The organism is Pseudomonas helleri, assembly GCF_001043025.1.
Classification (GTDB): Bacteria; Pseudomonadota; Gammaproteobacteria; order Pseudomonadales; family Pseudomonadaceae; genus Aquipseudomonas; species Aquipseudomonas helleri.
Genome location: NZ_JYLD01000009.1, coordinates 172485 through 230155 on the forward strand (window position 1 = coordinate 172485; position 57671 = coordinate 230155).

Consider the following 57671-nt stretch of genomic DNA (forward strand, 5'->3'; position numbering starts at 1 on the left):
ACGCCGCCGCTTCAGGCTCGATCAAGCGCCGCGCCTGGAGCAAGGCGAACGGCGGGATCTCGGCACTGAAATCCACGGCAATGCCCAGCTCCGGGTCCAGCTCGCGCCATTGGTCACGGGTGGCCTGGGCCATCACCGGCTCATTGGACACCGCCTGCACCGGCGGCTCACACACCAACACACCGTTGCCGACGCGCACATCCACCAGGCCGATCACTTCCAGGGCAATCATTGCTTCACGCACCGATGCCCGGCTCACGCCCAATAACTTGGCCAATTCGCGTTCGGCGGGTAGCCGACTGCCCGGCGGGAATTCACCGCTGTCGATCAAGGCCCGCAACTGATCGGCGATCTGCCGATAAAGTCTTTGGTTATCAATAACTTGGAATGGCATCGTGAAATTGGCTCTGGTCTGTGCAACGGCTCGCGAGCGCTTTTTGAAAAAAAAGTCACTTGTTGAAGCGTGAGGTGCATGCTAAAAAAGGTTCAATGGCCTGACCATTGGATGGATAACGTACAGCGATCATAGCTAAAAACGTATCCCGACGCTGCGTCGTTTTGCCAGTTGCTACGCCCGCAATGGCCTGACCATTAGTCCAAAAGACACAATGGCGAAGGGTTCAGGCCAACAATAAAAACAATCACATCGTTACGGAGTACCCATGGATCTTTCCGGCAAACGCGTGCTGATCACGGCCGCAGCCCAAGGCATTGGCCACGCCAGTGTCCAGGCATACCTCGCCGCTGGCGCCGAAGTCTTCGCCGCCGACATCAATGCTGGCGCCCTTGAGGCTCTTACAGGCGCTCACAAAATTGTTCTGGACGTCACCGATGCCGCCGCCATTGAGCGCCTGGCCAACGAGCTTGGCCCGCTGGATGTGCTGTTCAACTGCGCAGGCGTGGTGCACAGCGGCAACATCCTGGAGTGCAGCGAAAAAGACTGGAACTTCGCCCTCGACCTCAACGTCACCGCCATGTACCGCATGATCCGCGCCTTTTTGCCGGGCATGCTCAGCAACGGCGGCGGCTCGATCATCAACATGGCCTCGGTGGCCTCCAGCGTCAAAGGCGTGCCTAACCGCTTTGCTTACTGCGCCAGCAAAGGCGCGGTGATCGGCCTGACCCGTTCTGTCGCCGCGGACTTTGTCAGCCAGAACATCCGCTGCAACGCCATCTGCCCCGGCACCGTTGACTCCCCTTCCCTGCGCCAGCGCATCCGCGAGCAAGCCGAACGCGAAGGCCGCAGCGTGGACGAGGTGTATGCCGCCTTCGCCGCGCGCCAACCCATGGGCCGCATCGGCACCGCCGAAGAAATCGCCCAATTGGCCCTGTACCTGGGCTCAAGCGCCAGCGGCTTCACCACCGGCACCGCACAAATCATTGATGGCGGCTGGAGCAACTGACAGCCCTTTTTTGACTGTGTGGGAGCGGGCTTGCTCGCGATGCTGGCGACTCGGTTTGTCTGAAGCATTGCGCTGAGGCAATCGCGAGCAAGCCCGCTCCCACACATGTGATTACCTATTTCGAGGACTCTTTATGAAACTGCTGCGCTACGGCGAAAAAGGCCAGGAACGTCCCGCTCTGCTCGATAACAACGGTGATCTGCGTGACTTGTCCGCAGTGGTCACGGATATCGCAGGCGACACCCTCAGCCCGCAAAGCATTGCTCGCCTGCAAGACATCGACCCGGCCACCCTGCCGCTCGTCCAAGGCTCGCCACGGATCGGCGCATGCGTCGGCCAGGTCGGCAAGTTCATCTGCATCGGCCTCAACTACGCCGACCACGCCGCTGAAACCGGTGCGGCCATTCCCGCTGAGCCGGTGGTGTTCAACAAGTGGACCAGCGCCATCGTCGGCCCGAACGACAACGTCGAAATCCCGCGTAATTCCCGCAAGACCGACTGGGAGGTCGAGCTGGGTGTGGTCATCGGCAAAGGCGGCCGCTACATCAGCGAAAGCGACGCGCTGGAACACGTGGCCGGCTATTGCGTGATCAACGATGTGTCCGAGCGCGAGTTCCAGCTGGAACTGGGCGGCACCTGGGACAAAGGCAAAGGCTGCGACACCTTCGGCCCGCTCGGCCCATGGCTGGTGACCCGCGATGAAATCGCCGACCCGCACCAGCTCGACCTGTGGCTGGAAGTCGACGGCAAGCGCTACCAGAACGGCAACACGCGCACGATGATTTTCCAGATCCCTAAAATCGTCAGCTACCTCAGCCAGTTCATGAGCCTGCAACCCGGCGACGTGATCTCTACCGGCACCCCGCCCGGCGTTGGCCTGGGCATCAAACCAGACCCTGTGTACCTGCGTGCGGGCCAGCACATCCGCCTGGGCATCAGCGGCCTGGGTGAACAAAACCAACGCACCGTCGACGCCGAATAAGCCGGAGAACGCCATGACTACCATTACTGCTGTACGGGTTGAAGACATTCGCTTCCCCACTTCGCAATCGCTGGACGGCTCGGACGCGATGAACCCGGACCCGGATTACTCCGCGGCCTACGTCATCCTCGAAACCGACACCCCGAACCTCGAAGGCCACGGCCTGACCTTCACCATCGGCCGTGGCAACGAGATCTGCTGCGCCTCGATCAAGGCCCTCGCGGGCCTGATGGTCGGCCTCAAGCTTGAGTGGATCGCCGAAGACATGGGCCGCTTCTGGCGCTACGTGACCAGCGACAGCCAGCTGCGCTGGATCGGCCCGGACAAGGGCGCCATCCACTTGGCCACCGGCGCGGTGGTCAATGCCGCCTGGGACCTCTGGGCCAAGGCCGAAGGCAAGCCGGTGTGGCGTCTGGTGGCCGACATGAGCCCCGAGCAACTGGTGCGTTGCATTGATTTTCGTTACATCACCGACTGCATCACCCCCGACGAAGCCCTGACCCTGCTGCGCGAGCGCGCCCACGGAAAAGCCGAGCGTTTGGCCCTGCTCGAAGCTAAAGGTTACCCGTGCTACACCACCTCGGCCGGTTGGCTGGGGTACGCCGACGAGAAGCTGCGCCGCTTGTGCCAGGAAGCCGTCGACGCGGGCTTCTCGCACATCAAATTAAAAGTCGGCCACGACCTGCAAGACGATATCCGCCGCGTGCGCATTGCCCGCGAAGTGATCGGTCCGGACCGCAAGCTGATGATCGACGCCAACCAGGTCTGGGAAGTCGACGCGGCCATTGACTGGGTACGTGAACTGTCGTTCGCCCAGCCGTGGTTTATCGAAGAACCGACCAGCCCGGACGACGTCGAAGGCCACCGCAAAATCCGCCTGGGCGTCAGCCCGGTCAAGGTCGCCACCGGCGAAATGTGCCAGAACCGCATCGTCTTCAAGCAACTGATCATGCGCGAAGCGATCGACGTGGTGCAGATCGACGCCTGCCGCCTGGGCGGGGTCAACGAAGTGCTGGCCGTCATGCTGATGGCCGCCAAATACAACTTGCCGGTCTGCCCGCATGCCGGTGGCGTGGGCCTGTGCGAGTACGTGCAGCACCTGTCGATGATCGACTACCTGTGCATCGCCGCCACCCATGAAGGCCGCGTGGTGGAGTTTGTTGACCACCTGCACGAACACTTCGAAGACCCCTGCGTGATCCGCGACGCCGCCTACATGCCGCCACAGGCGCCGGGCTTCTCGATCCAGATGAAAGCCGCCTCCCGCGAGCAGTACCGCTACCGGGGCTAAACCAGCGTTTTGAAGGGACGGAGTACAACAACAATGTCGTCCACACAGCCACCACGCCTGGATGCGCATCAGCACTTCTGGCGATATGACGCAGCCGGTTACCCGTGGATCAGCCACGACATGCCCGGCCTGCGCCGCGACTTTATGCCCGACGACCTGCGCCCCTTGCTCGATCAGGCCGGGCTCGACGGCTGCATTGCCGTGCAAGCCCGCGCCTGCGAAAGCGAGACGGACTGGCTGTTGCAGTTGGCCGGGCAATACCCGTGGATTCGCGCCGTGGTGGGCTGGGTCGACCTGTGCGCCGCCGACCTTGAACACTCGCTGGAACGCTGGGCGCAGGCCTCGGTGCTGCGCGGGTTTCGTCATCAGTTGCAAGACGAACCCGCGCCTGCCGAGTTCATGCAACGGGCCGATTTCAACCGTGGCCTGGCGACGTTACAGCGCCAAGGCAAGGTCTATGAAGTGCTGATCAAGGCCTGCGACCTGAGCGCCGCAACGCAGTTGTGCCAGCGCCATGACCAGCATCACCTGGTGCTCGACCACCTCGCCAAGCCAAACGTGCAGGCCAACAACCTGCGCCAATGGGCCGAGCAACTGGCGCCGCTGGCCGCATTGGCGCATGTCAGTTGCAAATTGTCGGGGCTGGCGACCGAGGCCGATTGGCAGCACTGGCAGCCCGAGCAACTGACCCCGTACCTGGACACCGCACTGCACCTGTTTGGCCCTGAACGCTTGATGTTCGGTTCCGACTGGCCGGTGTGCCTGCTGGCCAGCGATTACCGCACCACCCACACCCTGGTCGACAGCGTGTTGCAGCACTTGAGCGCCGCTGAACAAGCGGCGATTTGGGGCGCCAACGCCTGCTCCATCTACGGGCTTGAAGGAGTGACACGATGAATCTGCATCTGCAAGACAAGGTCTTTATCGTCACCGGCGGCGGCTCCGGCATTGGTGCCGCGATTTCTCTGGGGCTGGCCGATGAAGGCGCGATCCCGGTGATTTTCGGCCACAGCCCGCTGTCAGATGAACTGGCCCGACAACTGGATCAACGCGGCGCACAAAGCCTGTTTATACAGGTCGAACTGCGCGACGAAGACGCCTGCCGCGCCGCCGTCGCCAGCGTACTGCACCGCTTCGGGCGCATCGACGGGCTGGTCAACAATGCCGGTGTCAATGACAGCGTGGGCCTGGACGCCGGGCGCTCGGCCTTTGTCGAGTCGCTGGAAAAAAACCTCATCCACTACTACCTCATGACCCACCTGTGCGTCGACGCGCTCAAGGCCAGCCGTGGGTCCATCGTCAATATCAGCTCCAAAACCGCCCTCACCGGCCAGGGCGGCACCAGCGGCTACACCGCCGCCAAAGGCGCGCAACTGTCGCTGACCCGCGAGTGGGCCACCTCGTTGCTGGCCGATGGCGTACGGGTTAACGCGGTCATCCCGGCCGAAGTCATGACCCCGCTGTACGAGCGCTGGATCAACAGCTTCGACGACCCGCACGCCAAGCTGGCGAGCATCGTCGAGAAAATCCCCCTCGGCCAGCGCATGACTACTTCAGAAGAAATCGCCGACAGCGTGCTGTTCCTGTTATCCCCCCGCGCCTCCCACACCACCGGGCAATGGCTGGTGGTCGACGGCGGCTACACCCACCTGGACCGGGCACTGACATGAGCAAACCATGCACTGACCCTGTGGGAGCGGGCTTGCTCGCGATACAGGCGACGCGCGCTGCCTGATCCACCGCACAGATGCCATCGCGAGCAAGCCCGCTCCCACAAGAAATGATCCATGCAAGTCGCTCACAACAATAAGAAGGAGATGCGTCATGTCACTCAAGCACTCGAACGTCGCCGCGCCGCCCTTTACCAAGGCGGTGACGTCTTACCGCTGGGCACTGATTCTGGTGACCTGCCTGTTCTTTCTCTGGGGGTTGTCGTATGGCTTGCTGGACGTGCTCAACAAGCACTTCCAGGAAACCCTGCACGTCAGCAAGGCCCAGTCCGGCTTGCTGCAAAGTGCGTACTTCGGCGCCTATTTTCTGATCGCCCTGCCCGCCGGTTTCTTGATGGACAAGTACGGCTACAAGGCGGGCATTCTGCTCGGCCTGTGCCTGTATGCCTGCGGCGCCCTGCTGTTCATGCCCGCCGCGGCCGCGCAAAGCTTTCAGTTCTTTTTGTTCGCGCTGTTTGTGATTGCCTGCGGCCTGGGCTGCCTCGAAACCGCTGCCAACCCGTATGCCACGGTGCTGGGTTCACCCGCAGGGGCTGAGCGGCGCTTGAACCTGGCGCAGTCGTTCAATGGCCTCGGGCAGTTTTTTGGCCCCTTGATTGGCGGTGCGTTGTTCTTCAGTGGTGCCAACAGCACCGACACCACCCAGTCGCTGCAAATGACCTATCTGGTGATTGCCTCGCTGGTGCTGCTGGTCGCCGTGCTGATCGCCCGCACCCCGCTGCCGGACCTGCGCGAGCAAGAAGTTCAGGCCCAGCAACTGAGTGATAAAGGCCTGTGGCAACACCGCGAGTTTGTCACCGGGGTTATCACCCAGTTTTTTTACGTCGGCGCGCAAGTCGGCGTCGGGGCGTTTTTTATCAACTACGTCACCGAGCACTGGGCGCAAATGGGCAGCCAGCAAGCGGCGTATCTGCTTTCGGTGGCCATGCTCAGCTTCATGTTTGGGCGCTTCTTCAGCACCTGGCTGATGGGCCGCGTCAATGCCCAGCGCCTGTTAATGATTTACGCACTGATCAACGTGGCGCTGTGCGCGGTGGTGGTGCTGGGGGTTGAAGGCGTGTCGGTGGTAGCGCTGGTAGCGACCTTCTTCTTTATGTCGATCATGTTCCCGACCCTGTTTGCCATGGGCGTGAAAAACCTCGGCGCGCATACCAAGCGCGGCAGCTCGTTCATGATCATGGCCATTGTCGGCGGGGCCCTGCTGCCCTACGTGATGGGCCTGATCGCCGACCACTCCTCCACCGCCGTGGCGTATCTGTTGCCAATGGGCTGTTTTGTCATCGTTGCGGCCTATGCCCGCTCCGCCTTGAGGGCCCGTTAATCGCTGTCCCTGTTGTTGAACTCCACAAAAAAAATAATCGGAGCCACCCATGTCCAATCCTGTGTTGAATCAGGCGCTCAGCAAGATTCGCTGGCGCATCCTGCCCTTTGTCGCCTTGATGTTCGCGATGGCGATCATTGACCGTTCCAACATTGGCTTTGCCAAACATGCCCTGCAGGCAGACACCGGCCTGAGCAACGCCGCGTTTGCCTTGGGCGCGGGCATTTTCTTTATCGGCTACGCCGTGTTTGAAGTGCCCAGCAACCTGATGCTGCACAAAGTCGGCGCACGCATCTGGCTGAGCCGGATCATGATCACCTGGGGGCTGGTGTCGGCCGCCATGATGTTTGCCCACAACGAAACCAGCTTCTACATCCTGCGCTTTTTGCTCGGTGTGGCCGAAGCGGGCCTGTCGCCGGGCGTGGTGCTGTACCTGACCTACTGGTTCCCGCAGAACAAGCGCGGCGCCGCCTACGGCATTTACTACTTCGGCGTGCCGGTGTCGTTGATGGTCGGCGGCCCGGTGTCGGGCTGGCTGCTGGAAAGCGCGCAATTTGGCCTGACCGGCTGGCAATGGATGTTCGTCACCGAAGGCCTCGCCGCCTCGGTCATCGGCGTGTTTGCGCTGTTCTACCTCACGGACAAACCGCGTACGGCCAAATGGCTGACCGAGCAAGAAAAAGCCGCGGTCGAGCACGAACTGGAAAAAGAACACCTGCTCAAGGCCGATACGGGACCGTCGTCCTGGCGCTCGGCGCTGATCAACCCGACGGTGCTGTACTTCACCCTGATCTACTTCACCATCCAGGTCAGCGTGTACGGCGTGTTGTTTTACCTGCCGACGCGCATCGCTGAACTGCTCGGCACCGGCATCGGCCTGGAAGTCGGCCTGCTGACGTCCATCCCGTGGATCGCCACCGTGATCGTGCTCTACGCGGTCACCCGCTACGCCGACCGCAAAGGCCTGCAAACCCGCTTTGCCGCGCTGATGCTGGCCCTGGCTGCGGTCGGCATGGTCGGTTCGACCTTGAGCGCCAGCCTGCCGCTGGTCATCCTCGCGTTCTGCCTGGCGGCCGCCGGTTTTATCACCGTGCAACCGCTGTTCTGGACCTTGCCGACGCGCTTTCTGAGTGGCGCCGCCGCGGCCAGCGGGATCGCCGTAATCGGCGCCCTGGGCAACCTCGGCGGCTTCCTGGCACCCACGGTTAAAACCTGGGCCGAACAGCAATTCGACAGCACCCATGCCGGCATGTACTTCCTCGCTGCCATGGCACTGCTGGGTACGTTGATGTTGTTGCGCTCGGCCAGAAAAGGCCGTGAGCCGGGTAAACGTATTGACCCAGCCCAAGTGGCGCCATCCGCCTGACAACCACTGAGGTGGGAGCACGCTTGAACGGGGTCATAGCCATATGGCATCCCATAAAGGGTAATCTCCCACTCTCTTGACCAGCCCTGCACGCAAGGGGTTCGCAATGACATAACGGGCCACACGCTTCAAGTCCTCTTCATTGCGTAAAGCATGGTCATGGTAGCCCTGCTGCCATCGACTGCCTGTTCGACCGGTGGCCTGATTGATAGCTCTTGTACTCAACGACTTGGTACGGCACATCAATTGGTCAAGTGAGCTGCGCTGAAGCACTACCAGCCAGTGAAAATGATCTGGCATTACCACCCATGCCAGCGAATCAACGAAACCTTGCTCTTGCGCGCTCCGCAACTGCTCTAGAACCAGCCTGCCGACGCGCCAGTCAAGGAAAACAGGTTCCCGATTGAGCGTATTGGCCGTCAGCAGGTAGATGCGGTTTGGCTCGCTGAACCGACCATGACGCAGGCGGTGGGAAGCAGGAAACGAGGGCATAGAACGTCTCGATGAGTCGACAGATCCAAAGGCTAGTCACTGAATGCACGGTACCCTCCGTCATCGTTTAACCGCATATGTCAGTATTGCAAACACCCTGTGGGAGCGGGCTTGCTCGCGATGGCAGCAACGCGGTAGTGCAGGTTCACCGCGTCGCCTGAATCGCGAGCAAGCCCGCTCCCACTAGAGTTACAAGGTTCCTCTGGGTATTTCCCGGGCCAAGCGCGTACACTGCCAGCGTTGTTTCAGTATGTTACGAAGGAAAGAAGTCGGTCCGAATCCGACGCGGTCGCGCCACTGTAGTCGGCACCTTGCCGAGAGCCAGATCTTCCTTTGCCTTTGCACTCTTGCCGGGACGCGTAATCCCAGAGGTAATCATGGTTTCTAACGCTGCTACTCACTCTGACCTCTCCATTCCTGCCATTCCCCTGCGCGATGTATTGCCGTGGGCGATTTTCGGGGGCCTGTTGCTGTTGCTGGCGATTTATTTCGTCGGCGCTGAACAAGGCGCCACCGCCGTCTTCAAGGGCATGTACGTGCACGAGTTCGTACACGACGGTCGCCACCTGCTGGGCTTTCCCTGCCACTGATCCGAGGGGTTTCACATGACTGGTCGTTTACTCGTCAGGGGCATGCTTGTCGGTCTGTTGGCCGGCCTGCTGGCCTTCAGCTTTGCCAAGGTGTTCGGCGAACCCGAGATTGATCGCGCTATCGCCTTCGAAGAAGGCATGTCCCATTCCCACTCCCACGGTGACGCCGAGGAAGAAGAACCCGAGCTGGTCAGCCGCGAAGTGCAAAGCACCTTCGGTCTGTTGACCGGAGTGCTGGTGTACAGCGTGTCGCTGGGCGGCATTTTTGCCCTGGTGTTTGCGTACTCACTGGGCCGTGTCGGTAACGTCGGCCCGCGTGGCCTGGCCGCACTGCTGGCGCTGGCCGCCTTTGTGGTGCTGTATCTGGTGCCGGGGCTGGTGTATCCGGCCAACCCGCCCGCGGTGGGCAACCCGGACACCATCGGCAAGCGCACGCAGTTGTTCTTCCTGATGCTGCTGGTGTCGCTGGCCGCCGCGATCATTGCCGTCAGTGCAGGCCGTAAATTCATCGCCAGCTCTGGTCTGTGGAACGGCGTGATCAAGGGCGTGGTGCTGTACCTGGTGATTGTCTCGATAGCAGGCTTTTTGTTCCCGACGTTCAATGAAGCACCGGACGGTTTCTCGGCCCTGCTGCTGTGGAAATTTCGCGTCGCCTCGCTGGGCATTCAAGCGGTACTGTGGACCGCACTGGGCCTGATCTTCGGCGTCGTCGCCGAACGTTTGCTGCTGCCCAACAAGCCTTACAAAGCGTAAAGCCCTGTAGGAGCTGCCGAGGAACGACGGCTGCGATCTTTTAAAAGATCATAAGATCGCAGCCTGCGGCAGCTCCTACGGGGTTATTGCCCACCCCCCGCCCAAACTCTGGATCAACGCCACGCTGCCCTGGCTCAATTGCCCCTGGGTGTCGCGCAGGTTCTGCTCGGTCTGCAACAAGATCAATTGTTGGGTCAGGACGTTCTGCTGGCTGACGGTGCCGGCTTTTAACTGCGCCTGCTGGCTGCCGAACAGTTGCTGATTGCGCGTGTAGATCTGCTGGTAGGTGTCCGCCTGCACGTGCAGGTGGTTGATCGCCGACAGGTTGTCTTCGACGTTCTGCAAGGCCGACAACACGGTGCCCCGGTAGGTCGCCGCGTCCTGGTCGTAGCTGGCTTGCGCCTGTTGCACTGCCGCTTCGCGGGCGCCGCCGTCAAACAGGGTCGCGGCCAATGCCGGGCCCAGGGTCCAGATGCGGTTCGGCACGCTGAACAGGCTGCCCAGCGCACTGGCGCGATAACCGCCCTCAGCGGTCAAGTCCAGGGTCGGGAAAAACGCCGCGTCAGCCACGCCGATTTTGGCGTTGGCCGCCGCTGCCGTGCGCTCTGCGGCCTCCACATCGGGGCGGCGCAGCAACAAATCCGAGGGCAAGCTTAACGGCGGGCGCGGCACCGCAAAGGCGTACTGCGCCACCGACGCCACACTAAATTGCGACGGCGCCTCGCCCACCAGCACCGCCAGGGCATGTTCGTATTGCTCGCGCGAGCGCTGTGCGGTCTGCAACGCGGCCACCACGGTGCTGAGTTGGTCCTGGGCTTGCAGCAGTTGGTCATTGGCCGCCGTGCCCTGGGAATATTGGGCCTGGATCATGTCGAGTAATTGCTGGTTGATCTGCTGCTGTTGCTGCAACAACCCGATGTCGATGTCCTGTTGGCGCAGGGCCAGGTAATTGCTTGCCACACTGGCGCTGATGGACAAACGCACCCCGGCTAACAAGGCGTCGGAGGCTTGCGCAGAGGCGCTGCTGGACTCAATGCCGCGTCGCACCTGGCCCCATAAATCCGGCTCCCAACTGGCGGTCAGGGTGGCGCTGACCGAGTTCTCAACCCCGCCTGCGCTGCTCGCCCCGCTGCTGGAACCGCTGCCGCCCACCCCGCGTGAGCCGGAAAGCCCGGCGCCCAGGGTCGGCCACAAACCGGCGCGGCTCGATGACACTTGCGCCTGCGCGCCGCGATACGCCGCCTCGGCGGCAACAATCGACTGGTTGGCCGTGGCCGAGCGCTGGATCAACTGCGTCAACACCGGGTCGTTATAGGCCAGCCACCACTGGCTGTTCAGCGCGCCTTGGGGGTTGGCCACAGCCCGTTGCCACTGCGTGCCCTCTTTGAAGCCCATGGGCAATTGCATGGCCGGTTTTTGATAATCCGGCCCGACCATACACCCGGCCAGGGTCAGGCTAAGGGTCATGGCCAGCAGCAGCGGTTTGAGGTTCATCGGGTGGTCTCCTTGGGCGCCCGGCGCAGACGTTGCGACAGGCGGTCCAGCCAGAGGTAAATCACGGGCGTGGTGTACAGCGTCAGCACTTGGCTGAAGAGCAACCCGCCCATGATGGAAATGCCCAGCGGGCGGCGCAATTCCGAGCCGTAGCCGGTGCCCAGCACCAGCGGCAAGGCGCCGAGCATCGCCGCCAGGGTGGTCATCATGATCGGCCGAAAGCGAATCAGGCAGGCGCGGCGGATCGCTTGTTGCGGGCTGAGGCCCAGCGCTTTGCCTTCGGTGATGGCGAAGTCGATCATCATGATCGCGTTTTTCTTGACGATGCCGATCAGCAAAATCACCCCCACCAGCGCAATGATCGACAGCTCGGTGCCGGTCATCAGCAAGGCAATCAGCGCCCCCACCCCGGCCGACGGCAAGGTCGAGAGGATGGTCAGCGGGTGGATCAGGTTTTCGTAGAGCATGCCGAGCACGATGTACACCGAGACAATCGCCGCCAGAATCAGCCAAGGCTCGCTGGACACCGACGACTGAAACACCTGCGCTGTCCCGGCAAAGTGCCCGACCACACTGGCCGGCATGCGCAGTTGCGCCACCGCGTCATCCACCAGCGTGGTGGCCTGGCCGATGGACACGCCGGGGGCCAGGTTGAAAGACACTGTCACCGCCGGGAAGGTGCCTTGGTGGCTGATGGAAATCGCCGTGCGCGCCACCGACTGCTGCGCCACCGCAGACAACGGGATCAACGTCGCCTTGGCGTTGCTCGCCAGGTTGGGCGCGGTGTTGGTCTTGCTGGCCGTCGAGGCACCTTGCGGCAGGTAAATCGACGTGAGCGCCGACGGATCGGCCCAGTATTCGGGGGCGACTTCCATGACCACGTGGTACTGGTTGGCGGCGCGGTAAAGGGTCGACACCTGGCGCTGGCCAAAGGCGTCGTACAGGGTCTGGTCAATCGCCGACATGCTGACCCCGAGCCGCGCCGCCGTGTCGCGGTTGACCGCCACATTGGCCGCAAGGCTGTTGTCTTGCTGGTCGGTATTGAGGTCTTTGAGCTGCGGCAGTTTATGCAGCGTCGCCAGCACTTTGGGCACCCAGACATCGAGGCTGCTCTGGTCGTCGGCGGTCAGCGTGTATTGGTACTGCGCGGCGCTCTGGCGCCCACCCACGGTGATGTCCTGCACCGATTGCAGGAATAACCGGGTGCCCGGCATGTCGCCCAGGGTTTTGCGGATCTGGGCGATGATCTGGTCGGCGCTGGCCTTGCGCTCGCCCAAGGGCTTGAGTGAGATAAACATCTGCCCGGTGTTCACCGAACCGCCTCCGCCGCCCGCGCCGCCGATAAAACCGCCGACCGCTTCCACGTTGGGGTTGAGCAAGACTTTGCGGTTGATCGCCAGAAAGTCCTGCTGCATGGCGCCATACGAGATGCTTTGCGAGGCCATGATGCTGCCGTTCAGGCGCCCGGTGTCTTCCTGCGGGAAGAAGCCCTTGGGCACCCGCACGTACAGCACCCCGGCCAGCACGATCACCAACAGCGTGACCAGCCCCATCAGCAAGGTGTGGTTGATCACCCAGCCGAGGGTGCGGTCGTAGAAACGATGAAAGCGCGAGTCCGGCGCCGCCTCCGGGTGTTGGGCGGTTGCCGGCGCGCGCAAAAACACCGCCGCCAGCATCGGCGTGATGGTCAGCGACACCAACATCGACATCGCAATCGACACCGACAAGGTGACCGAGAACTCACGAAACAAACGCCCGACAATCCCGCCCATCAGCAGCAGCGGAATAAACACCGCCACCAGCGACACGCTGATAGTCAGCACGGTAAAGCCCACCTCCCGGGCACCGGCCAGCGCCGCCTGCACCCGCGAGGCACCGCGCTCCAGATGGCGCATGATGTTTTCCACCACCACAATCGCGTCATCGACCACAAACCCGGTGGCAATAGTCAGCGCCATCAACGACAGGTTGTTCAGGCTGTAGCCCATGAAGTACATGACGCCAAAGGTGCCGAGCAGCGACAGCGGCACGACAATGGCCGGCACCAGGGTGCTGCGCCAATCACGGAAAAACGCAAACGTGACCAGCGTCACCAGCAGAATCGAGGCAATCAGGCTGATTTCTACGTCGCGCAACGAGGCGCGAATGGTGGTGGTGCGGTCCATCAAAATATTGAGTTTGATCGAGGCCGGAATCGACGCTTGCAGAAACGGCAGCTCGGCCTTGACCGCGTCCACCGTCTCGATCACGTTGGCCCCCGGCTGCTTGAAGATCACCAGCAGCACCGACGGTTGGCCGTTGTACAAGCCATAGTTGCGCAGGTCTTCTACGTCTTCGCGCACGTAACCCAAGTCGCTGATGCGCACCAGGTCGCCATTGTTCTGCTTGACCACCAGCGCGCCGTAGTCCGGCGCGTTGTAGAGCTGGTCATTGGCGGCAATCACATTGCCCTGTGCGCCGATATCGATCGTGCCTTTGGGCAGGTTGACGTTAGATGCGGCGATCACCTCGCGCACCTGTTCAAGGCTCACGCCGTAATGGTTGAGGCGGTCCGGGTTGAGTTCGACCCGCACCGCCGGCAAGGCCCCGCCGCCCACCGTCACGTCGCCCACACCGCTGGTTTGCAGCAACTTTTGTTCGAGCAGGGTTGAGGCCACGTCGTACATGTGCCCCGGCGTGGCCGCGTCGGAGGTCAGACTGATGACCATGATCGGCGAGTCAGCCGGGTTGACCTTGCGGTAGGTCGGGTTGCCTGACAAGTCGCTGGGCAAGTTGCTGCGCGCGGCATTGATCGCCGCTTGCACATCGCGGGCGGCGCCGTCGATGTCGCGATTAAGGTCGAACTGCAAGTTGATCCGGGTCGTGCCCAGACTGCTGGACGAGGTCATTTGCGTGACCCCGGCGATCTGCCCGAACTGACGTTCCAGCGGCGTGGCCACCGAGGTGGCCACGGTGTGCGGGTCGGCCCCCGGCAACTTGGCGCTGACGCTGATGGTGGGGAAATCCACCTCCGGCAGCGGCGCCACCGGCAGCAGGTTGAACGCCAGCACGCCAAACAGCGCGAGCCCGACAGCCAGCAAGGTGGTGGCGATGGGACGTTGGATAAATGGCGCACTGAGGTTCATCGCGATCAATCCGCCCTGACTGTGCGGCGACCCTTCAGGCGCTGCCCGAGGTCGTGCATCGCGAGGAAGATCACCGGGGTCGAAAACAGCGTCAGCAACTGGCTGAGCAACAGTCCGCCAATGATCGCGATCCCCAACGGATGGCGCAGTTCAGAACCAATGCCGGTGCCCAGCGCCAACGGCACGGCGCCGAACAGCGAGGCCATGCTGGTCATCAGAATCGGCCGAAAACGCAATGCCGCCGCCTGCTTGATCGCCTGCACCGGGCTCAAGCCTTCTCGTCGCTCCAGGTCGAGGGCGAAGTCGACCATCATGATGCCGTTTTTCATCACGATACCGATCAGCAGCACGATGCCGATCAAGCCGATGATGTCGAACTGGGTGCCAGTGACCAGCAGCGCCAGCAACGCCCCCAGCGCCGCCGAGAGCAAGGTGGAAAGAATGGTGATCGGGTGCACGAAGCTCTCGTAGAGCATGCCCAGCATCAGGTACACCACCACAACCGCCGCCAGCACCAGCACCGCCTGATTGGCCAACGACGCCTCAAACGTCGCCGCCGCGCCCTGCAACGACACTTGCACCGAGGCCGGCATCGCCACCTGCTGCTCGATGGTCTTGAGCCGGGTCAGGGCAGTGCCCAGGGTTTGGCCCGGCGCCAGGTTGAACGAAATGTCGGCATACGCGAACTGCCCCAGCCGGTTGATCGTCAGCGGCGTCTGCACCACCTGCATCGTCGCCATGCTCGACAGCGGCGCCACCCCGCCGCCGGGGATGTCGACGTAGAGCCCGGAGAGTAAATCCGCGAGGTTCTTCGGCGGATGGTCGGTGGCCATCACCACGTGGTACTGGTTGAGCTGGGTGTAAATGGTCGACACCTGACGCTGGCCGAAAGCGTCATAGAGCACGTCGTCAATCGCCTGCGGGGTAATGCCCAGACGCGAAGCGGTGGCGCGGTCAAACGTGAGCTGGATCTGATTGCCGAACTGCATCGCCTGGCTTTGCACATCGGTGAAGGTCGGATCTTGCTTGATCGCCGCCATCAGCTTGCCGGTCCATTCCTGCAACACCTGCGGGTCGGTGGCCTGCAGGCCGAGGCGGTAACTGGTGGTGGCTACGCTGGCGTCAAGGGTCAGGTCTTGCACCGAGTGCAGGTACAGGCGGATCCCGGCGTCGTCGGCATTGGCATCGGCCAGACGCCGGATCACCGTGCTGGCGCTGTCGCGCTGATCACGCGGCTTAAGGTTGATCAGCAGATTGCCCTGATTGAGGGTCGGGTTGGTCTGGTCGATACCGACAAACGACGACAGGCTCTGCACCGCCGGGTCACGCAAAATGCGCGAGGCCAGGCGCTGTTGCTCGACCTGCATCTGCTGGAACGAAATAGTCGGCGAGGCCTGGGAAATCCCTTGAATTAGCCCGGTGTCCTGATCAGGGAAAAAGCCCTTGGGCATGACCGTCAGCGTCAGCACCGTGAGCACGGCGGTGAACACCACCGACAGCAGCGCCAGGGTGCGGTGCGCCAACACCCAGTTCAGACCGCGCACATAGTGCTGGTTGATGCGGTCGAAAAAATCTTCGCGACGCGCCTGCGGGTGCGCCTTGAGCATGCGCGCGCACATCATCGGCGTCAGGGTCAGGGTAATCACCGCCGAAATCACGATGGTCACGGCCACGGTCATGGCGAACTCACGGAACAGCCGCCCCACTACGTCGCCCATGAACAACAGCGGGATCATCACCGCAATCAGCGCCAACGACAGCGAAATGATGGTGAAGCCGATTTGCGCCGAGCCCTTGAGCGCGGCCTGCAACGGCGTATCCCCCTCCTCCAGGTAACGGCTGATGTTTTCGACCATGACAATGGCATCGTCGACCACAAAACCGATGGCAATGGTCAGCGCCATCAAGGTCAGGTTATTCAGCGAAAAGCCCAGCGCATAGGCCACCGCCAGGGTGCCGAGCAGGGTCAAGGGCACGGTCACGGCGGGAATGATCGTGGCCGCGACGTTACGTAAAAACAGGAAGATCACCAACACCACCAGCACCACGGCAACCGCCAGTTCGTACTGCACGTCGGTGACCGAGGCGCGGATGGTCTGGGTCCGGTCGGTGAGCACCGCCACCTTGAGCGTGCCCGGCAAACTGGCGCGCAGCGTGGGCAGCAAATGCTGCACGCGATCGACCACCTCAATCACGTTGGCGCCCGGCTGGCGCTGGATGCTCAGCACAATCGACGGGGTTTCGTTGGTCCAGGCGGCCTGGCGCGGGTTCTCCGGGCCTTGGGTCGAGGTAGCAATTTGTGACAGGCGGATCGCGGCGCCGTTTTTATAGGCGATCACCAGATCGCGGTATTCCTCGGCCGATTGCAACTGGTCGTTGGCACCAATGGAATACGCCTGGAACTTGCCGTCGATGCTGCCCTTGGCCTGGTTAACGTTGGCGGTACCCAGGGAGGTACGCAGATCGTCCAGCGACAGCCCGAGGTTATTCAGCGCCGAGGTATTGGCCTCGACCCGCACCGCCGGGCGCTGGCCGCCGCTGATGGTGACCAGACCGACGCCGCTGATCTGCGAGATTTTCTGCGCCAGCCGGGTGTCGGCCAGGTCTTCGATTTTGGTCAGCGGCAGTACGTCCGAGGTCAGCGACAGGGTCAGCACCGGCGCATCGGCCGGGTTGACCTTGCTGTACACCGGCGGGTACGGCAGGTTGGCCGGTAAAAAAGTGCCGGCGGCGTTGATCGCGGCCTGTACCTCTTGCTCAGCCACATCCAGCGACAGCGCCAGATCAAACTGCAAGGTCACCACCGAGGCGCCATCGGAGCTGGTCGAGCCCATGGACTTGAGGCCGGGCATCTCGCCCAACTGGCGTTCAAGCGGCGCGGTAATCGACGAACTGATCACCTCGGGGCTGGCGCCGGGGTATTGGGTGAACACCTGAATGGTCGGGTAATCGACCTCCGGCAAGGCCGACACCGAGAGCAGGCGGTAGCCCAAAATGCCCAGCAACAAGATCGCGACCATCAGCAAACACGTGGCCACCGGGCGTTCGATAAAGGGGCGAGAGACGTTCATCAGCGGCGCCTCACTGTGCGACTACTTTAATGGCCGAGCCATTGTCGAGCTTGTCTGCACCTTCCGTGATCACCTGCTCACCCGGCTTGACCGAAGCGTCGAGAATCGTGGTGACATCGCCCACGCTTGGGCCGGACTTGACGTTGCGCAGGCTGGCCTTGCTGCCCGCCACCACAAACACGAAGTCGCCCTGGCTGCCGTGCTGAATGGCCCGGGTCGGCACCACCGGCACTTGATCCAGCGTCTGCGCCTTGAGCCGCGCATTGACGAACTGATTAGGGAACAGCACGTGGTCTGCGTCATCAAACTGCGCCTTGACCTTGATCGTGCCGGTGCTGGTGTCGACCTGGTTATCCAGCGCCAGCAACTGCCCGCTGGCCAACAGGTTTTGCTTGTTGCGGTCATAAGCCAGCACGCTGACAGCGCCTGCCGCCCTGGCCTGATTGATCGCCCCCAGGTAGTCCTCGGGCACGGCAAACACCACCGTGGCGGGCTTCATCTGCGTGATCACCGCAATCGCGGAGGTGCTGGCGGTGGTTACATAGTTGCCGGGGTCAACCTGGCGCAACCCGACAATCCCGTCTACCGCCGAGGTGATGGTGCAATAACTCAACTGCACCTCAAGGTTTTGCACGCTGCCCTGATCGGCGGCCACCGTGCCCAGTTGCTGCGCCACCGTAGAGATTTGCGTATCGAGGGTTTGTTGGCTGATGGAACCGGCCTTGATCAGTTCGCGGTAGCGCGCCAAGTCACGCTGGGCGTTGCTCAACACCGCCTGATCATGGGCCAGAACGCCTTTGGCCTGGGCCAACTGCGCCTTCAGCGCGCGGTCGTCGATGCGGGCGATCACCTGCCCTTTGCGCACCTGCTGGCCTTCCTTAAAGTCGACCGAAGCCAGAATGCCGTCGACCTGAGTGATCACCGTCACGCTCTGCGTGGGCGTGACCGTGCCGAGGGCATCGATGTACACCGGCACATCCTGCGGCACCACCGCCACCGCCGCCACCGGCTCAGCCCGGCCGCCCATGCCCATGGGGCGGTCTTTGTGCGCCATGGCGGGCCAATGGGCATACAGCGCCCAAGCAACGGCCAGCACAACCAGCGCGCTGAGCGCCCAGATAAAAATGTGTCGTCTGCTCGTGTTCACACGCGTCACTCACCAAAAGAAGGCTGAGTTCAGAGTATCGAAGCGGTGACGCGTGAAATTAAATTCGGTGACAGCTTACAAAGGTTTTACACAGCCCTGACAGGACGCTGAATCTGCGGTGTTCATGCAGTGGTTTTGGCTGTTGGTGCAACGTCGGTACATTGGGTGCTGCTGGAATCCTCCATCCTCGGCCTCTGCGCGAGTGACAGAGATGCTCGCTTAGCCTTCAATAGATGAGTTTCGGTGAGTTCACTCCTCTAATTGGAGGAAATGGATTGAAATTGATAGCTTCGTGATCGACGGGATAACCGTGAAACATACCAAAATCGATGGAGCCAAGCTCATACTGCATCGTAGTGAAATACTCAATTGTCAGCCACTTCCACTTTTCGATTGCAGGATCATCAACATCAGTAACTTTTCTCGTTAACAAATCTGGAATCAGTACGTCCGTATGATAGTTAGCCGAATACTTTTTCTCAGAAAAACCCTCTGGCACAGTAGACGGCCTCGAAAGGTGAGGGCATGTATTTACCGGATCAATATTATGCCAGCTAGTTGACTTCTTACTCTTAAGGCTGATACCACCGTTCCCTATGGACTGCCATGCCAGTCGCTGAATATTTTTAACTGCCTCATCCAGATCATTTGCAAAACCTTGATTAACCATATTATTCGCATAATGCCCTACTGAATTTATTGAAATAATTGCCCCACCGGGCACTCTGCGATCATGATTAGCCGTATGATGCGCCGTCGTATGAAAAAAATTAATACCCGCCTTATACAAAAACAACTTACCATCCTGTATCAATGGTGCTGCCTCCGTATAGATAACATCTGTATTAACAGGAGCATACTCGTTAAATATCAGATTAGAAAACCCCTTAAACACCTCAACCAAGCTATCTGAAGGAGGCAGATAAATCAGCTTTCCGATATTAAAAAAGTACAACACAGCATCGCTCTTTCCTTTGGAACACGCTTGCTTCCATTCCAGACGACAAGCTTGAAGGTATGTTTTAAGATGCTCCTGCCCTAACGCAATATCATTATCATCAACAACATAGACACTTAGCTGAATATTCTGCTTTCCTGTAGAGGCTAACCTGCCCAACATACAAGGCTGCTTTCGCTTGATCCAACTCAATATGATTTCTTTTTTCTTTTCCTTGTCTGATTCTCCCAGCAGCGCTTTATTTACGATATCCAGATCCTCCCCATAAGAATTTCTCTCACAGGATAGATCAGGCAATTTGGATAAAAGCAACGTTACATCCATTTGACACCTCCCTAACTGAATATCAGCTAGTCTTATATGACTATTTTTTTATGTAATCCTTCAACGTGTTTTCTGAAGCAGCATTTTTAGCGATCAGCACCAGCGCAATTATCGTCAGTGCGGCACCTCCTACTTGTAAAAGTGAAAGTCTTTCTCCCAAAAAAACAACAGCACCAACAACACCAATGACAGGAACAAGGTTTAAAAACATACCCGCCAAGCCGGCACGAATGTATTTCAATGAATAAATATAAAAAGAGAAAGCGAGAGCATACTGCACAATCCCCGACACTAGCGCTAACCCCCATACTTCCAAAGAACCCGGCAATGCCGCGAACGCTTTACTTTCGGGGTAAATAGTCCACTCCAACGGTAACATCAAAATAGAAGCCACCAATGCAAGAGTCTGCTGACAAGCCACTATATAAAAAACATCCTGCTCTTTCGCGATGCGAGAGGACAGAACAACATAGAACGCAGCAGACAGCATACCCAATGAAATCAGGCTTGCGCCAAACCAGCCTTCTTTGACGTTCCCGCCGTGTATATCTAACGCAAAGAACAACCCTACCAATATCATTGCTGACAGTACTATAAAATTTATCGACGGTATTTCCTTCAAGAGAAGCATCGCCAGAAGCACAATCATTATTGACTCCAACGATTGTAATAACGAGGCCTCTGACGCTCCCGTAAAAGTCAAACCAATCAGCACCAAGACATATGTCAAACACGGCTCAAGCAAGCCTAAAAAACTTAATTTTACCAACACGTTAGCCGTAGGGGCGGAGGTTTTTCTGAACGCTACTACGCACCAAAGAAACGTCACACTTGCCATCAACTGAATAATCAGCAACGTGACAGGATAGAAACTTCCCAGCGCACCCTTTGACATAACTAACGCGCCTCCCCAACACATTGCAGCCATGGTGGCCGAAGCTATACCGAGTGAAGCACGACTTATTTTCTTGGGTGCCATTAATTTCGCCTTGCCTCATTTTAAATAAATAAACTTTCCGAGTTACTACTACCCACACATCAAAATTATTACATTTCCCTTTTCGCCCGACACGAGACCATAAAGCCTTACCCAAGCCCAGAAACAAGCGTGGATATTTGAGCCACCTTTTGTGCAAGATTAACGCGTGTCAATACCGTAACCACCCTCATAATCAGGCCATTTCTGTCGTAACTCACTGGCAAGCCCATGGCAGAGCTGACGGCCTAATTAATTCGATAAATTTCAATGAGTATTATATGTAGGACTATTTGTAGGACATATAGGTGCGCCCTTCGGTACTGAGGCCGATGGAAAACTCGCGGCGCAAAAGTTAGCATCCGTTTAACCACACAAATAAATGTGGCCGGACGCTAATCAAAAAATCCTACACAAGGGGAAGGCATGTTCAGTCACATTCAGATTGGCGCACGAAACCTCGACGCCATGATTGCTTTTTACGATGCCGTACTTACGCCTTTGGGATTAGTACGCATGACTGATCATGATGACGGCCCCGCCGGTGCGGGCTGGCATTTGCTCGGACAGAAATGGCCACAGTTTTTCGTGCAATTGCCTTTTAACGGGTTACCCGCAACGTCGGGTAACGGCGTACAGGTCAGCTTTGCAGCAAGCTCGCAAGACCAGGTAAGAGCTGCCTGGCAAGCGGCGACCACTTCAGGGGGCACAGATGAGGGAGCGCCGGGGTTACGGCCTCAGTACTCAGCCGATTTTTTTGGTGCGTACTGTCGCGATCCCGAGGGCAACAAACTCTGCTTTGTCCACGCCGAAGGCCTGGTTCGATAGAGCAATCACCCTCCTCGTCGAGCACCCCTGCGCCGCTGAGCTACGCCGTAGCCGCTGTAGCTTTCATATTGGTCACCGGCGCTGAAGGTTCTTTAAGCAGTGCAAAGTAGGCAAACGCCGAGCACAGGGCGACGACCGCGCTGATGATGAAGGCTGATGAGAACGAGCCGCTCTGTTGCACGCTGAAGCCCGTGAGGATCGGTGCGATGGAGCCCGCCAGGTAGCCACCAAAGTTCTGGATCGAACCAAACGAGGCGACTCGCTCAGACGGCACGATGGTGTTGACGATCATCCACGCGGTGGCGCTGGAGATGTTAATGAAGAACATGGTCAGGCACAGCAGCACTACGCACGCGACGACGTTGGTGGTGAAGGCCACGATCAGGGTGAACAGCGCCCCGCCGAGCAAGCCGAGGATGACCATCAGTTTGCGGCTGGCCAGCACGCGCATGCCGCGCGCCACCAGTTTGTCGCAGCAACGCCCGGCCACGATGGTGCCCAAGGCGCCAAACAGGTAGGCCAGCGACACCACCCAGGCGGTGCGGTACAGGTCCAGGCCGTGTTCGCGCTCAAAGTAGCCCGGCAGCCAGGTCAGGTTGAGCCAGATCATGTAGATCACGCCCATAAAGCCGAGAAACGCGCCCCAGGTGTTGCGCTCTTTGAACAGCGCGGTCCAGCGCAGTTTCGGCGCCGCTTTCTGTTGCACCGCCACCGGCTCTGCACGGCCGGTGGCGGCCATGTATTCGGCTTTGCTTTTGTAGAATTTGAACCAGCACAGCGCCAGCACCAAACCGATGACCCCGGTGAGGATAAACATGCCGCGCCAGCCCAGATGGACCATGAACAACGTCAGCAACGGCGGCGCCAGGCACGGGCCGATGCAGGTCGAGGACCACACCCAACCGGTGGCGGTGCCGCGCTCTTGGGTGTCGAACCATTCGGACAAGGCCTTGGCTGCCGAGGGGAACACCGGCGCTTCGCCGATGCCCAGCAACACCCGCAGGCCAACCAGATGGCCGTAGCTGCTGAACAGGCCAAAGGCCGCTTGCGCCACCGACCACACCACCAGCGAACCGCCCAGGGCGAGTTTGCTGCCGAGTTTGTCGATCAACGCGCCGAGGGGTAATTGCGAGAAGGCGTAAGCGATGGAGAAGGCTGAGAGCATGACGCCCATTTGCATGGGGCTGATGGCCAGGTCTTTCTGGATGGTGGTGTTGGCGATGGACAGGGCACTGCGGTCGAGGTAGTTGACGACTCCAATCATGAACAGGAAAAAAATCGTCAGCGTTTTGTAGCTTTTTATTGTTTTCATACGCGCCTCTAGTGAGCGGTGGCGCCCTACCCGCGCAACACATCGGCGGGTGGGCGACTTGCACTCTAAATGCCCACCTGCGCGCTGCCCAATCACAAGATCCCATCGGTTAATAACCGCGCGTTATCAAGGCGTCTGGCGGGCTCCGCGCACGGCATCGGGGCCGCTCAACAGCGCGTCGATAAACGCTTGCATCGACCAGCTCGGCGGTTCGTTGCGCCGGGTGATGATGCCGTAGTCGGCCAGCACCAGCGGAAACGGTAACGCCAGACGGGTCAGGCGCCCGGCCTGGATTTCCGGTTCGGCCATGGACTCGGCCAGCATCGCAACCACCGGGGCGGTTTGCAGCAGTTGCATGGTGGTTTGCAGCGACACGGTTTCGACGGTGTTTTCCGGGGTTTGCATGTTGGCTTCGATAAACGCCCGCTCCAGCCGCGCGCGCATCGGCGTGCCCGTCGGGTAGACCACCCAGGGCCAACTGCCGAGGTCGGTCAGCGGGGTTTCGCTGGCGCCCGCCAACGGGTGCTGGCTGCCCGTGACCAGACACAGCGGCTCGGGGGCCAACGGCTGAAAATCGAACAATTCACGGTGCCGGTCAAGAGTGAAGCGCGCCACCACCAGGTCCAGCTCCTTGTGTTCGAGCATGGTCAGCATGTTGGCGCTGGTGCCCTCCAGCACTTCGATCGTGAGCAAGGGCCATTGTTGTTTGACCTCGACAATCGCCGCGGGCACTGCCACCGCCGCGGCCGCGTAGATGGTGCCGACTTTCAAAAAGCCATGTCCGCCCTGGCGCAGGTGGTTGATCTGGACCACAAACTGCTGGGTGTCATTGAGGGCGATTTGCGCAAAGCGCGCCACGTGACTGCCAAGGTCAGTCAGCGACATACTGCGCGGCAAACGCTGGAACACATCAAAGCCCAATTGGTGCTCGATCTCGCGCAGCATCTTGCTCACCGCTGGCTGGCTGATGTTCATTTCCTGGGCCGTGGCGTGCATGTTTTGCGTGCGCGCCAGGGTGTCGATCAGCACCAAATGGCGGAACCGTAACCAGTTGCACAGTTGATTGAACGCGACATCCGCCATCCGATAACCTCCCGTTATTAAGGCTTGAGAATATCTCATTGGCGATTATCGCAGCGCAACATTAGTGTTGGCCCCATAAGAACAATGGATCCGCACTCATGAACCTCGCCAACAAACGCGTTTTGATTACCGCGGCGGCAAACGGTATTGGTCGCGCCTCGGTACTGGCCTTGCGCGATGCAGGCGCCACGGTCATCGCCACTGACTTGAACGTCGATGCCTTGCACGACATTCCCGGTATTCAGGCGTTATCGCTGGACGTCACGCAACCGGCAGCCATCGACGCCATTCGCCAGCAAGTCGGCACCCTCGACGTGCTGTTCAACTGCGCAGGCTACGTGCACAGCGGCGCGCTGCTGGAGTGCGACGACAGCGCCTGGCAATTCTCATTCGACCTCAACGTCACCGCCATGTACCGGATGATCCGTGCGTTCTTGCCGGGCATGCTGGAAAACGGTGGCGGCTCGATCATCAACATGGCCTCGGTGGCGTCCAGCGTGAAGGGCGTACCGAACCGTTTTGCCTACACCGCCAGCAAAGCGGCGGTGATTGGCTTGACCAAATCGGTGGCGACCGATTACATCAGTCAAGGCATTCGTTGTAACGCCATATGCCCAGGCACGGTAGATTCACCTTCGCTGCGCCAGCGCATTGCCGAACAGGCCCGTGAGCAAGGGCGTTCGGAGGCAGAGGTGTATCAAGCGTTCGTGGCTCGCCAGCCCATGGGCCGCATCGGCAGCGCCGAAGAAATCGCCCAGTTGGTGGTGTACCTGGCCAGCGATGCCAGCAGCTACACCACTGGCACCACGCAGATTATTGATGGCGGGATGAGCAACTAATTCCCACTGTAGGAGCGAGCTTGCCTCGCGAGCTTTTAAAAGATCAAAAGATCGCGAGGCAAGCTCGCTCCTACAGAAGGTCAGGTTTTTAATTCGATACAGGAGCTTTTATGAAACTGCTGCGCTACGGCGAAAAAGGTCAGGAAAAACCCGGTCTGCTGGATGCCCAAGGCAATATCCGTGATTTGTCGGCGCACATCGCCGATGTCGCCGGCAAGGCGCTGGAGCCTGCAAGCCTGCAAGCCCTGAGTAAAATCGACCCGGCCAGCCTGCCGCTGGTCAACGGCTCACCGCGTATCGGCGCCTGCGTCGGGCAGGTCGGCAAGTTCATTTGCATCGGCCTTAACTACGCCGACCACGCCGCTGAATCCGGGCTGGCCGTGCCGTCGGAGCCGGTGGTTTTCAACAAGTGGACCAGCGCCATTTGCGGCCCCAATGATGACGTCGAAATCCCCCGCGGCTCGGTCAAGACTGACTGGGAAGTCGAGCTGGGTGTAGTCATCGGCAAAGGCGGCCGCTACATCGACGAAAGCAACGCCCTGGACCACGTCGCCGGTTACTGCGTGATCAACGATGTGTCCGAGCGTGAATGGCAACTGGAACGCGGCGGCACCTGGGACAAAGGCAAGGGTTTTGACACCTTCGGCCCGATTGGCCCATGGCTGGTGACCCGTGACGAGATCCGCGACCCGCACCAACTCAAGCTGTGGCTTGAGGTCGACGGACAGCGCTACCAGAACGGCAATACCAACACCATGGTGTTCCAGGTCCCGGCGCTGATTGCCTACCTGAGCCGCTGCATGTCGCTGCAACCGGGCGATGTGATTTCTACCGGCACGCCGCCGGGCGTGGGCCTTGGGGTCAAGCCTGAGCCGGTGTACCTGCGCGCCGGCCAGCAGATGCGCCTGGGCATCGAAGGGCTGGGCGAACAGCAGCAACGCACGGTGCAAGCCGACTGATTACACCGCTCAAACAACTATAAGAAACAGGAGCTTCACATGCGCATCCTCATCACTGGCGGTACCGGCTTTATCGGCAAGCAACTGGCTCAACGCCTGGCAGATTTGAACACCCTGACGCTGGAAGGCGAAGCACCGCGCACCATCGAACGCATCGTGCTGTTCGACGCCTTTGCCGGTGAAGACGTACCCAATGACCCGCGCATTGAGCTGGTGACCGGCGATGTTGCCGACCCTGAAGTGATCGCCCGTGTCACCGATGGCGTGGACCTGGTGTGGCACCTGGCGGCAGTGGTCAGCTCGGCCGCCGAGGCGGATTTTGACTTGGGCATGCAGGTGAATTTGCACGGCCTGATGCTGCTTCTCGAAACCCTGCGCAAGCAAGGCACCGCGCCGCGTCTGGTGTACGCCAGCGGCTTCGCAGTGTTCGGCGGCAAGCTGCCGGACGTGGTGGACGACGACACCGTGCTCACCCCGCAATCGTCCTATGGCATGCAAAAAGCCGTGGGTGAATTGCTGGTGGCCGACTACGCCCGCAAAGGCTTTGTGGATGGCCGCGTGTTGCGCCTGCCGACCGTGGCGGTGCGCCCCGGCAAACCGAACAAAGCCGCGTCGACCTTTTTTAGCTCGATCATCCGCGAGCCGCTGGTGGGCCTGCCTGCCGTATGCCCGGTGCGCCCCGACACCCGCGTGTACCTGACCTCGCCACGGCGCATTGTCGAGTCGATGTTGTTGGGCATGACCCTGTCGCCGCAAACCCTGGGCGGCGAGCGCATCATCCCGCTGCCGGGCGTGACCACCACCGTGGCCGACATGGTGGCGGCGCTGCAACGGGTGGCCGGTGATAAAGCCACGCAACTGATTCGCTGGGAGCCGGATGCAACCATCCAGCGTATTGTCGAAAGCTGGCCAAGCAAGGTAGAAGCCCCACGTGCCCGTGCACTGGGCTTTACCGCCGACCCGGACTTCGACGCCATCGTGCGTGCGCACATAGAAGATACTGCACAGTAAACACCCCTGTAGGAGCGAGCTTGCCTCGCGATCTTTTGATCGTTTAAAAGATCGCGAGGCAAGCTCGCTCCTACAGAAAAACAACAATAAAAAATTGAGGCCGTGCGAAATGACCACCACCCCGCTTCCGGATGTCACTGACATCGAGCAACAAACGATCAAGCGCGTCACCAAGCGCATGATCCCCTTTCTGATCCTGCTGTTTGTGGTCGCCTTTCTGGACCGCAACAACGTCGGTTTCGCCGCCCTGCGCATGAACGACGACATCGGTATCAGCCAAACCCTGTATGGCCTGGGTGCTGGTATTTTCTTCCTCGGCTACTTCATTTTCGAAGTGCCGAGCAACGTCTTGCTGCACCGCTACGGCGCCCGCGTGTGGATCGCCCGGATCATGGTGACCTGGGGCATCATCGCCGGGGCCATGGGCTTTTTGCAGACGCCGGTGCACTTTGTCTCACTGCGTTTTCTGCTGGGCATCGCTGAAGCCGGGTTCTTCCCGGGGGTGATTTACCTGCTGTCGCTGTGGTTCCCGAGCCGCTACCGGGCCCGCATGATCGCCACCTTTTACCTCGGCGTACCCATCGCACAGGTCATCGGCGCGCCACTGTCGGTGGGCCTGATGGAAATGGGCGACGCACTGGGCTTCGTCGGCTGGCGCTTGATGTACATCGTCGAAGCTGTACCGGCGGTAATTCTCGGCGTGGTCTGCTACTTCTACCTCACCGACCATCCGCGTCAGGCCCACTGGCTGACCGATGCGCAGCGCAACTGGCTGATCAACACCCTGGAGCATGAAGAGCGCAACAAACCGCTGGTCGTGGGCATTCAACCGAGCAAATGGGAGATGATCCGCAAGGCGTTGTCCAGCCGTCAGGTATGGCTGCTGGCGCTGGTGTACTTCGGCATCACCTCGGGCTCCAACGCCATGAACTTCTTTATGCCCACCGTACTGGCCTCGTTCCGTGGCTCGTTCGGGCTGGAAATCGGCCTGATGCAAAACGGCCTGATCACCGCCATTCCTTACGCCTTGGCCGCTGTTGCCATGATCTGGTGGAGCCGTCGTTCGGACCGCCTGCAAGAACGTCACTGGCACGCCGGTGGTGCCGCCATGCTCGCTGCTGTGTCCATCGCCGTGGCGCTGTGGCTGAACCAGCCATGGATCATCGTGATCGGCTTCATCCTGCTGGCCATGGGCGTTTACAGCGCGATCAACGTGTTCTGGGCCGTGCCAGGGCAAGTGCTCACCGGCCTTGGAGCTGCAGCCGGGATTGGCCTGATCAACTCCATCGGTAACCTCAGCGGCTTTATTGGCCCTTACCTGACCGGTTACCTGTTCAACGTGACCGGCAGCTACACCCCGGGCTTCCTGGTGATTGCCGCACTGGTCGGCGCCGGTGGTCTGGGCATGGTGTTGATGCCACGTAACAAGGTGTCGCTGGGCAACGCAGCCGGCGCAACCTCTGCAACCTTAGGAGGCAAGGCATGAGCCTGCAAACCGTAGCGTTTATTGGCACCGGGATCATGGGCAAGCCCATGGCCCGCAACCTGTTGCACGCCGGCTACCCGGTACGGGCCTGGAACCGCTCGGCGGCCAAGGCCGAGGAATTGTCCGCCCAGGGCGCCGAGGTGTTTGCCACCCCGGCCGAGGCGGCCGAAGGCGCTCAGGTGCTGATCTGCATGCTCAGCGATGGCCGGACCTGTGACGAGGTGCTGTTTGGTGAAAACGGCGCCGCCAAGGCTCTGGCGCCGGGCGCGCTGGTGGTGGTGATGAGTTCGATCCCGGTCGACACCGCCGTCGAACACGCCCGGCTGAGCGCCGAACTTGGCTTGCGCTACCTCGACGCCCCGGTGTCGGGGGGCGAGCGCGGGGCCCTTGAAGCGAGCCTGGCAATTATGGTCGGTGGCGAAACCGCCGCCTTTGAACAAGGCCGCGCCGTACTGGCGGCCATGGGCCGCCCGGTGCATGTCGGCCCGGCCGGCACCGGCGAGCTGTCAAAACTGGTCAATCAATTGATCGTGGCCAGCACCATCGCCACCGTCGCCGAAGGCCTGCTGCTGGCCGAGCGCGGCGGCGCCGACCCGTCCAAGGTGCATGAAGCCTTGATGGGCGGTTTTGTCGATTCACCGATCTGGCGTCAACACGGTCAGCGCATGCTGACCAACGACTTCACCCCCGGTGGCCCGGCCAAATGGCAACTCAAAGACACCCGCACCGCCCTCGCCCAGGCGCACAAGCTCGGCTTGTCGCTGCCGGTGGCCAGCCTCGTCGACGGGCTGTTTGCAGCCATGGTCGAGGCCGGTGACGGCGAGCTTGATCACGCCGGATTGATCCGCCAATTACGCCGCAACAACACTTTGCCTGAATAAAAATAATTTGCTGGAGCCTGCCATGACCGAATCCACCCCACGCCGCCTGCGCAGCCAGTTATGGTTCGATGATCCCAGCCATGCTGACCTCACCGCGCTGTACGTTGAGCGCTACATGAACCAGGGCCTGACCCGCGCCGAGCTGCAATCGGGGCGGCCGATTATCGGCATCGCCCAGACCGGCAGCGACCTGACCCCGTGCAATCGTCATCACATTGAACTGGCCAAGCGGGTCAAGGATGGCATCCGCGATGCCGGCGGGATCCCGATGGAATTCCCGGTACACCCGATTGCCGAACAGTCACGCCGCCCGACCGCCGCACTGGACCGCAACCTGGCCTATCTGGGCCTGGTTGAAGTGCTGCACGGCTACCCGCTGGATGGCGTGGTGCTGACCACCGGCTGCGACAAAACCACCCCGGCGTGCCTGATGGCCGCCGCCACCACCGACTTGCCGTCCATTGTGCTGTCCGGCGGGCCGATGCTCGACGGTTGGCACAAAGGCCAGCGCATCGGCTCCGGCACGGTACTGTGGCATGCGCGCAATTTGCTCAGCGCGGGCGAGATCGACTACGAAGGGTTCATGACCCTGACCACCGCCTCGTCGCCCTCGGTGGGCCACTGCAACACCATGGGCACCGCGCTGTCGATGAACGCGCTGGCCGAAGCGTTGGGCATGTCGTTGCCGGGTTGCGCGAGCATTCCGGCGCCGTACCGCGAGCGCGGGCAAATGGCTTATGCCACCGGCATGCGCATTGTCGATCTGGTACGCGAAGACGTGCGCCCGTCGCAGATCATGACCCACGCCGCCTTCGAAAACGCCATCGCCGTGGCCTCGGCCCTCGGCGCCTCCACCAACTGCCCGCCGCACCTGATCGCCATCGCCCGCCACAGTGGCATCGACCTGTCGCTGGACGACTGGCAGCGCGTCGGCGAAGACGTGCCGTTGCTGGTTAACTGCATGCCGGCCGGTGAATACCTGGGCGAAAGCTTCCACCGAGCGGGCGGCGTGCCGGCGGTGATGCACGAACTGGACAAAGTCGGCCGCCTGCACCGCGATTGCCTGACCGTGAGCGGCCGCAAGATGGGCGAAGTGGTGGCCGATTGTGTGACCGGCGACCGCGACGTGATCCGCTCCTACGAAGACCCGTTGATGCACCGCGCAGGCTTTATCGTGCTCAGCGGCAACTTCTTCGACAGCGCGATCATGAAGATGTCAGTGGTCGGTGAGGCGTTCCGCAGCACCTACCTCAGCGACCCCGAGCGGCCCAACAGTTTTGAAGCGCGGGCCATCGTCTTTGAAGGCCCGGAAGACTATCAGGCGCGGATCAACGACCCGTCACTGGACATCGACGAGCGCTGCATTCTGGTGATTCGCGGCTGCGGCACTGTGGGCTTCCCCGGCAGTGGCGAGGTGGTCAACATGACCCCGCCGTCCGCCATGATCAAGGCCGGTATCGACTCGTTGCCATGCATGGGCGACGGTCGCCAGAGCGGCACCTCGGCCAGCCCGTCGATCCTCAACATGTCCCCGGAATCGGCGGTGGGCGGCGGCTTGTCATTGCTGCGCACTGGTGACCGCCTGCGCGTCGATCTCAATGCGCGCAGCGTCAACCTGCTGGTGGACGAAGCCGAACTCGACGAACGCCGCAAAGAACCGCTGCCACCGCTGGCCCCGTCGCAAACCCCGTGGCAGGAACTGTACCGCCAACTGGTCGGCCAGTTGTCCACCGGCGGCTGCCTGGAACCGGCCACCCTGTACTGGCGCGTCATCCCGGAAAACGGCCCGCCGCGCCACTCTCACTAACGCTCAGCTCCCTTTGTAGGAGCGAGCTCGTCTCGCGATCTTTTGATCTTGAAAGATCGCGAGGCAAGCTCGCTCCTACAGGACACGTTCGCCCAAAATTCGAGGATTGCCCCCATGAACACGCTGCAATTGAACATAGAAAACTCCCTGCCGCACGACTGGCAACGGGCAACCCTGGTCGGTCGCGTGTGGCTCCCCGGCGAACGCGGCGGCCCGGCCGTGGTGGTGATTCGTGACGGTGAAGTGATCGACTGCAGTGCGCACTTCGCGACCCTCAGCCTGTTGCTCGACCATGATCAACCTTTGCAAGCTGTGCGCGAAATCAGTGGCACATCGCTGGGCTCGATCGAGGCGTTGCTGGCCAACAGCGGCGAACAGCGCGACCCGGCAAAACCTTACCTGCTGGCCCCAACCGACCTGCAAGTGATCAAGGCCGCAGGCGTGACGTTTGCCTCCAGCATGATCGAACGAGTGATCGAAGAAAAAGCCGGTGGCGATGCCCTGCGCGCCGAAGAAATCCGCGCCCTGGTGCAAGCGGCCATCGGCGACAACCTGCGCGACCTCAAACCCGGCTCGCCCGAAGCCATGCGCCTCAAGCAGGTGCTGATCGAACAGAAAATGTGGTCGCAGTACCTGGAAGTCGGCATCGGCCCGGACGCCGAAATTTTCACCAAGGCGCCGATTTTGGCCGCCGTCGGCAGCGGCAACGCGATTGGCATCCACCCCGGCTCCAGCTGGAACAACCCTGAGCCCGAAGTGGTACTGGCCGTCGACAGCCAGGGCCGCATCCATGGCGCGACGTTGGGCAACGACGTCAACCTGCGCGACTTCGAAGGCCGCAGCGCGCTGCTGCTGAGCAAGGCCAAAGACAACAACGCCTCGTGCGCCCTGGGGCCGTTTATCCGCCTGTTCGACGAACATTTCAGCCTCGACGACGTGCGCAACTGCGAAGTGACCTTGCGGGTTGAAGGCCAAGACGGCTACGTGCTCAACGGCAAAAGCTCGATGAACCAAATCAGCCGCGACCCGGCCGACCTCGCCGCGCAAACCCTCAACGAAAACCACCAATACCCGGACGGCTTCGTGCTGTTCCTCGGCACCCTGTTTGCCCCCACCGACGACCGCGACCATCCCGGCCAAGGGTTCACCCACAAACCGGGCGATGTGGTGAGCATTGCCTCCACCACCTTGGGCGCCCTGCACAACCGCGTAACCACCAGCGACCAGGCCCCGCGCTGGACGTTCGGCGTGGGCGACCTGATGAAGAACCTGGCCGGGCGCGGGTTGTTGGGCTGAAAACAACTACCCCTGTAGGAGCGAGCTTGCCTCGCGATCTTTTAAACGATCAAAAGATCGCGAGGCAAGCTCGCTCCTACAGGGGGGTTGGGGGTATCAGTAGACGGCTTCGCCTGCCCCGGCGGCGAGGCGGCGGAATACCAGCGCCGAGGCCATGCAGGCGATACCGCACAAAACCAGCATGGCGGCAACATCGCTGGTTTGCGGCACGCTGTGCCCGCGCAGGCTCATCAACACGCCCAGCAGTGAGGCCATCAGGCCCACCGACAGGCTCATGCTCAATTGCACGGTCATGGCCGAGAGGCTGCTGGCGCGGCTGCTCAGTGCGGCAGGGACGTCGGCGTAGGTCAGCGCGCCGAGGGTGCTGTATTGCAATGAGCGAATGACCCCGCTGCCAAACAGCATCAACACGATGACGCTATAGGGTGTGGCGTCGGTAAAGCTCGCGCATGAGGCCAGGGTCAGGCCGGTTAACACGGCGTTGATCACCAGCGTGCGGCGGATGCCGTAACGGCGCACCACGCGTACGGCCAGCAGTTTCATCGCAAAGGCCCCGGCGCCTCCGGCCAAGGTCAGCAGCCCGGCGTGCAACGGGCTCAGGCCAAAACACAGCTGGAACATCAGCACCAGCAAAAACGGTAACGATGAGGTGCCCAGACGCAGCAGGTTGCCGCCCCAGAAGCTGATGCCGTAGCTGGGGATGCGCAGCAGTTTGAGGTCCAGCAGCGGCTCGGCGCAGCGTTGTGCATGGCGGATGTATAACGCGCCGCAGAGCAGGCCGACGGCGATCATCAGCGCCACCCACAGGTGCGGCAACAGGCCGTGCCCCAGCGCTTCAAAGCCGAACACCAGCGCCGCCATGGCCACCGCGCTCAGTGCCAGCCCGCGTACATCCAGCCCCTGCTCACGCACGCCGGGGTAGTACGGCACATGGCGCAGCACCAGCACGATGCCGACCACACCGATGGGCACATTGATCAGGAAGATCCAGTGCCACGACCAATAGGTGACCATCAGGCCGCCCAACGGCGGGCCGAGCATGGGGCCGATCAACGCCGGGATGGTCAGGTACGACAGGTTGCGCAGCAGGTCTTCACGGGGTGACCAGCGCAATAAAATCAACTGCCCCACGGGCACCATCATCGCCCCCGCCGCGCCCTGCAGCATGCGCGCCAGGCACAGTTGCAGCAGTGAGTTGGAAGCAGCGCAGGCCAGCGATGAGGTGATAAACAGCGAGATGGCGATCACGAATAATCGACGCGGCCCGTAGCGGTCGGCCACCCAGCCGCTGACCGGCACACACAGCGCAGCCCCGAGCATGTAGAGCGAAACCACCAGGTTCATGCGGATGCTCGGCGCGCCAAAGTCGCTGGCCATTTGCGGCAAGGCGGTCATGACGACGGTGGAGTCGATCAGTTCCATGCACAGCGCACAGCCAATGATCATCGGCACGCGCCGCGATAACGGGCGCGTGTGCGGGAGGGTTTGGGCGATGGTCACTCAGGGGTTCTCGGTGAGGATACGTTTTGCACGGTTTCGCCCTTACGGCATGGCACAAGCCAGATCAAAAGATCGCGAGACAAGCTCGCTCCTACAGGGCGTGAATCAGGGTTAAATGGCTAGCTTGAGGAAGTCGAAGGCCATGCGGCGGCCGCTTTCCAGGTGCGGGATGGCGTCCAGCAGGGCTTGGGTGTACGGGTGTTGCGGGTGGTCGAAGACGTCGCGCACGCGCCCGCTTTCGACGGCTACGCCGTCTTTCATGACCAGTACGTCGTCGCTGACGTGGTTGATCACGCCCAGGTCGTGGGAGATGAACAGGCAGGCCAGCCCCAGGCGCTGTTTGAGGTCGTCGAGCAGTTCGAGGATTTGCGCCTGCACCGAGACGTCCAGCGCCGACACCGGTTCGTCACACACCAGTATCTGCGGCTGCGCCGCCAGGGCGCGGGCGATGGCGATGCGCTGACGCTGGCCGCCCGACAGTTCAATCGGACGGCGCTCCAGCAGTGCCGCGTCAAGTTTGACCAGCACCAGCAATTCTTCCGCGCGCCGGGGCCATTCGCTGCGCTTGTGCCCGGCCACTTCCAGCGCTTCGTTGAGCACCCGGCGCACGCTGTAGCGCGGGTCGAAGGAGCTGAGCGGGTCCTGGAACACCACTTGAATGCTGCGCCGCAGTTGGCGTTTTTCTGCCGCAGACAGGCTCAGCCATGGCTGGCCCTTGATGTGGATGTCGCCGCTGTCCGGGGTTTCCAGACCGAGGATCATCCGCGTCAGGGTGGTTTTGCCCGAGCCGGATTCACCAACGATGCCCAAGGTTTTGCCCCGGCGCAGTTGCAGCGACACTTGGTTGACCACGGTGCGCTGTTTGCCGTCCGGCCCCTTGAAGGATTTGCTCAGACCGTTGACCTGCAACAGCGGCGGCGTTTGCTCGGCCTTGGCCGTGACGATGCTCAGCGGTGTACGCGCCGCGCTTTGGTTGCGGCGAAAGTGCACCGCCCTGCCCGTGCGCAGCAAGTATTGGGTGTAGGGATGCTGCGGGTCGTGCAGCACGTCGTCGACGTTGCCCTGCTCGACGATGATGCCGTTGTGCATCACCGCCACCCGGTTGGCCAGCCGCGAGACCACGGCCAAGTCATGGCTGACGATCAGCATCGCGGTGCTCTCGCCGCGCAGGGATTCGAGCAACGTCAGTACCTGCGCCTGCACCGTGGTGTCGAGGGCCGTGGTGGGTTCGTCGGCGATCAGCAAACGCGGGTTGCAGGCGATGGCCGAAGCGATCAGCGCCCGTTGGCGCAAGCCGCCGGACAATTGATACGGGTACTGGCGCGCGCGTAATTCCGGCTCGGGCACGCCCACCGCACGCAGCAGCTCGATGACTTTGGCATCGCGCTGCGCCCGGTCGAGGTCGGTGTGCAGGTGCAGCGGTTCAGCGATTTCCTTGCCCACCAGCCGCAAGGGGTCGAGGGAGCCCAGGGCGTCCTGCATGACAAAGCCGATTTGCGCGCCGCGTATTTTGCGCCAGGTGCGTTCATCGAACTGACGCAGGTCCTGCCCGGCAAACGCCAGTGTGCTGGCCTGAACCTGGGCACGGGCGCCGGTGAGCCCGGCGAGGGTGCGCGAGGTCACGCTTTTGCCCGAGCCGGACTCGCCCACCAGCGCCAGGCACTCGCCGGGATGCACCTGGAAGCTCACGCCCTTGAGAGTCGGCGCCGCGTGCGCGCCAAAGCGCACATAGAGGTTTTGCACATCGATCAGAGGTTGTGTACTCATGCCCGTTTCCCTTCGCTGCGACGCAACAGTTCGCGGCCGATCGCGCTGATCGAGACCACGGTCAATGTGATTGCCAGGGCGGGCCATGCGACCAGCCACCAGGCGTTGGCCAAATAGTTGCGGCCCATGGCGAGCATCCCGCCCCACTCCGGCGCTGGCGGCGCGGCGCCAAAGCCCAGAAAGCTCAAGGCCGCGCCGTTGACGATGTTGCCGCCAATGCCGATGGTGGCCAGGATCAAAATCGGTTTGATCGCGTTGGGCAGCACGTGCCGCCAGATCACCAAATGCCGGGGCAGCCCCAGGGTGGTGGCCGCTTCGACGTAACCGGCGCCGCGCACCACCAGAGTTTGCGCCCGCACCAGGCGCGCATAACGCGGCACGTTGGCGATGCCGATAGCGAGGATGATGTTGAGCTGGCCCTGGCCGAAGAAGGTGATGATCACCAGCGCCAGCAACAGGTCGGGAAACGCCAGCAACACGTCGATCACGCGCATGACGGCGCCGTCCAGCCAGCGTGGGCCGAGCCCGGCCGTCAGGCCCAGCAAAGTACCCAGCAGCAGGCCGACCGCGGTGGCGGCCACGCCCAATACCAGCGACGGGCGCACGGCGTAGACCAGCCGGGTGAGGATGTCGCGGCCGTTTTCGTCGGCGCCCAGCCAGAACAGGCTGCTGGGGGCGCCAAAGGCCAGACGCGAGTTGGCGTCGAGCGGGTCGCCCGCCACCAGCCAGCCCGGCTGGATGGCCGCGATCAACAGCAGCAATACGAACAACCCGGCCAGCAAGAGGCCCGGGCGTATCGCCCAGCGCCGCGTACTGCGCGATTGCATGGCGAACAAAGGCTCGGCCTGAATCACGCTGGCAACGGCGCCTGGGTGGATGGACTGGCTCATGTGCAACTCCTGATGGCGGGCTTAAACCGCGCTGGCTTCATCGCGGGTGGCGCCGTGGGCGCTGTCCTGCTCATGCAGGGCACGCCAGGCCGCGCCGGGGCTGATGCCGTTGAGGTAGTAATTGCCCAGCGCCCGCTCGCGGTAGATGGCCGGGTTGTGCGAGGCCAGGGTGCGGGCGTTGCGCCAGTGCCGGTCAAGACGGCGGGCCTGACTGGTGGCCGAGGCGCCGCCGACTTCGAACAACAGCGTGGTGGCTTCGAGCACTTGCTCCAGCACCACTTGCTGGGCCTGGAAGGTGCGAATGTCGGCGTCGACGTAATCGGCTTCCTGCGCGCTGTCGGTCAGTTCAGCCTGATGCACGCCTTCCAGAACGTTGGCGGTGGCCAGCACCAGACTTTCGCTGGCGTAGGCCAGGCTCGACAGGCGGCCGATCACCCGCTGCACCAGCGGGTCATCCTTGGGGCTGGACTGGCCCGGCACGCCAAACGCGCGGGTGCGGCCCTGCACAAAAGCCGTGGCATCGCGCAAGGCGGCCCGGGCGATACCGGCCAGCGTGGCGAGATGGAACAGTTGGTAAAAGGATGAGATGTACGATTCGGCGCGCAGCTCGCCGGGTTTGAAACGGCGCAGCACGTGTTCTGGGGCCACTGCGACCTGGTCGAAGCGCGTGGTGCCGCTGCCGCTCAGGCGCTGGCCGAAACCGTCCCAGTCGTCTTCACGGGTCACGCCCGGCGCATCGACGGCCACCACCACGCTGAAAAAGTCTTTGTCGTGCATCGCCACCGCCGCCACCCAATCGGCGTAGATAGTGCCGGTGCAGTAATATTTTTCGCCGTTGAGCACCCAGCCCGCGTCTTCGTTGTGCGGGTCGTTGGGCGCCAGCGACACCGAATTGGTGCTGCTGTCACTGCGCTCAGCCATGGCCGCGCCCCACAACTGTCCGGCCACCACCTTGGCAAACCAGTAATCCTGCGAGGCGGCGTCGCGGCTGGACAAGCGCCCTTCTACAAAACCGAAATGCGCACGCACGATCTGCGGCAGGTTGGAGTCGGCTTCGGCCAGGTCAATCAACAGCTGGAACAACACCGGCAAGCTGACGCCCGCGCCGCCCAAAACCTGGGGCACACGCAGCGCTGTGAAGCCCGCCTCGCGCAGTTGGTTGACGGCGTCAAAGGCCAGTTCGCGGTGCTGCTCGCGCTCGATGGCCCCGGCCGCGATCTGGTCGAACAGCGGTTGGAAACGCGCCTTCAATGCGCGGTAGGAAGTGGTGTCGGTCATGGCAAGTCCTTGCGAAAAGATGGCGTCACACGGCTTTCGCACGCGGGTCCACCAGGTGATTGATCAGGTCGACGAGAAAATTCACGACCACATAAATCGCTGCCGCCAGCAGGGTGATTCCCAGCAGCAGCGGCACATCCTTGGTGTTGGCGGCGTCGAGCATCAGGCGGCCGATGCCCTGGCGCGAGAACAGCAGTTCAATCACCACCGCCCCGCCCAGCAGGCTGGCAAACACAAAGCCGGACAAGGTCACCAGCGGCACCAGCGCATGGCGTAAGGCGTGCTTGAGGCGCACCCCGGTTTCAGACAGACCACGGGCGCGGGCCATAGCGATAAAGGGCTGTTCGAGGGTGTCTTCGAGTTCCTGGCGCAACACCTGGCTGAGCACCGCCGCCACCGGCAAGGCCAGGGCCACGCTGGGCAGGATCAAGGCTTGCCAGCTGTTGGAGCCGGATGGCGGCAACAGGTGCCAGCCAAACGCGAACACCAGCAGCAACCCCAGGCCGATCACGAACGACGGCGCTGACGACAGCACCAGTTCTGTGCCCGACACCAGCGAGCGCACCCACGGCGCCCGGTTGGCACTGAGCACCGCCACCACCACGGCCAGCAGCACCGCCAAAGCAGCAGCGCTCAGCGACAGTTGCACGGTGGCGCCGAGTTGCCCGCTGATGACCTGCCCCACGGGCCTGCGCAAGTTATACGAGTCGCCCAAATCACCCTGGGCCAGGCGCCCCAGGTACTGGCCGTATTGCACGATCAAGGGTTGGTCGAGGCCATATTCAGCGCGCACCTGGGCTATCAGCTCGGCGCTCGGGTTGGCCCCCGGCCCGCCGAGAATAGCCATCGCCGGGTCGCCCGCACTCAAGTTGATGGCCAGAAAGGTCAGGGTTGCCGCGCCCCACAGCACGCCAATGCCGGACAACAATCGACGAAGGATCAGGCGCAGCGGGTTCATTTGGCCTCCTGGTCGAGCCAGACCGTGGTGAAAATCGGAGTGTTGTGCGAGGTGTCGAAGATCAAGCCCTTGACCGCGTTGCGGTAGGCCACCAGCACGTGGCTCTCGTACACCGGCGCTGCCGGGACGTTTTCGGTGAGGCGTTGCTGGGCGATGCTGTAGAGCTTTTGCAACTCAACCGGGTCGGTGGTCTGCCGTGCAGCGCTGAGGGCGACGTCCAGTGGCTCGTCGCGAAAACTGCCGATGTTCTGCCCGATAAAGCTCGGCGTGCTGATGGATTTGCTGTGGTAGAGGATGTACAGGCCGTCCGGGGTGTTGGTGTGCCAGTAGCCCGCGGCGATGACCTGAAAGTTGCCGGCATAGCGTTTTTCGAGGATTTGCGGCAGCGGCGCGATGTCGATGGTTAGTTGGAAGCCGACCTTTTTCAGGTCCGCCTGAATCGCCACGGCAATGCTGCTGGGGTAGGCACCGGTTTCGTAAGTCAGCAACTCGGCCGCCAGGCGCCGGCCATTTTTAACCCGATAGCCTTCGGCGTCGCGCTGCTCCCAACCGGCGCTGTCGAGCAGGCGGTTAGCTTCGGCCACGTCGTACTTGAGCACGTCTTTGTAGGCCGGGTCGTAGAAACGCGTGTTGCTGGCCAGAAAATCGCTTTTCGGCTGGTACTCGCCAAAACCGGCGATCCAGGCAATGCCATCGCGATCAACCGCTTTAGTCACGGCACGGCGCACCACCACGTCCTGAAACGGGAACTTCTCGGTGTTGAACTGCAGGCTGCGAAACGGGTTGCCCTTGCGGATCAGGCTGCGGATGTGCAAATCGGGGTTTTGCCGAATGGCCTTGGCGTTTTGCGCCGGCGCATCGACGGTAAAGTCGGATTGCCCCGACTCCAGCGAGCTATAGCGGATCATCGCCTCGGGCACGATGCTCACCTCCAGGCGGTCGAGGTAGGCCTCGCCCTGATGCCCGGTGACTTAGGGTGCCCAGTGGTAGCCCTTGCGCTTGACGAAGTTCAGGCCTTGGTCGCGCGTATAGCTTTCGAGCACAAACGGCCCGGTTCCGATGGGATGTTCGGCAATGGATTTGGGTGCCTCGACGATCTGGCGCGGCGACAGCATGCTCAGGTACGACTGCGCCAGCACATCGAGAAACGGCGAATAGGGTTCGCGCAGGTGCGCTTCGAAGGTGTACTCATCAATGATGCGACCGTCCACGTACGGGGCGATGTAGGCCGCCGCCAGCGGTGATTTGGTCTTGGGGTCACGCATGTGTTCGAGGTTGAGCTGTAGCGCGCGGGCGTTGAATTTTTCGCCATCGCTGTACGTCACGTCGTCACGAAGATGAAAGGTGTAGGTCTTGCCATCTGGCGAAATCTCCCAGGACTTGGCCAGCCAAGGGGTGATGTTGCCCTGCTCGTCCTGGTACACCAGGCAGTCAAACAGGATGCGCCCCAGCCATTGCGTGTTGCCGTGGGAAATCGAGTGCAAATCGAGCGTGGTGGTGTCGGATGAAGTCGACAGGCGCAGCGTGCCGCCCGGTTTGCCGGGGCTGCTTTCGCGGTAGTCATCGGGCTGGCTGGCGCTGGCATCGGCATTGACGACGATGGCGCGCGGCGCTTCGCTGGCCGGTTTGCAGGCGCCCAGCAGCCCGATACCGGCGATCAGCGCCAGGCGGGCAAGCCTTGTGGTCAGGGTCATGTGCTTCCTCCACCAGCGCCGCGCACTTCGCGACGCTGGCCGCGCAGGCTTAGAAGTTGTAAGTCACGCCGGTAAAGGCGCCGAAACCATCACCGGGGTACAGCACCGCCGTGTCTTTGCCCTGCACGTCATACGACGGTGCCACGGCAGTCACGTAGGCCTTGTTGGTGAGGTTTTTCAGGTCCAGGTACACCTGCCAGGTTTTGCCCGGATCGTCGAAGCCAAAGCGTGCGCCCCACAGGGTGTAGGACGGCGCGTAGAAGCTGTTGGCGTAGTCCACGGCCGTGCTGGAGGCGGTGCGCACGTTGACCCCGGCATACAAACCGTTGGCAAACTGGTACTGCAATTCGCCCTGGTAGATGTGCTTGGGCAAGCCCGGCAGTTCGTTCTTTTTGAACAGCGGATCGTTTTCGTAGTGGAAGTCGTTGAGGGTGTACGCCTGACGCCAGGTCAGGGTGTCGCCATTGGCGCCTTCCCACAGGCGAGTGCTCAAGCCGGCTTCAATGCCTTGGTGAATGGTCGGTGTGGCGTTGGACGTAGACACCACGGCAGCCGTGGTGGCGGTGGCCGGAAGCACCTGCACGTTGAGCAGCTCGTTTTTCACCCACGACTTATAGAACGCCAGGCTGCCGTCGAAGATGCCGTATTTGCCCTTGATGCCGAACTCCACGGTGTTGGCGGTTTGTGGCACCAGTGGCTTGGTGTAGTTGGTGGTGACGCCCGAGCCGGAAATCGACCAGGAGCTTGGCGGGTCGATGGTGCGGCTGACGTTACCGAACAGTTGCACGTCGGGGGCGATGTAATAACGCAGGCCAATACGCGGGGCGAACCGCCACTCATCGTAGAGGTACTCACTCGGCAGGCCGCTGGTGTTGGGGCGGTCGCTGTACGAGACCTTGACGTTGCGCTTGATCTGGATCGCCGACACGCCGGTAGACAGGTATAGGTTGTCGGTCAGGCCCAGGTCGTTGCCGAGGCTGAACACGTGGTCAAACGAACCGTCGTACTTCACGTCTTTTTGCAGGATGCCGAGGTCTTTATTGCCTTTGTAGGTGCGCACGCCAGCATTGATGTGCTGGGTGCTGGTCCAGCCCGCCGTGCTGGTGCTGGACAGGCCGAACAGGTGATCGGTGCGGGTGTAATTAAGCGAATAGTTGATGTCGCGCCAATCCCAGTAGTTGGGGTTAACGGTACTTTTGCGGCTGAGAATCTGCGGGTAGTCGTGGTACACCAGCCCGGCTTCGAGCTTGGCGTCATCGTCAAAGGTGTAGGTGGTTTTGCTGCCGATCCAGGTGGAGCCGAGCTTGGTAGAATCGCCGCGCGTATCACGGGTGGCGATGTTGGTTTGTGACGGTTTTTTCTTCAACTGCGCCAGGGTCAGCTGGCCCGAGTTTTCGTGGTATTCCTCGCGATAACGCAGGTACACGCGGGTTTCCAGTTTGGGGCTGAAGCGGTAGCCGAAGTTGCTGACGATGCCTTTGGCCTTGGTGTAGGTGAAGTCCTGGAAGCCGTCGCGCTTGGAGTTGTCGACACTGACAAAGTAGTCGGCATCGCCCACCACACCGCCGGTGCTGAGGGTCTCTTTTTCCCAGCCGAAACTGCCGCCTTCGACCTTGATGCGCGTGCCCGGTGCCGTGCGGCCGGTGTTGGTGACAAAGTTGATGGCGCCGCCCAACGACAAGGCGCCGTATTCAAAGGCGTTGGCCCCGCGCAGCACTTCGGTGTAGTTCAGGCCCTGGGTGTCGAGCAACTCATAAGGCGTACCGCCCGCGCCGGTCAGCGCCAGGCCGTCAAAGAGGAACTTGGTGCCCTCCCGGAAATACCCCGGTGAGGTGTTAGCCCCGGAGCCACGAATCGAGATCTTGATCGCATCGTTGCCGCCCGCCGCCTGGGCATACACGCCCGGCTGATAGGCCAGAGTGTCTTCAAGGGTGGCCGAGCGGCCCTTTTCGACTTCCGCCTGAGTGACCAGGCTGGTGCCGCCGGCCACTTCGTCGAGTTTGGCTTTCGCCGCTTGCACCTCGGTTTGTTGGGCGGCTTGCACGGTGACCGTGCCCAGACGTCGCTCGCCGTTCGGGCTGGCGTCATCGGCCAGGGCAAACGGGGCAAGGGTTAATAAGGCGCTGCTGACAGCGAATAAGGAGGAATGCCGTTTAACAGCAGAAGTAGCCAAGTGCACGCGTTTCAAATTATTACCCCACCTGAATAGAAAATAGGCGAGTTTCTATTGGCATAGTCAATCTCACGATGACAACGCTATTGCAGCGAACGTGCCAACTGGCTAAGTGCCTTATTTGCGGGTGTTTCGGGTTTTAATGTTGTAAGTGCGACTGTTGCGTTACAGCGCTACTGCCGAACACGTGTTTGTTTCCCAACACTTGTAAAAAAGTGTTTATAAACTTTTGGCAGCACCTTAGATCAATAGTTGTTAATTAAACAAGTCGAGGTAACAGCAACTTAGCCACGTAGTCGGCTTCTTCTTGCAAGGGCCAACCCGACAGGCTGATGACATTAAGTCCGGCTTCTTGTTGATAAATACCCAGTGTATTCACAATACTGTCGGGCGATCCGACAAGGTACGCCGACGATGAGCCAGTCCCGAATACATCCAGCGTCGACCACGCTGTAATCCCGGCGTACAGGTTGTTTTCCAGGCGCAATTCTTCGAGGGTCGGCAGTTGCCGCTGACGTAGCCGGGCAAGCCAACCGGCACGCTTGGCATCCGGGGCGACAAAGTTGGCAAAGTTGAACTTGCCGCCACTGCGCCGCACGATGGATTCGTTTATTTTGTCGCGCAGCACCTCAACGCCGGTGGCTTCGAACATCGCATAAAAGTGCGCCAGCGCCTCGCTGTCAGTCGGCCTTACAACCACGCTGACCAAGGCGCCCAGCCCGCTGAACTGGCGCTTTGCAGCCTGCGCCGCCTGCTGCGCCTTGTGAAACTTTTCGCTCACGACCTCAACTTCTCGCAGCATGGTCATGTACACGTTGACCAACTCGCCGGCGTGATCCACGCCCGCCGTTGAATCCCCTGTGCCCCACAGTTGCACGCCGTCTTTTTGCTGCGGGTGGATTTCCAGCGGGGTATTCGGGAAGTAGGTTTTGCTGCCCTGGGCATACGAAAAAGCAAACTTGCGCCAGTAATCAATGCCCAGGGTGTAGCGGTCGGCATGGGAGGTGGTAATGCCGTAGCCCTGCATGATGTTGTCGCGCCCATTGACCAGATTGACCAACAACCGGCCCTGGGTCAGTTGGTCAAACGTGAGCGCTTGTTGGGCCAATAACTTGGCCGGGACCATGCGCGAATAAAAAGAAATCAGGAACTTGATGCGCCGGGTGTAACTGGCCGCAAACGAGGCCGATATAAAGGGATCATTCGGCCAAGTTGCAACATGCGCCCCATAAAACCCGCCCTGCTCTATGGTTTGCGCCAGCGCTCGATAACGCTCGAAATCAATCGGATATAACCCGCCCGGGCACCACGGATAAGTACCGTCGGCAAAGCTCAAATACCATAAAACTTTCAGGGCCACGGGAGTCTTCCTCTGTTCAGATTGGGCGAAGACTAATGAGCCTGTTTCGTGGCTGTCAACGCAGTACGCGGCTTAAATTTAAAGTCATAAGCTTATGTATTTACGGCATATGGACAGCTTTTTTATATCACTATCGTTAGTGATAAATGTGATTTTGATTATAAGCACGGCCTGCGTACGCTGATCACCACAGGAAACAACCGTCGCCCTTGCGGATTTCCACATCCCCGTAAACATGACGACAGACGTTTCAATAAACCCATGAAGAAGACCACTTACGCCTTACCGTTAACGCTGTTCAGCCTGCTATCCATCACCCAACAGACCCAGGCGGCTGAAGCCGATCCGGGTGATTACATTGCCGCGCCACCGGGTACTGATCTGGGGCTGTTGTATTACCAACATTCGTCGGCCGACACTTACCGCGATGCGTCGGGTAATAAAGTCGACGGCAGTAATCGGTTCAGGTCTGACATTGGCATTTTGCGTTACGTGCATTTTATGGAGGTGTTCGGCTACACGATTGACCCGCAAGTGGTGTTGCCGTTCGGGCAGTTGCATGACGCCAAAATCGGCGGCCAGTCCATTGATGGCAACAGCGGTATCGGTGACGTGCAACTGACCTCGACGGTGTGGTTGGTGAACAACCCGCAGGCGCGCCGCTGGTTTGGTATTTCGCCGTTTATCGTCGCGCCCACCGGCACTTACGATAAGCACGAAGCCTTCAACCTGGGTGAAAACCGCTGGAAGGGCATTGTGCAGGGCGGCTTTGTGCAGGGCTTCGGGCAATACTGGAGCTGGGACTTGATCGGCGACATCACCTGGTACGGTAAAAACACGGACGCCGGTGGCGGTGATCAGACGCTCAAGCAAGACCGCTCTTACCAGGTGATCAACTGGTTGAGTTATCACCCGACTGACACCTCCCATGTGTCGATCGGCTACTCCCACACCTGGGGCGGCGCGCAACAGCTGGACGGCGTGGACAACGGCACCCACACCCGGGTTGATCAGTGGCGCGCACTGTACGCCACCAACGTTACTGCCAAGGATCAGGTGCAAGTGACACTGGCCAAAGACCTGAACGTTCGCGGCGGGTTTGAACGCGACTATCAACTGAATTTGCGCTTGGCTCATGTGTTTTAAAACGAGAGAAAACCTGTAGTCGCTGCCAAGCATTTGGCTGCGATGGGTTGCGCAGCGACCCCAAACGGCGGCCCTGCTGCCCGCATCGCAGCCTTCGTACCTCGTCAGCGACTACAAAAAAATTGCGCTCAACTGTTTATCAACGAAGGTGTTTATGAGCTATCACTCCCCTGCCCTTGCTGCCCCGACTATTGAGTCTGTGATCGCCACGCACGCGGCGCTGCGGGCCAATACGCCGCTGGTGCAGTGCCTGACCAATGTGGTGTCGGCCAACTTTATGGCCAATGTGCTGCTCAGCGCCGGTGCCGCGCCAGCGATGGTCGACAACCCGGAAGAAGCCGCCGATTTTGCGCGCATCGCCGGGGCGGTGCTGATCAATCTCGGCACGCCGAACACGGCGCAGGTCGAAGGCATGCGCCTGGCCGTGGCCGCCGCCCATGACGCCGGGCGCCCTTGGGTGCTGGACCCGATTGGTGCAGGCGGGCTGGCCTGGCGTGGTTCGGTGGCCGCGCAGTTGCTGGCGTTCAAGCCAGCGGTGATTCGCGGCAATGCCTCGGAGATCATCGGGCTGGCCGGGCTGGGCAGCCATGCCCGTGGTTTTGACACCTCCAACGACCCGGCACAGGCGGTGCCCGCCGCCGTGCAGTTGCTGGAGCACACTGCCGCCGTGTCGGCCTCGGGCGCCATTGACCATGTAGTGGGCTGGGTCGCTGATGCACAAAACCCGCCGCGCCCGTGGCTCATCAAGATTGCCGGTGGCAGCGCCTGGTTGCCCAAAGTGACCGCGTCGGGTTGCTCGCTGGGTGCGCTGGTGGCGGCGTACACCGCCGTGGCCAGCGATTACCTGACCGCGCTGGTGAGCGCCCATGTGCACTTTGCCCTGGCCGCCGAACTGGCTGAAGCCACCGCCAAAGGGCCCGGTTCGTTTGCCACGGCGTTTATCGACGGGCTGGATGCGGTGGATGCCGACCTGATCCGCGCCAAGGCCCGGTTTGAGGCCTCAGCGCTGTAAATACGAGCTGTAGGAGCGAGCTTGCCTCGCGATCTTTTAACGATCAAAAGATCGCGAGGCAAGCTCGCTCCTACAGGGTTTTTGGCTTTTCAGGACAGGTATATGACCCGCCCGTTACTCAGCCTTGATGCGCTGTTGGCCCAACCCGATCACTGGACCGTGCTGGAAGCCAGTGCCACAGGGTTGCGCGAGCCTTTTGCCGCTGGCCACTTGCCGGGGGCGCGCTTGGCCGATCTGGCCAATCAGTTGTCGGACCCGTCGGCGCCGTTCCCTTATACACGGCCCGATGCCCAGGCCTTCATCACGGCGATGCGTGCGCTGGGGGTGAGCAACCAGCGCAAGGTGGTGATCTACGATCGCGAAAACGGCATCTGGGCCGCACGGGTCTGGTGGCTGCTGAAAAGCTTCGGCCACAGCCAGGTCTTTGTACTGGAGGGCGGCTTGCGCGCCTGGCTCGCTCGCGGGCTGGCGCTGGACACCACGCCCGAAGCCAACAGCCCCGGCGACTTCACGGCGGTGGATACACCGGGGTATTTCGTCGATCGCGCGTATGTGCAGCAGGTACTGGCCGGGCAACACAACGCCCGTTTGCTCAACGTGCTGCGCCGCCCGGTGTTTCGCGGCGAAGAAAGCAAATACGCACGCCCGGGCCATATCCCGACCAGCCTCAACCTGCCGTATATCGAGCTGACCGACCCGCACACCTACACCTTTATCCCGCGCCCCGCCCTGCTGGCAGCGTTGCAGACGTTTATCGAAAGCCCGCAGGTTGAGTGGGTGCTGTATTGCGGCAGCGGCATCACGGCGGCGGGGTTTGCCCTGGCCCTGGCGCTGGTGGGCGTTGAACACGTGAGCGTCTACGACGGCTCGCTGTGCGAGTGGTCGGCTGACCCGGCATTGGCGATGGACCTCGAACCGATTTCGAACCCTTGAATCAGGAACACGACTGATGGCAATTAAAGCACTGTGGTACCTCAGCATGGCCGACGGTCATTACCCCTGGATGGAGGACGGCATCTACCCGGTGGATTTCGACCGCTACCGCCGACTGGCCGAGACCATCGACCAGGGCGGTTTTTATGGCGCGCTGGTAGCCACATGGCCCAACGACCCGCTGGTGTCCGCCACTTCGGTGGTGGGCTTTACCCAAAAAATGCGTTTTCTGGTGGCCGCCTACGCCGGCATGACCGCGCCCAAGTTGCTGGCCGAACAAGCCCTGACCTTTGAAAAACTCAGCGGCGGGCGTTTGCTGTTCAACCACATCAATGGCCGCGAAGAACGGGCCAAAACCTACAACCTCACCGCCGGTCACGACGACCGCTATAAAAGCGCCGAACATTACTGGAAGGCATTTCAGGAACACTATCTGGCGGGTAATCCGTCGCTGTTCCCCAACACCCGTTTCAGCCTCGAACCTGTGCAAGCGGGCGGCGTGCCGCTGTGGGGCACGGGTGAGTCCCAGGCCGGTGTTGAACACGCGGGCAAAGTGGTCGATGTGTACCTGCTGATGCTGCGTGAAATCTCGATCATCAAGGACCGCTTCGACGCCGCCCGCGCTTCCGCCCATAGCCAGGGCCGTGAGTTTGCCGACATGGGCGCGCTGGCCAGCGTGACCGTGCGCAAGACCCGCTCCGAGGCTGAAAAGGCCTTTTATGCCCTGTTCGAAACCACCGGCGTCGACCTGCTGCGCAGCAAACTCGAAGAAGTGGTGGCCCGGCGCAGCAAGGGCGAACAAACCCTGGCCAGCTACCGCGCCCCGGATGCGCAGCGCCAGGAATGGGTGGATTACATCCTCAAGGGGCAACTGCCGCCGCTGGAGTCGCTGCGCCTGGAAAACAGCCTGTTTGCCGGGATGAGCGCCTGGTCGTCGCTGGACATCTTCGGCACCGGCTCATCGGCGGCGTACCTTGTGGGCGACGCAGACGCCATTGCGCAGAACGTCGAGGCGTATCACCAACAGGCCGGGCTGAGCGCGCTGATTCTGTCGGGCTGGCCGCTGATTGACGAAGCAAAACACGTGGCCGAGTTGCTGATACCGAAGCTGAACGAGATCGGCTGAATCCCCCCTGTGGGAGCGGGCTTGCTCGCGATGCAGGCAATGCGGTTTTTCAGATCAACCGTGGCGATGCCATCGCGAGCAAGCCCGCTCCCACATCAAACCAGTCTTACAAAGATGTACAGCCGGCAATTGCTTTTTCACGCAAGCACAAAAGATAATGAGATTAGTTACCATTCATTTCAGGTGTGCACGTGCTCAGCCCCGGCGATTCCCGATCTGTCCTGACCGACTTATACAGCGATCATCATCGCTGGTTGCGTGCGTGGCTCTATCGCCAGTTGAATTGCCCGCATGATGCCGCCGACCTGACCCAGGACACGTTCGTGCGCGCCCTCACCTCGCGCCAGCTCACGGCGTTGCAGGAGCCCCGGGCGTTTCTCACCACCATCGCACGCAACCTGCTCAACAACGTGTTTCGCCGACGCATGCTGGAGCGCGCCTATCACGAAGAGCTGGCGGGCCTTGAGCCCGAGTTCATGCCATCTGAAGAAGACATGGCGCTGGTGCGTGAAGCGCTGGAACTCATCGATCAGTTGCTCGATGGCCTGCCGAACCGCGCCCGCCATTGTTTTTTGTTGCACCGCCTGGACGGGTTGACGCAGCCGCAGATCGCTCACGCCATGGGCATTTCCCTGGCCACGGTCGAGCGCGACCTGCGCCGGGCATTTTTGCACTGCCTGAACACCCCGCAAGCATGAGCGCCCGTCAGGCCGATGAGGCCAACCGCGCGGCGGTGGACTGGCTGCTGCGCCTTGAATCGGCGCAGGCGGGCAGCGCCGGTCAGCAAGCCTTCGAGCATTGGCTAAACGCCGACCCTGAACATGCCCGCGCCTGGCAGCGGGTCAACACGCTGTTGAGCACGCCGCTGTCAGCGTTGCAGGAAGCCGAACGGCGCAGCCCCGGCCAATTGAAAGTCGCCAGTGACAGCCTGCGTTCGCTGCCTTCACCTTCACGGCGCCGAGCCGTGGGCGGCGGGCTGGCGCTGCTGCTGGGCCTGGTGACCGCGGGCGTGACCCAGCGCATCACGCCGCTCGGCGGGTTGCTGGCCGACCAGCGCACCGCCACCGGCGAGCGCCGCACGCTGACCCTGGCCGATGGCAGCCGCCTGAGCCTGGATGCGCGCACGGTGGTCGACATTCTGTTTGACGGGCTGCAACGCCGGGTGCTTCTGCACCAAGGCGCGGTGCAGGTCGACGTCGCCAAAGATGCCTCGCGGCCGTTTATTGTCGACTCCGGCGATGGCACGGTGCGGGCGCTGGGCACGCGGTTTATGGTGCGCAAAGACGACGGCGGCAGCCTGGCGTCGGTGCAGCAGCACAGTGTGCTGTTGACCAATCGTGCTGGCCGTCGGCAAACCATTGAGGCCGGGCAAGTGTTCGCCTTCACCGAACAGGGCATCGACCCTCAGACGCCGAGCTGGCGCAGCCGGGTTGACTGGGTCGAAGGCCGTATCGACGTGCGCGATGAACCGCTCGGGCAACTGATCGAGGCCTTGCGCCCCTATCGCGCCGGGCTGTTGCGCGTCAGCCCGCAAGCCGCGCAACTGCGGGTGTACGGGGTGTTTGCCCTGGACGACAGTGACCGCACCTTGCGTTCACTGGCCGAGACGCTGCCGGTGCAGGTGAACCGCCACGGCTTCTGGTTGACCACGGTGGATGTGCGTTCGGCCAACGTTTAAAAAAACTGAAAAAAGTTGAGGGGGTTTTGCGTAACGCGGGTCTTGGTTACTGAAAACACACCTATTACGAGCCCGCTTACATGCCCAACCTGCAGATTCGTCCTTGCCTGCTTGCCGCCGCGATCGCCCTGGCAACCGCTCCGTTTGTGTCCCATGCCCAGGCAGACCGCGACGCTGTTGCTGTCGCGCAAGCGTTCAACATCCCTGCAGGTGACCTTGGCGAAACCTTGAGCTACATCGCCCACCAGACGGGCGACATGTTGTCGGTCAACCCGTCATTGATTGCCGGCAAGCGCGCCCCGGCGGTGCAAGGCCAGATGAGCACCGCACAAGCCATCAATCAGGCCCTGGCCGGTAGCGGGCTGATTTTCAGCACCACCGCCAGCGGCGCCTACACAGTACTGCCGGGGGGCGCCCATGACTTGCCGGCCACCACCATCAGCGGCTCACAGTCCAGCTTCACCCAGGACAGCATCTCCAACGACAAAGGCTTTGTCGCACGGCGCTCCACCACCGCCACCAAGACCGACACCCCGCTGCTGGAAACTCCACAAGCGATCTCGGTAGTCACCCGTGAACAGATGGACAACCTGGGCGCGCAGAACCTGAGTTCGGCGCTGCGCTACAGCGCCGGTGTGAGTGCCGGGTTTTATGGCGATGACCCGCGTTATGACTGGCTAACTGTGCGCGGTTTCACCATGTCTCAGTTGGGTATGTTTCGCGATGGCTTGCGCTCATCCAACAACGGCATGTTCGGGCGCGCCGACTCTTATGGCCTTGAGCGCGTTGAAATCCTCAAAGGCCCGGCGTCGGTGCTGTACGGCCAAAACGCGCCGGGCGGGATGATCAACATCGTCACCAAGCGCCCCAGCGATGAGCCCTTTCATGAAGTGCAACTGGGTTACGGCAGCTTCGACAACAAGCAGGCGCGCCTGGACCTCAATGACGCCTTGAACGACAACGGCACTGTGCTGGGCCGCCTGACGATGAACGTGCGCGACAGCCAGGCGCAAATTGACCATGCCGTGGACGACCACGTGTACGTGGCCCCGGCTATCACCTTTCGCAACGACGACACGAGCCTGACCGTGCTCGCCAGTTATCAGCACGACACCAGCGGCTGGGGTACCTGGCTGCCGGCCAAAGGTTCGCTGGTGCGCGGGCCGACCGGGTATTTGTCGCATCACTTCTATGGTGGTGACCCGGACTTCAACACGTTCAAGCGTGATCAATACTCTTTGGGGTACCTTTTTGAACACCGCTTCAACGACACCTGGCTGTACCGCCAAAACGTGCGCGTCGACACCGGCAGCTACGATGCCAAGGCCGTGCGCAGCCTCGGTTGGATCGACCCGGACAACTCGGCTGTGTTGTTCCGTGATGCGGGCATTTACAAGCTCAACAGTGACGTCTACAGCTTCGATAACCAGTTGCAGGCGAACTTCGACACGCCGGGCATCGAGCACACCAGCCTGGTCGGTTTCGATTACACCTGGCAGCGCAGCAACAACCGTCAACTCAGCGGCCCTGCTTCACCGCTGGACTTGAACAACCCGGGTGCCGTGACCCCGACAGCCAAACCGACGGTGCCTTACCAGCGTGTGATTGATGTGGAGCAGATCGGCGCCTACGCCCAGCATCAGGTGAAGATTGACGATCACTGGATCGCCCGTGTTGGCGTGCGTCACGATCAAGCCAAAACTGACGTTGACGTGAACAACAATGGCCGCAAAGTCGGCGGCAACCTGGACCAAGGCGCCACCACCTGGCAGGCCGGCTTGTTGTACCTGTTCGATAACGGTTTGGCGCCGTACTACAGCTACGCCGAGTCGTTCTTGCCGACCACCGCGAACAGCGCCAACGGCAAGCCTTACAAGGCCACCACCGGCACCAGCCACGAACTGGGGATCAAGTACCAACCGCCGGGGAGCGACCTGCTGTTGACTGCGGCGGTGTTCGACATCGTGCAGAAAAACATGGTGACCACCGACCCGATCGACACGCGGATCATGATCCAGACCGGTGAAGTGGAATCCAAAGGTCTGGAGCTGGAAGGTAAGTACACGCCGACGCCGGGCCTGGACCTCACCGCCAGCTACAACTACCTCGATGCCCGCGTGACCAAAGACAACACACCGGGCAAAAAAGGCACTCGCTTCACCGACAGCTGGGGCACCACCAACCCGCGCCACAGCGCCTCGGCGTGGGCCGACTTCACCCACCAGGAAGGCCAGCTCAAAGGCTTGGGCTACGGGGTGGGCGTGCGCTACGTGAGTGGCCACCCGGACTACAACGACGACTACTCGCAAGTGCGCGAAACGCCCGGCTACACCCTGGTGGACAGCATGATCCACTACCAGTTGGACGCGCACTGGAACCTGCAACTGAACGTCGACAACGTGACCAATAAAAGCTACATCGCCAACAACTGCTACTTCCTGGACACCTGCTACTACGGCCCGCAACGGACCTTCCTGGCGAGCGCGCGTTATCGTTGGTAATGCCCTGTGAGCCTCTGTAGGAGCGAGCTTGTCTCGCGATCTTTTGATCGTTTAAAAGATCGCGAGGCAAGCTCGCTCCTACAGGGTGAGGTTCGCTAAACGTGACCTATTTTCGCTTGAGATTGTCAGAATCGTTACCCGACTGATCTTGGACAACCAACAAAAGGCCAGCCATGCCATTTGAAAAAAGCCTGAAAGCCACCCTGCTCGTGCTCCTTGCTGCCTCGCTAGGGGCTTGCCTGCCTTGGCCGCGTGAGCGCTCTGCTTACGCCGACCTGTGCCAGTCCGAGTATCAATTCAAGGTGCCGGGAGCGGACGGCAAGAAAACCATCATCCTCGAAACCTACTTATACGATCACACCGCGCAGTATTCAGATCGCCCGTTTGAGCAAGGTGTGTCCAAGACCTTCCCCGGTGAAACCTGGTCACGCAGGCACTTTTACATCCAGCTCATCGCCTACAACAAAGGCCGCATACGCCCGACGCGTTCAAGCAGTGGCGAGGCGCCCATCCCGATTCTCTACGACAGCCGTCAGGCCTACATCACCTTTGAAGACGGCTCACAGTTGAAAGCCCTGCCCGACGTGTACCTGGGTGACAAAGAGACCTACGACTACCCGCTGTATTACGAGAAATATGCGCGGACTTCGCCGTATGACATCAACAGCGATGAAGTGCACAGCCGTGTTCCGCGAATCACCAACAACAGCAGTTACGGCTCGGTCTATCTGATTTTCCCAACCGAAAAATTTGATGCCGATTCGAAATGGACGATCAACCTCGGCTCGATGGAGGTCGGCGGGCAAAAGGTCGATCTGCCACCGATGAAAACCTGCTATCAGCCGGTAAAAAAATGGATCGGCATTGAACCGCTGATGCGGCCGTAAACGCCCCACTCTGTAAAGAAAAAGCCCCGCCGAGCATTGCCCGGCGGGGCTTTTTAACTTACCGCCCCCAGCACGCGGCCATCCAGCCGCCCATGGGGTGCAACCGCTCAGACACGGCGGCGTATTTAGGGTTGAGCAACGTCGCCATGGCATACAGGCCGGTCGCCGACTGCGGGTTCCACAGGCCTGAGAACCCGCTCTCCCCCGCCTCGCGACGCTGGTCATCGAACTTGACGTGGGAGTGCACGAATTCTTCGTGGGTCTTGTCACCCTTGGCGTAAGGTGCGAGCCAGTCCAGCGCGTTCTCCAGGCTGGCGTCTGAAGCGCCCTTGAACACCAGCCAGTTTTGCCCGCGCAGACGCGCTGCCACGGCGGCCCGGGTCAGTGGCTCCAGGTCGTAGACCACATAGTGCAAGGCATCACGTTGCTCGACATCCACCGTTGAACCGCCCGGCCGCAGATTGCGCCCCAGTTGCTCAATAAACTGCGCCCGCGCCCGGGCAAACATGGCTGGATCCTCCAGCGCCACCGCTGACAGCGTCGCCAGCTTCACGCGGTGCGAGTTCCAGTTATTGATCCAGCGGCCATCACCCGGCTTGAAATTGTGTTCCATCTGATTGAGATAACCCTCACCCAACTCGCGGATAAAGCGCTGCGCCACAGCGCGCACCGGCGGCGGTAAATCTTCGCGGGTCATGGCATAGGCATCGATGTAAGCGTCCAGCCCGGTTTCATCTACCGGATTAAAGCTGGGCTTGTAGCGCGTACCCCAATCGTTGAGCAACCGCGACAGCGCTGCCAGATCAGCGGGTTGGTGCTGTTTTTGCCATAGCAGCGCCAAGTCGCGCATCAGCGGCCAGTCCTTCTTGGCCTCAAGGCTCTGATCACGAATGCCCTGATGCGGCAGCGTCCCTTCGGTGTGCACCCGCTCAATAGCCCGCGATTGCGGCAACAACTGTTTATTGACCTCATTGCGTAACTGCCCGAGCGGCCCCGAGTCGGTGTTCGTGCACCACGACGCCGCCAGGGTCGGGGCGCTCACCACGATGCTGAGCGCTAAAAAGAGCGGGTTGAGAATCGGCCGTTTGGTCATCGAAGGTCCTGAGAAAAGACGTCTGGTCAGTCGGAATTAGCCGTCTGTGGCGGGTTGGGACTCCTTGTTGAGAACTGTAGGTGACGGAAATTGAACGGCGGCTTACTGGGAGAGGGATTTCATGCGGGGAGCGCCGATTAGGGTCGCTGCGCAACCCATCGCAGCCTCGTACCTCGTCAGCGACTACAAGTTTTGGCGTACACACGCCCCGTAGCAGTTGCCGAGTTTAACGAGGCTACGTCTCCCGCAAACAACGCAATCCCTGTAGTCGCTGACGAGGCACGAAGGCTGCGATGGCATTAATCAGTCCACATCCCGCCTTGCCAGCCTGTGGCGATATTGCTAGTGTCGATTTATGACCAAATATTGCCTCACCTCGACTACCACCACCACGACCGCTAAAAGCGGAGCGTGCGAAGTGTCGTGAGCCAATAACAGACGAACCTCAAAGGCCCGCCAGCAATGGACAGGGCTTTTTTTATGCCCTTGTGTTGCTGGCTCATACGCAAGGAGATTCACCTCATGCACGCTCTATTGATACTCGATATGCAAGTGGGGCTGGTTCATGGCCCGGAAAAACCCTGGCGTGGCGAGGCGTTGCTGCAAACCCTGAACAGTCTGATGGACAAGGCCCGCAGCGCAGGAGCGCCGATTTTTCTGGCGCGTCATATCGGGCCGGTGGGTTCGCCCATCGAACCCGGCAGCCCGCTGACGATGATCGTGCAAGAACTGAAGCTTCAGGGTGGCGAGGTGGTATTCGAAAAACGCCGCCCTAATGCCTTTGCGATGACCGATCTGGCAGACAACTTACGGGCGCACGGGGCGACGGGTGTGGTGATCACCGGCATGAAAACTCAATACTGCGTCGACAGCACGTGCCGCGCGGCGCGTGACCTTGGCTTTGATGCGGTGCTTATTGCCGATGGTCATAGCTGTTCTGATACGCCGGTGATGAAGGCGCAGGATATTGTGGCGCATCACAACGCAACGCTTGACGGGCCGTTCTGCCGGTTGGTTCGGGCTGAGGAATGGCGTTTTTAGGTGAAAACCGCGCAATATTTGTAGTCGCTGACGAGGTACGAAGGCTGCGATGCGGGCCGCAGGACCGTCGTTTGGGGTCGCTGCGCAACCCATCGCAGCCTCGCCAAGCTCGTCAGCTCCTACAGGTTTTTTGGCGTACACGCCTCCCCCGTAGCAGTTGCCGAGTTTGACGAGGCTACGTCTCCAACAAACAACGCAATCCCGATGCGGGCCGCAGGGCCGCCATTTAGGGTCGCTGCGCAACCCATCGCAGCCTCGCCAAGCTCGTCAGCTCCTACAGGTTTTTTGGCGTACACGCGCCCCGTAGCAGTTGCCGAGTTTGACGAGGCTACGTCTCCAACAAACAACGCAATCCCGATGCGGGCCGCAGGGCCGCCATTTAGGGTCGCTGCGCAACCCATCGCAGCCTCGCAAAGCTCGTCAGCTCCTACAGGTTTTTGGCGTACACGCCCCCCCGTAGCAGTTGCCGAGTTTGACGAGGCTACGTCTCCAACAAACAACGCAATCCCTGTAGTCGCTGCCGAGGCACGAAGGCTGCGAAAGATCAAAAGATCGCGAGACAAGCTCGCTCCTACAGGTTTTTTGGCGTACACGCGCCCCTGTAGCAGTTGCCGAGTTTGACGAGGCTACGTCTCCCACAAACAACGCGATCCCGATGCGGGCCGCAGGATCGCCGTTGAGGGATCGCTCACGCCCTCTCAAACATATAAAAACCCAGAGGCCAGCTTACAAACATATGAATTTTTACAAATGTTTGACTGCTTTATGCTGCGCCCGCTTCTCGTAGGGGGAGGCGGTTCGTCGGGATGTCTGGGCAAGCAGGCCCTCGTCGGACACCAACGCCTGCGCCCTCTGCGCAGCCGACTATAGCCAGATCTTTGTGAATGCCGTGCACGGCATTCTGCCGGGAGCCAACCAATGAAAGCAGCACAGTACATCAACGCACAGTGGCTAGCGGGCGAAGGCGCCGAGCCGATCCGCGTGTTCGATCCATCCCTGGGCCAGCCGTTCGCTGAGCTGACGAGCGCCAGCGCAGCCCAAGTGGATCAGGCCATTGCGGCGGCGCGTGAGGCCCTGCCCGCCTGGCGCAATGTCGATGCATCGGTGCGTGCCGGTTACTTGAGGGGCTTTGCTGAGCAGCTCGAACAGCGCCGTGAGGCCTTGATCGCCCTGCAAATGCAGAACAACGGCAAGCCCCGGCACGAGGCCGTGGTTGATGTCGACGATGCTATCGCTACGTTCAACTATTACGCGACCCTGGCCGACGCGCTGGCGAGCAACCCGAACCCTGAAGTGCCGCTGTCGGTGCCCGGCTTTACCTCCCACACGCGGCTGGAGCCGGTGGGCGTTGTGGGTTTGATCGTGCCGTGGAATTTCCCGCTGGTGACCAGCGCCTGGAAGCTCGCCCCGGCCCTCGCGGCGGGTTGCACGGTGGTGCTCAAGCCGTCGGAGATCACCCCGCTGATCGAGCAAACCTACGGTGAAATTGCCGATGCCCTGGGCTTGCCGCCCGGCGTGTTGAACATCGTTTGCGGCAAGGCCGAGACCGGCATTGCGCTGAGCAATCACGCAGGCCTGGACAAGTTGTCGTTTACCGGCAGCAACGCGGTGGGCACGCAGGTGATGCACAGCGCTGCCGCCCATTGCCGCCCGATCACCCTGGAGTTGGGCGGCAAGTCGGCGATTGTGGTGTTTGAAGATTGCGACCTTGATCAGGCCGTGGAATGGATCGTGGCCGGGATCGCCTGGAACAGCGGGCAAATGTGCTCGGCCACCTCGCGCCTGCTGGTGCACGAGCGCATTGCCGATGCGCTGACCCAGCGTTTGCAGAGCGCTTTTGAGGCCCTGCGCGTGGGCAACCCGCTGACCGGTGAAGTCGATATGGGGCCACTGACCAGTCAGGCGCAATGGGCCAAGGTGAGCGAGTACTTTGCCATCGCCCGCGCCGAAGGGTTGCAGTGCGTGGCCGGTGGCAAGGCGTGGAGCGACCCCGGCTGGTTCGTCAGCCCGACCCTGTACACCGACGTGCCGTTGAACAGCCGCCTGTGGACCGAAGAAATTTTTGGCCCGGTGCTGTGCAGCCATCGCTTCAGTTCAGAAGACCAAGCC

Annotated in this window: 45 protein-coding genes and 1 pseudogene (2 of these 46 cut by a window edge); 27 read left to right on the forward strand and 19 right to left on the reverse strand. The window is 61.1% G+C overall.

Annotated elements, in window-relative coordinates; translation table 11 throughout:
* Nucleotides 1–394, reverse strand: the 5' portion of a protein-coding gene (locus TU84_RS16210; protein WP_048370678.1) for a FadR/GntR family transcriptional regulator. The gene continues 368 nt to the left of window position 1, outside the view; the window shows 394 of its 762 coding nt (coding positions 1–394); its start codon is at nucleotides 392–394; its stop codon lies off the left edge, out of view.
* A 268-nt stretch (nucleotides 395–662) separates the two neighbouring features.
* Between TU84_RS16210 and TU84_RS16215 the strand changes: the two genes are divergently transcribed.
* The 7 genes from TU84_RS16215 (at nucleotide 663) to TU84_RS16245 (ending at nucleotide 8093) form a co-directional block, all read left to right on the forward strand.
* Nucleotides 663–1403: an SDR family oxidoreductase gene (locus TU84_RS16215; protein ID WP_048370679.1), complete on the forward strand. Its 741-nt coding sequence runs from the start codon at nucleotides 663–665 to the stop codon at nucleotides 1401–1403.
* Nucleotides 1404–1536: 133 nt separating this feature from the next.
* Nucleotides 1537–2385, forward strand: coding sequence for a fumarylacetoacetate hydrolase family protein (locus tag TU84_RS16220; RefSeq protein ID WP_048370683.1), 849 nt, complete (start codon nucleotides 1537–1539; stop codon nucleotides 2383–2385).
* A 13-nt stretch (nucleotides 2386–2398) separates the two neighbouring features.
* Nucleotides 2399–3676 (forward strand): L-fuconate dehydratase, encoded by a 1278-nt coding sequence (locus TU84_RS16225; RefSeq protein WP_048370685.1) that lies wholly within the window; start codon nucleotides 2399–2401, stop codon nucleotides 3674–3676.
* A 33-nt stretch (nucleotides 3677–3709) separates the two neighbouring features.
* A complete protein-coding gene (locus tag TU84_RS16230) occupies nucleotides 3710–4573 on the forward strand; it encodes an amidohydrolase family protein (protein ID WP_048370686.1) in 864 nt (287 codons plus the stop codon).
* Complete coding sequence (locus TU84_RS16235; protein ID WP_048370688.1) at nucleotides 4570–5346, forward strand: L-fucose dehydrogenase; 777 nt, start codon at nucleotides 4570–4572, stop codon at nucleotides 5344–5346. The genes TU84_RS16230 and TU84_RS16235 overlap by 4 nt, the downstream gene beginning before the upstream one ends.
* 154 nt (nucleotides 5347–5500) lie before the next feature.
* On the forward strand, nucleotides 5501–6727 hold the full coding sequence (locus TU84_RS16240; RefSeq protein WP_048370690.1) for a sugar MFS transporter: 1227 nt from the start codon (nucleotides 5501–5503) through the stop codon (nucleotides 6725–6727).
* Nucleotides 6728–6776: 49 nt separating this feature from the next.
* Nucleotides 6777–8093, forward strand: coding sequence for an MFS transporter (locus tag TU84_RS16245; RefSeq protein ID WP_048370692.1), 1317 nt, complete (start codon nucleotides 6777–6779; stop codon nucleotides 8091–8093).
* 33 nt (nucleotides 8094–8126) lie between these two features.
* Here TU84_RS16245 and TU84_RS16250 read toward each other — a convergent pair whose 3' ends face one another.
* Entirely contained in the window at nucleotides 8127–8585 is a 459-nt protein-coding gene (locus TU84_RS16250; protein ID WP_048370694.1) for an REP-associated tyrosine transposase, read from the reverse strand.
* A 377-nt stretch (nucleotides 8586–8962) separates the two neighbouring features.
* On the opposite strand from TU84_RS16250, the gene TU84_RS16255 reads away from it, so the two are divergent.
* Both TU84_RS16255 and TU84_RS16260 read left to right on the forward strand, forming a co-directional pair.
* A complete protein-coding gene (locus TU84_RS16255; protein WP_048370696.1) occupies nucleotides 8963–9175 on the forward strand; it encodes a CbtB domain-containing protein in 213 nt (70 codons plus the stop codon).
* A gap of 15 nt (nucleotides 9176–9190) precedes the next feature.
* Nucleotides 9191–9928, forward strand: coding sequence for a CbtA family protein (locus TU84_RS16260; RefSeq protein ID WP_082148739.1), 738 nt, complete (start codon nucleotides 9191–9193; stop codon nucleotides 9926–9928).
* A 75-nt stretch (nucleotides 9929–10003) separates the two neighbouring features.
* Here TU84_RS16260 and TU84_RS16265 read toward each other — a convergent pair whose 3' ends face one another.
* From TU84_RS16265 to TU84_RS16290, 6 genes are all read right to left on the reverse strand, one after another.
* Complete coding sequence (locus tag TU84_RS16265) at nucleotides 10004–11422, reverse strand: efflux transporter outer membrane subunit (RefSeq protein ID WP_048370700.1); 1419 nt, start codon at nucleotides 11420–11422, stop codon at nucleotides 10004–10006.
* Nucleotides 11419–14547 carry an efflux RND transporter permease subunit gene (locus TU84_RS16270; protein WP_048370702.1) on the reverse strand — a complete coding sequence of 1043 codons (3129 nt, stop codon included), beginning with the start codon at nucleotides 14545–14547 and terminating at the stop codon, nucleotides 11419–11421. Before TU84_RS16270 ends, TU84_RS16265 begins: the two co-directional genes overlap by 4 nt.
* Nucleotides 14548–14552: 5 nt before the next feature.
* Nucleotides 14553–17618, reverse strand: coding sequence for an efflux RND transporter permease subunit (locus TU84_RS16275; protein WP_048370703.1), 3066 nt, complete (start codon nucleotides 17616–17618; stop codon nucleotides 14553–14555).
* Nucleotides 17619–17628: 10 nt separating this feature from the next.
* Entirely contained in the window at nucleotides 17629–18765 is a 1137-nt protein-coding gene (locus TU84_RS16280; protein ID WP_048370704.1) for an efflux RND transporter periplasmic adaptor subunit, read from the reverse strand.
* A gap of 226 nt (nucleotides 18766–18991) precedes the next feature.
* Complete coding sequence (locus TU84_RS16285) at nucleotides 18992–20047, reverse strand: hypothetical protein (protein ID WP_048370706.1); 1056 nt, start codon at nucleotides 20045–20047, stop codon at nucleotides 18992–18994.
* 40 nt (nucleotides 20048–20087) lie between these two features.
* Nucleotides 20088–21026 carry a DMT family transporter gene (locus TU84_RS16290; protein ID WP_048370708.1) on the reverse strand — a complete coding sequence of 313 codons (939 nt, stop codon included), beginning with the start codon at nucleotides 21024–21026 and terminating at the stop codon, nucleotides 20088–20090.
* Nucleotides 21027–21449: 423 nt separating this feature from the next.
* On the opposite strand from TU84_RS16290, the gene TU84_RS16295 reads away from it, so the two are divergent.
* Nucleotides 21450–21851, forward strand: a complete 402-nt coding sequence (locus TU84_RS16295) for a VOC family protein (RefSeq protein WP_048370709.1) — start codon at nucleotides 21450–21452, stop codon at nucleotides 21849–21851.
* A gap of 40 nt (nucleotides 21852–21891) precedes the next feature.
* Here the strand turns inward: TU84_RS16295 and TU84_RS16300 are convergent, their stop codons facing one another.
* Both TU84_RS16300 and TU84_RS16305 read right to left on the reverse strand, forming a co-directional pair.
* Nucleotides 21892–23163, reverse strand: coding sequence for an MFS transporter (locus TU84_RS16300; protein WP_048370711.1), 1272 nt, complete (start codon nucleotides 23161–23163; stop codon nucleotides 21892–21894).
* A 126-nt stretch (nucleotides 23164–23289) separates the two neighbouring features.
* Nucleotides 23290–24246 (reverse strand): LysR family transcriptional regulator, encoded by a 957-nt coding sequence (locus tag TU84_RS16305; RefSeq protein WP_048370713.1) that lies wholly within the window; start codon nucleotides 24244–24246, stop codon nucleotides 23290–23292.
* 98 nt (nucleotides 24247–24344) lie between these two features.
* Between TU84_RS16305 and TU84_RS16310 the strand changes: the two genes are divergently transcribed.
* The 7 genes from TU84_RS16310 (at nucleotide 24345) to TU84_RS16340 (ending at nucleotide 32525) form a co-directional block, all read left to right on the forward strand.
* Nucleotides 24345–25085 (forward strand): SDR family oxidoreductase, encoded by a 741-nt coding sequence (locus tag TU84_RS16310; protein WP_048370715.1) that lies wholly within the window; start codon nucleotides 24345–24347, stop codon nucleotides 25083–25085.
* A 110-nt stretch (nucleotides 25086–25195) separates the two neighbouring features.
* On the forward strand, nucleotides 25196–26044 hold the full coding sequence (locus TU84_RS16315; protein ID WP_048370717.1) for an ureidoglycolate lyase: 849 nt from the start codon (nucleotides 25196–25198) through the stop codon (nucleotides 26042–26044).
* Nucleotides 26045–26083: 39 nt separating this feature from the next.
* Nucleotides 26084–27055, forward strand: coding sequence for a D-erythronate dehydrogenase (gene denD, locus TU84_RS16320; protein WP_048370719.1), 972 nt, complete (start codon nucleotides 26084–26086; stop codon nucleotides 27053–27055).
* Nucleotides 27056–27164: 109 nt separating this feature from the next.
* Nucleotides 27165–28541: an MFS transporter gene (locus tag TU84_RS16325; protein ID WP_048370722.1), complete on the forward strand. Its 1377-nt coding sequence runs from the start codon at nucleotides 27165–27167 to the stop codon at nucleotides 28539–28541.
* Nucleotides 28538–29422, forward strand: coding sequence for an NAD(P)-dependent oxidoreductase (locus TU84_RS16330; RefSeq protein WP_048370724.1), 885 nt, complete (start codon nucleotides 28538–28540; stop codon nucleotides 29420–29422). Before TU84_RS16325 ends, TU84_RS16330 begins: the two co-directional genes overlap by 4 nt.
* A 22-nt stretch (nucleotides 29423–29444) precedes the next feature.
* A complete protein-coding gene (locus TU84_RS16335) occupies nucleotides 29445–31229 on the forward strand; it encodes an IlvD/Edd family dehydratase (protein ID WP_048370726.1) in 1785 nt (594 codons plus the stop codon).
* Nucleotides 31230–31343: 114 nt separating this feature from the next.
* Nucleotides 31344–32525: a fumarylacetoacetate hydrolase family protein gene (locus TU84_RS16340; RefSeq protein ID WP_048370728.1), complete on the forward strand. Its 1182-nt coding sequence runs from the start codon at nucleotides 31344–31346 to the stop codon at nucleotides 32523–32525.
* A 96-nt stretch (nucleotides 32526–32621) separates the two neighbouring features.
* On the opposite strand, the gene TU84_RS16345 is transcribed toward TU84_RS16340, so the two are convergent.
* From TU84_RS16345 to TU84_RS16380, 8 genes and pseudogenes are all read right to left on the reverse strand, one after another.
* Nucleotides 32622–33971, reverse strand: a complete 1350-nt coding sequence (locus tag TU84_RS16345) for an MFS transporter (protein WP_048370821.1) — start codon at nucleotides 33969–33971, stop codon at nucleotides 32622–32624.
* A gap of 165 nt (nucleotides 33972–34136) precedes the next feature.
* Nucleotides 34137–35792, reverse strand: a complete 1656-nt coding sequence (locus TU84_RS16350; protein ID WP_048370730.1) for a dipeptide ABC transporter ATP-binding protein — start codon at nucleotides 35790–35792, stop codon at nucleotides 34137–34139.
* Nucleotides 35789–36619 carry an ABC transporter permease gene (locus TU84_RS16355; RefSeq protein ID WP_048370823.1) on the reverse strand — a complete coding sequence of 277 codons (831 nt, stop codon included), beginning with the start codon at nucleotides 36617–36619 and terminating at the stop codon, nucleotides 35789–35791. Before TU84_RS16355 ends, TU84_RS16350 begins: the two co-directional genes overlap by 4 nt.
* A gap of 84 nt (nucleotides 36620–36703) precedes the next feature.
* Entirely contained in the window at nucleotides 36704–37960 is a 1257-nt protein-coding gene (locus TU84_RS16360) for an acyl-CoA dehydrogenase family protein (RefSeq protein ID WP_048370732.1), read from the reverse strand.
* Nucleotides 37961–37985: 25 nt separating this feature from the next.
* Nucleotides 37986–38918 (reverse strand): ABC transporter permease, encoded by a 933-nt coding sequence (locus TU84_RS16365; protein ID WP_048370734.1) that lies wholly within the window; start codon nucleotides 38916–38918, stop codon nucleotides 37986–37988.
* Nucleotides 38915–40612, reverse strand: a pseudogene (locus tag TU84_RS16370) (ABC transporter substrate-binding protein). The gene TU84_RS16365 and the pseudogene TU84_RS16370 overlap by 4 nt, the downstream one beginning before the upstream one ends.
* Nucleotides 40613–40661: 49 nt before the next feature.
* Nucleotides 40662–42791: a TonB-dependent receptor family protein gene (locus tag TU84_RS16375; RefSeq protein ID WP_241486414.1), complete on the reverse strand. Its 2130-nt coding sequence runs from the start codon at nucleotides 42789–42791 to the stop codon at nucleotides 40662–40664.
* A gap of 253 nt (nucleotides 42792–43044) precedes the next feature.
* Nucleotides 43045–44145, reverse strand: coding sequence for an LLM class flavin-dependent oxidoreductase (locus TU84_RS16380; RefSeq protein ID WP_048370737.1), 1101 nt, complete (start codon nucleotides 44143–44145; stop codon nucleotides 43045–43047).
* A gap of 261 nt (nucleotides 44146–44406) precedes the next feature.
* On the opposite strand from TU84_RS16380, the gene TU84_RS16385 reads away from it, so the two are divergent.
* The 8 genes from TU84_RS16385 (at nucleotide 44407) to TU84_RS16420 (ending at nucleotide 53428) form a co-directional block, all read left to right on the forward strand.
* Entirely contained in the window at nucleotides 44407–45291 is an 885-nt protein-coding gene (locus TU84_RS16385) for a transporter (protein WP_053225257.1), read from the forward strand.
* A gap of 154 nt (nucleotides 45292–45445) precedes the next feature.
* Nucleotides 45446–46303, forward strand: coding sequence for a hydroxyethylthiazole kinase (gene thiM, locus TU84_RS16390; RefSeq protein WP_048370739.1), 858 nt, complete (start codon nucleotides 45446–45448; stop codon nucleotides 46301–46303).
* A 102-nt stretch (nucleotides 46304–46405) separates the two neighbouring features.
* Entirely contained in the window at nucleotides 46406–47236 is an 831-nt protein-coding gene (locus tag TU84_RS16395; protein WP_048370741.1) for a sulfurtransferase, read from the forward strand.
* A 16-nt stretch (nucleotides 47237–47252) separates the two neighbouring features.
* Nucleotides 47253–48362 carry an LLM class flavin-dependent oxidoreductase gene (locus tag TU84_RS16400; RefSeq protein WP_048370742.1) on the forward strand — a complete coding sequence of 370 codons (1110 nt, stop codon included), beginning with the start codon at nucleotides 47253–47255 and terminating at the stop codon, nucleotides 48360–48362.
* Nucleotides 48363–48553: 191 nt separating this feature from the next.
* Complete coding sequence (locus TU84_RS16405) at nucleotides 48554–49060, forward strand: sigma-70 family RNA polymerase sigma factor (protein WP_048370828.1); 507 nt, start codon at nucleotides 48554–48556, stop codon at nucleotides 49058–49060.
* On the forward strand, nucleotides 49057–50040 hold the full coding sequence (locus TU84_RS16410) for a FecR domain-containing protein (protein ID WP_048370745.1): 984 nt from the start codon (nucleotides 49057–49059) through the stop codon (nucleotides 50038–50040). The genes TU84_RS16405 and TU84_RS16410 overlap by 4 nt, the downstream gene beginning before the upstream one ends.
* A gap of 80 nt (nucleotides 50041–50120) precedes the next feature.
* The gene (locus TU84_RS16415; protein ID WP_048370747.1) at nucleotides 50121–52541 is read left to right on the forward strand and encodes a TonB-dependent siderophore receptor; all 2421 of its coding nucleotides are present in this window, start codon (nucleotides 50121–50123) and stop codon (nucleotides 52539–52541) included.
* Between the two features lie 173 nt (nucleotides 52542–52714).
* Nucleotides 52715–53428, forward strand: coding sequence for a hypothetical protein (locus TU84_RS16420; RefSeq protein ID WP_048370750.1), 714 nt, complete (start codon nucleotides 52715–52717; stop codon nucleotides 53426–53428).
* Nucleotides 53429–53486: 58 nt separating this feature from the next.
* Here the strand turns inward: TU84_RS16420 and TU84_RS16425 are convergent, their stop codons facing one another.
* On the reverse strand, nucleotides 53487–54521 hold the full coding sequence (locus TU84_RS16425) for an alginate lyase family protein (protein WP_048370752.1): 1035 nt from the start codon (nucleotides 54519–54521) through the stop codon (nucleotides 53487–53489).
* Nucleotides 54522–55043: 522 nt separating this feature from the next.
* Between TU84_RS16425 and TU84_RS16430 the strand changes: the two genes are divergently transcribed.
* Together TU84_RS16430 and TU84_RS16440 are read left to right on the forward strand one after the other, a co-directional pair.
* Entirely contained in the window at nucleotides 55044–55562 is a 519-nt protein-coding gene (locus TU84_RS16430; RefSeq protein WP_048370754.1) for a cysteine hydrolase family protein, read from the forward strand.
* Between the two features lie 918 nt (nucleotides 55563–56480).
* Nucleotides 56481–57671 carry the 5' portion of an aldehyde dehydrogenase family protein gene (locus TU84_RS16440; RefSeq protein WP_048370758.1) on the forward strand. It continues 243 nt past the right edge of the window, so the window shows 1191 of its 1434 coding nt (coding positions 1–1191); its start codon is at nucleotides 56481–56483; its stop codon lies off the right edge, out of view.

Bases quoted from the DNA above. Each gene is read 5' to 3' on its own strand.
- TU84_RS16215 (WP_048370679.1), top strand. From the start codon at position 663: ATGGATCTTTCCGGCAAACGCGTGCTGATCACGGCCGCAGCCCAAGGC.
- TU84_RS16220 (WP_048370683.1), top strand. From the start codon at position 1,537: ATGAAACTGCTGCGCTACGGCGAAAAAGGCCAGGAACGTCCCGCTCTG.
- TU84_RS16225 (WP_048370685.1), top strand. From the start codon at position 2,399: ATGACTACCATTACTGCTGTACGGGTTGAAGACATTCGCTTCCCCACT.
- TU84_RS16230 (WP_048370686.1), top strand. From the start codon at position 3,710: ATGTCGTCCACACAGCCACCACGCCTGGATGCGCATCAGCACTTCTGG.
- TU84_RS16235 (WP_048370688.1), top strand. From the start codon at position 4,570: ATGAATCTGCATCTGCAAGACAAGGTCTTTATCGTCACCGGCGGCGGC.
- TU84_RS16240 (WP_048370690.1), top strand. From the start codon at position 5,501: ATGTCACTCAAGCACTCGAACGTCGCCGCGCCGCCCTTTACCAAGGCG.
- TU84_RS16245 (WP_048370692.1), top strand. From the start codon at position 6,777: ATGTCCAATCCTGTGTTGAATCAGGCGCTCAGCAAGATTCGCTGGCGC.
- TU84_RS16250 (WP_048370694.1), bottom strand. From the start codon at position 8,585: ATGCCCTCGTTTCCTGCTTCCCACCGCCTGCGTCATGGTCGGTTCAGC.
- TU84_RS16255 (WP_048370696.1), top strand. From the start codon at position 8,963: ATGGTTTCTAACGCTGCTACTCACTCTGACCTCTCCATTCCTGCCATT.
- TU84_RS16260 (WP_082148739.1), top strand. From the start codon at position 9,191: ATGACTGGTCGTTTACTCGTCAGGGGCATGCTTGTCGGTCTGTTGGCC.
- TU84_RS16265 (WP_048370700.1), bottom strand. From the start codon at position 11,422: ATGAACCTCAAACCGCTGCTGCTGGCCATGACCCTTAGCCTGACCCTG.
- TU84_RS16270 (WP_048370702.1), bottom strand. From the start codon at position 14,547: ATGAACCTCAGTGCGCCATTTATCCAACGTCCCATCGCCACCACCTTG.
- TU84_RS16275 (WP_048370703.1), bottom strand. From the start codon at position 17,618: ATGAACGTCTCTCGCCCCTTTATCGAACGCCCGGTGGCCACGTGTTTG.
- TU84_RS16285 (WP_048370706.1), bottom strand. From the start codon at position 20,047: ATGGATGTAACGTTGCTTTTATCCAAATTGCCTGATCTATCCTGTGAG.
- TU84_RS16290 (WP_048370708.1), bottom strand. From the start codon at position 21,026: ATGGCACCCAAGAAAATAAGTCGTGCTTCACTCGGTATAGCTTCGGCC.
- TU84_RS16295 (WP_048370709.1), top strand. From the start codon at position 21,450: ATGTTCAGTCACATTCAGATTGGCGCACGAAACCTCGACGCCATGATT.
- TU84_RS16300 (WP_048370711.1), bottom strand. From the start codon at position 23,163: ATGAAAACAATAAAAAGCTACAAAACGCTGACGATTTTTTTCCTGTTC.
- TU84_RS16305 (WP_048370713.1), bottom strand. From the start codon at position 24,246: ATGGCGGATGTCGCGTTCAATCAACTGTGCAACTGGTTACGGTTCCGC.
- TU84_RS16310 (WP_048370715.1), top strand. From the start codon at position 24,345: ATGAACCTCGCCAACAAACGCGTTTTGATTACCGCGGCGGCAAACGGT.
- TU84_RS16315 (WP_048370717.1), top strand. From the start codon at position 25,196: ATGAAACTGCTGCGCTACGGCGAAAAAGGTCAGGAAAAACCCGGTCTG.
- denD (WP_048370719.1), top strand. From the start codon at position 26,084: ATGCGCATCCTCATCACTGGCGGTACCGGCTTTATCGGCAAGCAACTG.
- TU84_RS16325 (WP_048370722.1), top strand. From the start codon at position 27,165: ATGACCACCACCCCGCTTCCGGATGTCACTGACATCGAGCAACAAACG.
- TU84_RS16330 (WP_048370724.1), top strand. From the start codon at position 28,538: ATGAGCCTGCAAACCGTAGCGTTTATTGGCACCGGGATCATGGGCAAG.
- TU84_RS16335 (WP_048370726.1), top strand. From the start codon at position 29,445: ATGACCGAATCCACCCCACGCCGCCTGCGCAGCCAGTTATGGTTCGAT.
- TU84_RS16340 (WP_048370728.1), top strand. From the start codon at position 31,344: ATGAACACGCTGCAATTGAACATAGAAAACTCCCTGCCGCACGACTGG.
- TU84_RS16345 (WP_048370821.1), bottom strand. From the start codon at position 33,971: ATGATCATTGGCTGTGCGCTGTGCATGGAACTGATCGACTCCACCGTC.
- TU84_RS16350 (WP_048370730.1), bottom strand. From the start codon at position 35,792: ATGAGTACACAACCTCTGATCGATGTGCAAAACCTCTATGTGCGCTTT.
- TU84_RS16355 (WP_048370823.1), bottom strand. From the start codon at position 36,619: ATGCAATCGCGCAGTACGCGGCGCTGGGCGATACGCCCGGGCCTCTTG.
- TU84_RS16360 (WP_048370732.1), bottom strand. From the start codon at position 37,960: ATGACCGACACCACTTCCTACCGCGCATTGAAGGCGCGTTTCCAACCG.
- TU84_RS16365 (WP_048370734.1), bottom strand. From the start codon at position 38,918: ATGAACCCGCTGCGCCTGATCCTTCGTCGATTGTTGTCCGGCATTGGC.
- TU84_RS16385 (WP_053225257.1), top strand. From the start codon at position 44,407: ATGAAGAAGACCACTTACGCCTTACCGTTAACGCTGTTCAGCCTGCTA.
- thiM (WP_048370739.1), top strand. From the start codon at position 45,446: ATGAGCTATCACTCCCCTGCCCTTGCTGCCCCGACTATTGAGTCTGTG.
- TU84_RS16395 (WP_048370741.1), top strand. From the start codon at position 46,406: ATGACCCGCCCGTTACTCAGCCTTGATGCGCTGTTGGCCCAACCCGAT.
- TU84_RS16400 (WP_048370742.1), top strand. From the start codon at position 47,253: ATGGCAATTAAAGCACTGTGGTACCTCAGCATGGCCGACGGTCATTAC.
- TU84_RS16410 (WP_048370745.1), top strand. From the start codon at position 49,057: ATGAGCGCCCGTCAGGCCGATGAGGCCAACCGCGCGGCGGTGGACTGG.
- TU84_RS16415 (WP_048370747.1), top strand. From the start codon at position 50,121: ATGCCCAACCTGCAGATTCGTCCTTGCCTGCTTGCCGCCGCGATCGCC.
- TU84_RS16420 (WP_048370750.1), top strand. From the start codon at position 52,715: ATGCCATTTGAAAAAAGCCTGAAAGCCACCCTGCTCGTGCTCCTTGCT.
- TU84_RS16425 (WP_048370752.1), bottom strand. From the start codon at position 54,521: ATGACCAAACGGCCGATTCTCAACCCGCTCTTTTTAGCGCTCAGCATC.
- TU84_RS16430 (WP_048370754.1), top strand. From the start codon at position 55,044: ATGCACGCTCTATTGATACTCGATATGCAAGTGGGGCTGGTTCATGGC.